We start from the raw sequence: 57,671 nt of genomic DNA, 5'->3' as shown, positions 1-57,671 counted from the left end.
CTCCTTCGTCATTTTCCGTCTCCTCCCTTTCTTTCAGATCCACTGATATAACGGTTCCCTCTTTCAGACCTTCGATGATGATATCCCGAAGCTCCCCGAAAGATCTGATCTTCAGTTCTGCCATATATGCTCCCTCCTCTCTCCTGTTTTCGGGCAAAATAAATACCGGAAAGATCTCTCCTTCCGGTAATGTACTTCTATCTCCACTTAAATATCTTTGAAATACAATGCATCCTCAAAGCCGTCCAGATATGCTGACTTATAGATCTGATCCGCCAGCAAGTCCAGATCCGAGATCTGTATCTCATCCAGTCCCTCGCAGATCTTCCGATATGACTGCCGGATCTTTTTCGGGTAATCCTCTTTCATGAAATGCTCTTCATCCTTCATCTGCGGTTTCTGTATATCCTTTTCCATTAAGAGATCCTCCTGTTTTTGATTACAGCATAAACCTTTTGCGAAAACAGTCAATTATGAGACTCCACTAATATTTTCTTGGATCGTATGATGCGCAGAGAACTAATTCAACAAACTGGAATTTTACGCTTTCTTAATTGGATGTCTAATTACAGTTTTCCATTTTTCTGGGGCAACCTTTCTTGCATCAGACATATAAATCTCGTGGTGCAACCTATCTTTGTTAATATCATTAACATATCCATTTTGTTCTAAATAAGTATCCATAAGAGCAACAGTTGCTGGCTCATTATCAAAAGAACCAATATGCATAATTTGAACGCATAATCCCTCATCAATCGTAAGATACTCTGCTGACGAACAATCAAGTTTCTTCTTTTTCGTTGCTGTTTCTACCGCCCAGTCAAAATCAGCTTTAGAAATGAAATCAGGCAAACGGATAACAGAAATCCAGCTGAAAGCAGACTTATTTGTATAATCTACACTCTCGACATCATCCTGCCACCAAAAACCTTCCAATGGCGGAACAACATATTCAAAAAATCCTTCAATTTTATAATCAGTCTTGTAACTCATTTTTAATGTGTATGCAACAGCATATAGAACACTGATTGCTTGTTGATATGCTCCGCCTTCTTCATTTGGATTGCCTTTTCCTCTAACTGCAATATAATTTGCCTTAGGTACATTTACAATCTCTGGTTTGTTCTTCGGCATATAGAATTCTTTATACTCTTTTTTAAAATCAAAAGCCATAATAACCTCCAAAATTCCAGTTTGCACATCTATTATACCATCTCCCATGTATCTGCGGGTGCACATTTTGCACCCGCTGTGCCGGAGCAATTCCTATCGTTCCATATCCTTCTGAGCCTTATGCTTTTCATTTTCCATGATATTCCTGATCTGAGGATCCTTTTCCAGCACATGGTTCATCATTCGTGCAAACTCCTGCTCTGTCAGGGTCACTCCCCTTGACATGCGCGCATGATCCGGGTCCCAGTCCCTGATATCATATTTTGCTGCGCCTCCATTCCAGGAGACAAGGTTGATCTCCTTGTTCCAGCCTGTCGGATATCTGTTTATCACTCCGATTCTTTTCACGATCTCGTATGCTATCTCATTATCCCTCATTCTCATACCCTCCATTCCTTTTTTGTCCTGTCTCTTCTGCTTTATCTGCAAAATATGCGATCACCTTGTGGTTCTTCACCGCCTGCTGCAGCTCGATCACTGCACCGATCTCATCGTTTCGGATATCTGTCTCAAGCAGATCTTTAAGCTGGAAGTTCATCACTTTCTTCTCATCATCAAAGCCTGCATCAAGGAGCTTTCCGAATATCCTCAGTTTCGCTTTCCTGTCCATCTGCATCACCTTCTCTCACAATATTCTTTTCCTGCACAGTCCGTTCCTGCAGGATCTTCTCCATACAGAATCCGCAGAAGGGGGCAGCCCTCTGTCTGAACGGACACATTTGCGGACATCTTCTCTTTCCCATCACTACCACCTCTCCTTCAGCAGCCTCATGCCGTATTCCGTGAATGCATACCAGTTCGTATGGTCGAACGGATCCTCATTGAATCCGGATGCCACGATGATGCCCTTCTTTTTCAATCTTTTGACGGCCGCTCCTGCCTGCCATACCGTGAGGAACGGGCAGTATACCGTCATGCTCTTTACCGAGCATCTGCACCATTTTTTATCTCCTGTGGTGACCGTCTCCTCCAGATTATCCGTTATGAGATCATCAAGGAGCTCCGCGACGATCCCTGCATTCGTGCCGCATATCGAGGCTATGTTCTCATTGCAGTTTGCCATATAGATCCCTTTCCAGGATCAGAAAAGGCGGCTCTCCTGCCGCCTCCGACCCTTATCCTCTAGTCTTCATCCTTCTCGCTTTCCTCTTCCTCAGAAGCATCTGCGGAAACCTCTTTTCTGTGTCTTCTCACCTGCTCTGCCGCAAGGCATGTCAGAAGCAGCAGTGCAGCAAGTCCGATTGCGATGAACACCTTCATATCGCTGTCATCTCCCGTCTTCGGTGTGCCCGGAGGGGTCTCCTGTGTGAAGTGCACAGTCTGTCCTTCGTCCTCGATATCCGCATGCACCGCCATCTTCAGGTCATCCTGATACAGATCCTCGAACACCACGACGCTCTTTCCCTTCAGCAGACTCCCGTCCACTTTGAACTCCACGTTCACTGTTCCGGAAGAGCTCTTTGCAGTGAAGGTCGTTTCTGCGGTCACTTCTTTACCGTTTTCCATCACCGCTTTTCCGGTATCTTTATACATGAGCGTGCCTTTCAGCTTATATGTCCCTCCCTTGTTCAGACCTTCATAGCTCACCGTATCCACGATTGTGACTTTTCCTTCCGGCTTTCCGTAGTGCGTCCCGGTGCTCCCGTCCTTTGCCTCTGTCCCGATCTCGATACGGTCATCCGTCAGTGTCCCCAGCGGGATCGTCACCGAATCCTTATACACGCTGACTCTGATCTTCAGCAGCTTCATGCCTTCGTTGGCATCACATCTCTGCTCCGCGATCTCATAGTCATCATATATCAGTGCACCTTTCGAATCATCCGGATCTGTCGTCCCGAACCAGATCCCGTCTTCAGACGTCTTCCCGGCGTTGGTGTTATGGCTGTGTCTGTTCCACTTCGAAGCAGTGCTTGCATATCCGTTCTTATCCGTCACGATGGTGTGGTTCTCCCCTGTAGTCAGAGATGTGATCGTGAACGGCACGCCCGCCAGTCTCTCAAGGTCTCCGTCCGACACCTTCACAAATTCGAGATCCCCGCGCTTCACCTGCTCCGCTGCGGTCTGTGTGTTATATACCTTCACGGTCTCCTTCACTCCTGCAGAGATAATGTCTGCTGTAAAGATCTCATCGGTCAGACGATACCCCTCCGGTGCCTTCATCTCAGTGATACGGACATGCCCCAGAGGAATGCACGGCGTTTTGCCATCGCTCTGATAGTAGAACTCATCTCCTGAAACGAGATAATCCTTCGTGAACTTTATCTTCCCCTCCTTATCAGTACGGAAGATCCATGTCCTGTACGCTTTCATCTCCGAGGATCCGGCCATTGCCTCCGGTCTCACTGCAGATGCTCTCTGTGCAAAGAACTCCACTTTGAACTCTGCCCCTTCCAGAGAAGCTGCACCCTGCGGCTCAGGCTTTCCTGTCTCACAGTCGATCTTTTCAAGCAGCAGATCGATGGGATCACTCTGCGGGATCTCCTTCACGGCAAGTGATATGGTCTGATCCACCTTCACACTGACGTTATGACCGGACACATCTACCGCATATCCTGGTGACGGCTGCATTTCCTTTACGGTGTAGTTTCCCACGAGGATGTTATCGAGACTCCCTGTCCCGTCCGCTCCTGTGGTGATGGTGCCGATCAGTGCGTTCCCGTAATATACCCCGTACTTTGCTCCGGCAAGAGAATAGTTCGGGTTTCCGTCTGTCATATCGGTATCTGCCGATGTCTTTGCAAGACGGATGCTCCCGGTGTCATTGAAGGAGCCCACGATGTCCTGACAGCCTGCGATCTTTATCCTGTAGGCTCTGTAGTTTGCTGGAGGATCCGGAAGTCCCGCCACATAGCTGTAAAGGCTCTTTGCCTTGTTCTTCCAGCTCTCCGAAAGTCCTCTGAAAGGATCCGCATCGGAGCTTGTTGTCTTATCATAGGCGATCGATATGATGATATGTGTCAGACAGTATGCATCGTCTTCCCCGTCCCACTGACCGCTAAGTTGTCTGTCCGTATAGTCCGAAAAGCCCGGACCTCCGTAACCGTAGTAAAGGCACTTTGCCAGCATGGAATCCGGACTCAGGAAGCTGTATGAATATGTCCCTTCCTTAGGGGATGGCAGCTGCGGCTGAGCACAGTAGACCGGACTGTTCTTGTCTCCTGCGTAATAGTAGTGTGTGAAGTGAGATGAGTAATCAATGACTCTCCCCACCTTAAGGCTGATCGTTCCGTCCGCCGCATATGCACTCTGCGTTGCTGCCGGAATGAATGCGGAGAAAAGCAGTGCGATCATCACGAGGATCACCGGTATCCTCCTGCCTTTCCCATATCTGAGTTTTTCTGTCATGTTCATGTGTTTTTCCTTTCTGCCATAAGGGCATAAAAAAAGACAGCCTCATTGTTATGAAACTGTCCTGCTAAATAAGATAAATCTCTCTATGACCATCTGAAGGAATACCAGCTGAGAATAGAATATCTCTTGCTGTCTTCAGCAGGTATCTTATCTCTCTCTGTCACGCTCTTTCTGTCTGGCTCTGTGTTTCGCATAAAACTCCAGTGCTCGGATGATATATGTCTCCCGCTCTGCAGCAGGAAGATCCTTCGGCAGGAGCTTTCTCGTCCGGTCGTCTCTAAGGACGATACGCTCCTTCTGGTTGGGCTTCTCCTCCTGCATGACGGCAGTGATCGCCTCAGCAGTGAGTTTCCCGTCACTCAGCAGTTTCCTCATCCGGATGGTCTGGTCATGACTAGGGGTACATGCCTCCATCTCCATGTTCTCCAGGAGCTCCTCCTGCAGCTCCTTCGGGAAGTATGAGATCTCGACGGCAGGACGCATGGCGATCTTCCCCTCATCCACCATCTCAAGGATCGCAGGGATCAGCTCGGTGAGACGGATATATCTGCGGATCTGTTCGCGACTTTCACCGACCTCATTACCTATCTTCTCTCGAGCCTCAGTAAACTTCCGCCCCACTGGTGCGGAAGTTAAATCCGTCCGCTTTCCCTGATTCTTCATCGCCTCCAGCCTCATCTTATATGCAAAGGCTTTCTCACTGGGAAGGATCGTGGTCCTCTGGAGGTTGCTGTCACACATCATGATGACAGCCGTATCCTTATCGAGATCCACCACTTCACCTCTGATAGTCTTGTATCCAAGAAGCTCGCAGGCTCTTTTTCTCCTGTGCCCTGAGATCATTTCAAAAGTCCCTCCCGGTATCTTCCTTACCGTCACCGGTGTGAGCACGCCGTTTTCCCGTATGCTCTCCATCAGATCCATCATGTCCTCATCATCTCTTACCTTGTACGGATGATCCGGGAAATCCGCGATCTGATCGATTGGGAGCTCCCGGATTCTTGGAAGCTTCCTCTCATCTCTGACCTCCTGCGTGGTGAACAGATCATCGACTCCTTTCAGTTCGAATCTTGGCTTTTTCTTTTCTACCATCTCTGATCACCTCCTCTGCAAGTCCCGCATATGATTTCGCCACATCGCTTTTCGGATCATATCGGAAGATACTGACTCCCTGTGCTGATGTCTCTGCAGCTTTGATCCTCATTGGTATGCTATTCTCGTAGATCCTGACCCGCTCTCCGTATCTTGCCTTTATCATCTCCGGGACCTCCACGGAAAACGTGGTCCTGGCATCCACCAGAGTCATCAGCACTCCATCCACCTTAAGGTGCGGGTTCACGAACTTCTGAACCTTCCCGACGGTTCCCAGAAGCTGCTCCATGCCCTTTGCAGGAAGATAATGCGCCTGCACCGGTATGATGACACTGTCTGACGCAGCCAGCGCATTGATCGTGATCATCCCCAGAGACGGCATGCAGTCGATCAGGACATAGTCAAAATATTTTCTTACCTTCTCCACATATCCTTTGAGCACTCTCTCACGGTTCATGACACTGACCAGACTCATCTCCATGGCGGAAAGCTCCAGATTGGACGGCAGGAAATATACACCTTCCTCTGTTTTCCGTATTCCCTCCATCGGATCGAACACTTCCTCATTCGCTGCCTTTCCCATCATGGTGGATACTGTCACATCAAGCTCGTCCGTCCGTTCTATCCCCAGACATGCGGAAAGATCCGACTGCGGATCGAGGTCGATCAGGAGCACCCTTTCGCCTTTCATGGCAAGTGCCACTCCCAGACTGGCAGCCGTTGTGGTCTTTCCCACACCACCTTTCTGGTTACAGATCGAAATGACTTTACTCATACACGTCACACTCCTCCTGCATATCGCAGAACCTGCACCGCTGCGGCATATCATCGGCACTGTCATCCTCGAGAAGATCATCCATGCACAGATACGTGATACCGATCGCTGTGAAATAGTCCACGAAGATCTCTGTGAGCTGCGGATTCTTTCCTGCCAGGTCACGGATCACCACGGAGAGTTCATAGGTCGCATGATCATGAGCAAGAGCTGTAATAAGGGCTAAAGATGTCTCCCGCTCTTTTCCCGCCAGTTCCAAAAGAACTTCCACATACTTCTGCAGCACCTTCTCCTCATCTGCCTCCTCGAAGCTTTGCCTGATACGCTCAAATGCTTCTTCCGCCAGACAGCAGTATGCATGCTTCTCCAGTTCCGTGATCTCTTTTTTCTTCATCGGGATATCAGGGATCTCCGTTTCGATGTTCTTCCTATCATTCTTATATTTTTTCATGCATTTACCTCCTTTTTTCGGATACAAAAAAAGACCATACCTTTATTGGCATGGCCATGTATCTGTCATCATTCACATGTGTTTCGGTTTCGCCTTCAGGAACCGGATCAGTGCATCATCCACAGCGTCCGTATACTTTCCCTGGCGTGTCAGCTCGTTTTTCATATTTATCATACTGTAGACGATGAGGTCGTATTCCTCCTTCGTCAGATGCAGCAGGAACTTCGGTGATCTTCTGAACATATCCATCTCTCCTTCCGTTGATGCTATCATAAAGCTTTTTTGTGCCGTGCACCAATGTGCGAACGGCTGTGATTCGCACATGTCATGTCCTCATTTTACTGGACATGGACCGGATCAGGTGGTATCTGAGTGCACCTGGCTGCACTCACCTGCACCGGTGGCAGATCGCCGGAACCGTTGCAATCGCTGGGATACGTTGAAATTAAAAGACCCGAGGCATTTTGCCTCGGGTGTGATTTCTTGGTTGCGGGGGCAGGATTTGAACCTACGGCCTCCGGGTTATGAGCCCGACGAGCTACCAACTGCTCCACCCCGCGACATTATGATGTAAACATCTGTAATATTCCATTGTACTTTTATTGGTGCCGGAGACCGGGGTCGAACCGGTACGATCGGTAAGGATCGCAGGATTTTAAGTCCTGTGCGTCTGCCAATTCCGCCACTCCGGCAAATAATAATCTGAAGTCAAAACTTCAGATTATTATTTTTTTCTGGCTCCAAGGGTGGGGCTCGAACCCACAGCCTATCGGTTAACAGCCGAGTGCTCCACCATTGAGCTACCTTGGAATATTGGGTTGTTGTCTTAACGACAAGACTGATTATATCTCAATATATAGCAGTCTGTCAACCCAAAAATCAAAGTTTTTTATTTAAATTTGTTTTTTATTTTTCAGCTGGTTTTTCAGCACGCTTCAAGCCGCATTTCAGACCTTTCGTCCTTCAGCCAGCCTTCCGCACCGGCAAGCCCGGCATTCCCGGAAAGCATGCCTTTTACATGACCTTTACGACGGGTTCTGCCTGTTGCCAGTTCTATTCTACCGATATCACTTCCGGCTCAAGCATCTCGGGCTGATTTTTCTGAAGCTTTTCATCTTCCTTCCGGATCACTTCCGCGTTTACCTTCTGATCCTCCGTCATCAGTCCCTGTACCATCCGGATCTTTCGCGAATACTTTTCGACATTCGCTTCATCTCCCTCGGCTCTGTATATGTCAAGAAGCTCCTGCATAGTCTCCAGATGGCTCCCGTTCAGCCTGAGCGCCTGTTTCAGCCGCTCTTTGGCATCTTCTGTCCTGCCGCATTCTCTGTATGCCACACCTAGATAATAGTGGAGCGGCCACCAGTCGCTGAATCTAGATGATAAGAACGGCTCAAGTATCTGCAAACCCTTTTCATATCTTCCGGCCATGATATCGTTGCAGCCCTCTTCTATGCGGATCGGCTCCTCTATCTGCTCGAGCCTCTTTCTTATCTCTTTTTTATCCTTGCTTATCCTGCTGAGCTTCATGAAGCGTTTCCACGCTATGTCAGCTTTCGCATAAAGCCCGAGATTGAGATATGCATAACCTAGATAATAATAACCCTGAGCGAACTTCGGATGCACTTCTGTGAGCATTTCGAACCATTCCAGCGCCTCAGCCTTGAAGCGTCCCACGTGCTCTTCACTGTCTCCGGCAAGATAGATCGCTCTGCAGGCCCTCGCATAGCTGTACATCGCATCGAGGTAGCCCGGTTTCACGCAAAGAGCTGCACGGAAATGTATGCACGCGTTGTCCATATCGCCCTTCTCCGCAGCGTCCCTGCCGGTCTTCAGCATCGCCTCGCTGATCCCTGATCCGAACAGCGCCGACAGTATCGCCGCATAGTCAACTGTGTGCCTGAAATGCGGGTCGCATCCCATCACCCATGCCATATTCTCTGCGATCACAGACATCGAGATACCGCTGCCGCCGGCAAAGTCCTTCACCTCTTCCTCGCGCAGAGGTATCGGGATCCCGAGCATCAGATCGCCGGCCTTTGATTTCTTTGCAAATTCCTCCGAAAACTCCGCAAACACAAACCTGTTCAGGTACTTCCTGAAGTATTTTCCTATGCGGTCCGTCCTCGTACGTATATCATATTGTTCTTTCTGAGAAGCAAACATCACATCTACTCCTTATCCGCTACAGCGCTCTGAATCTTTCATCTCTGAACATGTCGTGATTATTCATGGCTTTTCTGAGCAAATTCATCATCTTTTCCTTGTCATCCGGCAGATCGCCTCTGAGCGATACGTAATTCGACGCATGGTTGCTCCTGAATACGCACTTCTTCGTAACGTTAGTGTTTTCCAGCATCAGCAAAGTCTCCGCCATTACCTCGTCAGGTGACAGCAGTTTCAGCTTGCCCGACTCGATATCCTTTGCCATAGGGACCGACGGCTCCACTATAAGAGTCAGCAGTCCTACATATGACGGCTCCATCTCGCTTATCATCGTACCGGTCTGTATCGCATGATCCTCCCAGCCGTCTTTGCCGGCAAGGCCGGAAATGAACGTAACCGAAGACTGCATGCCGCATGCCTCGATCTTTCTTACAGCGTCGATCAGCTCCTGTCTCGTCTCACCCTTGCAGATGTCCTTCAGGACCTTGTCACTTCCCGACTCGGCTCCGATGTAGACCATCGTAAGACCTGCCTCGTAAAGCTCACGCATCTCCTCGTCAGTCTTCTTGAGAACGTCTGTCGCTCTTCCGTATATCGTCACTCTCTCACACTCCGGAAAGTTGTCCGATATATATTTCAGGATAGGCATCAGCCTCTTGTTGGAAAGCGCCAGCGCGTCACCGTCGCACAGAAACATCCTTTCGACTCTGCTGTACCGTCTCCTTGCCCATGCCAGATCTTCGAACACCTCATCGAGATTCCTGACCCTGAATTTCTTGTCCTTGAACATTTTACAGAACGTGCACTTGTTATGCGTACATCCTATAGTGACCTGCACCAGCAGGCTGTATGCCTCGCTGGGCGGTCTGTATATATCTCCCTCGTATCTCATTCTCTCCTCCTGGATATCTGTTACAGGTAGCTACATCTTTTCAGGCGCCTTCATTCCAAGCAGACCGAGACCGTTCTTTATTGCAGTCTTTGCAGCCAGCACCAGCGCTATCTTAGCGATCTTCTCATCTTCATTGTCCACCAGGATGTGTTCGTCATGATAGAACTTGTTGAATGCCTGCGATATATCCACTATATGTCTCGTAACGATCGACGGTTCGTATTTTTCACCTGCTTCAACGATCACCTCAGGCAGTTCGTAGATCAGCGACATGAGTCTGTGTGCGCTTTCCGAAGTGATATACTTCGCATCGAAACCGGCCCTGGCCTTTGCAACTGCATCATCGCCTGCATTCCTGAGTATGCTGCATGCTCTCGCATGAGTGTACTGAACGTAAGGACCCGTCTCTCCCTCAAAGTTGAGGACCTTATCCCATGAGAACACGTAATCCTTGATCCTGTAGTTCGACAGCTCGTTGAACACTACAGCACCTATGCCTACTTCCTTTGCAGTCTCGTCGATGTTTTCTGTATTTACATTTTTCTCTTTGATTATCTGTCTTGTCTGCTCTACAGCTCTATTGAGCACGTCTTCGAGGAATATCACTCTGCCCTGTCTCGTCGACATCGTACCCTCTTCCATGCTGACAAGTCCGAACGGAACATGCACGCAGTCTTTAGCCCAGTCGTATCCGAGGAGCTCGATCACCTTGATCCACTGCTGGAAATGCAGATTCTGCTGTGAAGCCACAACGTATATATTCTTGTAGAAATCGTACGTTTCCTTTCTGTATACGGCTGCTGCGATATCTCTCGTGATGTAAAGCGTCGAGCCGTCTGATTTCGTTATCAGCGCAGGCGGCAGGTCGTATTCGTCGAGCTTGACGATCTGAGCTCCGGCGTCCTCCACGAGCAGGCCCTTGTCCTTGAGCTCCTGTACGAATCTAGGCATCTTGTCCGAGTAGAAGCTCTCGCCGTTGTACGAATCGAAGGTGATCCCGAGCATATCGTATACTCTGTTGAATTCCTTGAGACTCTCATCTCTGAACCACTGCCAGAGTTCGACTTCCTCAGGCTCTCCCTTTTCGAGTTTTGCAAAGATCGCTCTCGCCTCATCCTCCAGTGCAGGATCCTTCTCGGCCTCTACATGGAATTTCGTGTAGTATGAGAGAAGCGACTTGATCGGCTCTTTTATAACGTCTTCCTTGTTGCCCCATCTTCTGTACGCACAGATCATCTTGCCGAACTGTGTTCCGTAGTCTCCGAGATGGTTGATCCTCATCGTGTCGTATCCCAGGAAGTCGTATATCTTGTATATCGAGTTTCCTATTACCGTACTTCTGATGTGTCCTATGTGGAAAGGCTTCGCGATATTCGGCGAAGAATATTCCACGATGACTTTCTTTCCGCCGCCGATGCTGCTCCTGCCGTAGTCATCACCCTTTTCGACAGCTTCGCTCACGACTTCTCGCGCGAAATCCTCTTTTGAAACGAACATATTGACATATGCATTGACGCTTTCCACCTTTTCAAACATCGGATCGTCTCCGATAGCTTCCGCGATCGATTTCGCGATCACAGGCGGCGCTTTTCTAAGCAGCTTCGCCAGCTTGAAGCACGGGAACGCATAGTCGCCCATCTTGATATCAGCCGGTGTTTCTATCATCGACATTATCTCGTCTTTCTCAAGACCCTCTATCTGCGGAGCCAGAATGTCCGCGATCTTTTCTCTGTAGCTGATCATATTATTCTCCCTTTATATTGATAATTTAAAAATTCCACTTGCTTGAACTATTTGAGCTTGACGACGGTCACTCCGTCTCCTCCCTCATTGAAGCCTCCGCTCCTGAAGCTGTCGACATTCCTGTTTCGCTTCAGCATGTCACGGATACCGGAACGCAGTATCCCCTCGCCTCTTCCGTGAATCACGGTCACTTCCTTGAGCCCGGAGATAAATGCATCATCTATATATTTTTCGACATCCATCACCGCGTCATCCATGTTTTTGCCGCGTACATCCACTGATGTCGATATAGTCTGTGCTTTGCTCTTGTAAAGTCTGCCGTATCCTGATGCCTTCGGCTTCGGCTTTTTCTTGGGCCTGCCGCTGTCGATCAGCATTATATCGGAAATGTTCACACCGACTTTCATTATGCCGACCTGCACCTGCAGCTCTCCTTTACTGTCGGGGCGCGATATCACTTCGCCGTTCTGACCCAGCGTCAGTATCTTGACGCGCTGTCCGACTTCGATCTTGTCCGGATCCACAGGCTCCGCATTAGTTTCACGCTTTATAGTGCTCCTGTTTTTCTTTTCAAGTTCTCTGAGACGCCGTCTGTTCCTGTCAAATCCGGCATTCCTCTCACCCAGGCTCTCCAGCTTTGCCAGTGCCCTGAGCTCTTCCTGGACCTCTTTCGAAACTTCCCTTGCCTCGTTTACTATTTCTCTGGCTTTTTCTTTTGCTTTTGCCAGCTCTTTTTCTTTCTGTTCTTCGAATCTTCTGATCCGTTCTTCAAGCTCTTCCTTCTGACGCTTCATCTCGATATTTATCATGATAGCTTCGTCACGCTCTTCCTCAGCGAGCCGCTTGTCCTCTTCGAGAGCGGTCACCACGTCCTCAAACGCTATGTCCCCCTCTTCCATGAGTTCTCTGGCTCTGTCTGTGATAGCACCCGGAAGTCCCAGCTTGTGAGCTATATCAAACGCATTTGATTTTCCCGGTATACCTGTCAGCAGCTTGTACGTCGGACTCAGAGTCTCTACATTGAATTCCATGGACGCGTTTTCCACGCCGTCTGTAGCTATCGCATACTTCTTGAGCTCCGTGTAGTGCGTCGTCGCTATCGAATAAGCACCTGCCTGAGCCAGCTTTTCCAGCGTGGCGATCGCAAGCGCAGCACCTTCCGCCGGATCGGTTCCTGCTCCAAGCTCGTCCAGCAGTATCAGGCTTCCATGGTCTGCCTCCTTTACGATATCAACGATATTCGTCATATGCGATGAAAATGTAGACAGACTCTGCTCGATGCTCTGTTCATCTCCGATGTCTGCGAATATTTTTCTGTAGATCGGCAGTCTGCTTCCCGGAGCCGCCGGTATGTGGAGTCCGGTCTGCGCCATCAGCGAAAGCAGCCCGGCAGTCTTCAGCGTCACCGTTTTACCTCCCGTATTCGGGCCGGTTATCACCAGAGTCCTGTAATCGCGTCCAAGCGAGATGTCTACCGGGACGACCTTCTCACGGTCGATCAGCGGATGACACGCTGCCTTCAGATCCATGATGCCGTCTTCGTTTATGTCAGGCTCTTCGCCTCCCATCTCGATGGAAAGACGCCCTTTCGCCATGAAGATATCGAGCTCCAGCAGCAGCTTCTGGTTGTTCACCAGATCATGGTAATACTCCGAAACGCCATCTGACAGTTCCTGCAGTATCCTGTTTATCTCTGCCTTCTCATCGAGCTCCAGCTGTCTGAGCTCATTGTTCAGGTTCACGATCGCCTGCGGTTCTATGAAAAGCGTGGCTCCCGTACCGCTCTGGTCGTGCACTATGCCCGGCACACGGCTCCTGTGCTCCTGCTTTACAGGGACTACATATCTGCCGTTTCTCATCGTAACGATCGAATCCTGCAGTATCGTCTTGTTGTCTGCCGAATTCAGTATGTGATTGATCTTGGCTTTCAGAGCTTCATTCTGCCTGACGATCGCGCGCCTTATGCTCCTGAGCTGCGAGCTCGCATTGTCTGCCATCTCATCTTCGGAAATTATGCATCTGTCGATCTCGTCTGCAAGACGTTTATGGACCGCCAGCAGTTCGGCGACCGAACAGATCACCGGCACATCCGGTATATCTCCCTTTAGAAACGCAACGACACGCTCGGCTGTCTTCATATTGTAAAGGATCTTCAGGAGCTGAGCCATCGTCAGCACGCCGCCCTTTCGCGCAAAAGACACACTTTCCTCAATATCATAAAAACCACCGACAGGTAAAGGCCCTTTGTGATTTATGAGTCTTACCGCTTCTGTGGTTTCACCTTGACGTTCTCTTATTTCAGACACATCATCAGAAGGCGTCAGCTCCGAAATGACCTTTTTGGTCATTTCGGAACCTGCCTTTTCTACAAGCATGTCTATAATCTTATCATATTCTAAAACAGTTAAAGTCTTCTCTTTCATTTAGAATTATCCGTTATTCTTGTATTTTTCCAGTTCTTTCTTCAGTTGAAGGTTTTCCATCTGAAGGTCGAAGAAGCTGTTTTCAAGCTCCTTGCACTTGCCCTCGATCTCCTTGACAACTTCGTCCATGCTGCTCTGAGCCTGCGTCTTTGCGGTTTCAGCTGCCTGCATCAGATTCTGTATGTCAGCGTCCTTCTGTCTCAGCTGGTTGAGGAGCTCATCCTTCTGCAGTACGATAGCCTGCGTCTCCTCTTTGTAGTCCATGTAGTTTTTCTTGGACTCATCCCACAGCTGAACGTAATGCTGCGCATCCTTTTCAAGCTGTATATTCATTCTCTTCAGCTCTTCCATTTCCTCGAGCACCTGAAAATACTCGCTCGCGATGTTTACCGCCGAAAGTACAGCTATGTTTGACGGAACGACTCCCGCAGCCTTTGCAGCTTCAGTGACTTCCTGCATCTTCATATCGACATGAGCTGCGACCTGTATGATCTCTTCCTTCGTCTTTTCTCCTGCTATAACATATTCCTGGCCGTAAATCTTTACTTTTACTTTATTGCTTTCCATGCGAATTCTCCTATATCTCTCTCAGGACTGCGTTAAGTTTATCCTTAAGTGCATTCAGTACATCGTTATGGACTGCAGCCACTTCATCATCGGTCAGTGTCTTATCTTTATCTCTGTAGGTCAGAGTGAATGCAACGCTCTTCTTGCCTTCCTCCACCTGCTTGCCTCTGTATACGTCGAAGAGCTTCACGTTTTCAAGGATCTTCTTTCCGTGCTTTCTGATCACTTCTTCGATCTTCCCTACCGCCATATCTTCATCTACGAGAAGTGCGATATCTCTCGATGTCGAAGGATACTTAGGCAGCGGCGTGTATACTATCTCTGTATCAGCGTGTCTCATTATCGCATCGAACATGAGCTCACAGCAGTAGATCCTTACGCCGTCCATGCCGTAGTTTTCTGCCACGTCAGGATGTATCTCTCCCATTATTCCAAGCTCGTCGTACAGTATGTCAGCATCTTCCGCACCCTGTCTTCCTGACGGAACAGCTATCCTCGCACATCTGCCGGGATGATATACTCCATACTCGGATTCAGCTTCAAATACCGCACCCTTTATGCCGAGAACTTTCAGGAGTTCCTCCACGATGCCCTTGAGGCTGAAGAAATCCTCGTTCTTGCCGTACATACCGATGCAAAGCGAGTACTGCTCATCAGGCAGCTCCTCTTCATTCAGCATGTTTGCCATGAATGTGTTTCCTATTTCAAAGGCCTTTACCTTATCTATGTTTCTCGAATAGTTTCTTGCGAGGACTTCCATCATGTTCGGAGTGAGAATGGTCCTCATCACCGAGTTTTCCTCGCCCAGCGGATTGATAAGCTTTACAAATGCTCTTTCCCATGAATCCTCATCTATCCTTACATTATCCACGCCCTTAGGGCTTACGAACGAATATGTCTGTATCTCGTTCAGTCCCATGCCGCAGAGTGAATTTCTCGTAAGGTCTCTCAGTGCTCTCTCGTCTGAGATACCTGCTTCGCAGTTGCCCTTCGGCAGTGTCACAGGAAGCTTGTCATATCCGTAAAGTCTTGCGACTTCTTCGATGTAATCTTCTTCTTCGAGAAGATCCTGTCTCACTGTAGGCGGTGTCACTGTCATGACGTTTCCGCTGCCTTCTACTTTTATTTCGAGGCTTTCCAGCATTGATACCATATCTTCGCGAGTGATGTCTATGCCGAGAACGTGATTGATCCTGTCAACTCTGATATCTATAGTCTTTGCAGTTTCCGGATTCGGATAATTGTCAACGCTGCCCCTGCATACCTTGCCGGCACCGATGAGCTCTATCAGTCTGCATACTCTGTCGGCTGCAGCCTCACAGAGGTTAGGATCTATTCCCTTTTCGAATCTCGATGAAGCTTCTGTTCTCAGGCCGAGCTTCTTCGATGTGGCTCTGACGCTGTCTCCGCTGAAGTTTGCTGATTCAACGATTATCGTAGTCGTGTCTTCTTCGATCTCCGAGTTCAGTCCGCCCATCACTCCTGCGATAGCTATGCCTCTCTCTTCGTCCTTGATAAGCAGCATATCTTTTGTGAGCGTTCTTTCATTGTTGTCGAGCGTAACGAACTTCTCGCCTTCTGCCGCATTCTCGACGATGATCCTGCCGCCCTTCACCTGATTGATGTCAAATGCATGTATCGGCTGACCATATTCGAGCATTACGAAGTTTGTTATGTCGACGATATTGTTGATAGGTCTCATGCCTGCATACATGAGTCTCTTCTGGAGCCACCAAGGCGACTGCTCTACCTTTACGTCCGTAACTATCCTGGCAACGTATCTCTTGCAGCTTTCCGGATTCTTTATATCTACAGAAACGTAATCTTTAGTTTCACCCTTTCCGTTTTCATCCTTTATGTCTGTATCAGGATATGTGAACGGCTTTTTGAAAGTCGCCGAAGCTTCTCTCGCCATTCCTACCATGGCCAGGCAGTCAGGTCTGTTCGGTGTTATCTCAAAGTCTACCACAGCCTGCTTGAGTCCCAGCGCTTCTGCAAAATCCTGTCCCAGCTCATAGTCTCCCTCGAGGATCCAGATCCCGTCCTTGTGTGCGACCGGAACGACTTTGTCCTCAAAGCCGAGTTCTTCTGCAGAGCAGAGCATCCCGAACGATTCCACACCTCTGAGCTTGCCTTTCGTTATTTTCACTCCGCCTTCCTGCTTAGGCTGTCCATGGAGCGGTCCCGGTATCCTGCTCTTGTGGAGAGCTACAGGTACGAGTGCTCCCTCGAACACGTTCGGAGCACCTGTAACGATCTGCACCGGCTCTTCCTTTCCGACGTTCAGCATGCATACCACGAGCTTGTCCGCATCAGGGTGTTTCTCTATCTTTTCTATTTTTCCTACTACCACGTTTTCCATTTCCTCACAGAAATGCTCGCATGTCTCGAGGTTCGATCCCGACATGATCATCCTGTCGCAGAATTCTTCGGTAGTTACATCCAGATCTATATAGTCTTTAAGCCATTCTATTGGAACTAACATCTATTAACCCTCCTATTTGAACTGATTTATGAAACGCATATCGTTCTCATAAAATAATCTTATATCGTCTACACCGTATTTAAGCATCGCAACTCGCTCAACGCCCATACCAAAGGCGAATCCGGTGTACTTTTCTGTATCCAGATTACCCACTTTCAGCACATGAGGGTGCACCATGCCGCAGCCCAGGATCTCGATCCAGCCGCTGCCTTTACATACCCTGCAGCCTTTTCCGCCGCACTTGAAGCACGATACGTCCATCTCTGCACTAGGCTCCGTGAACGGGAAGTGGTGTGGTCTGAACTTAGTCCTGGTGCTCGTTCCGAAAAGCTGTTTCGCAAAGCTGTCGAGCGTTCCCTTGAGGTCCGCCATCGTTATTCCTTCATCGACCACAAGGCCTTCGATCTGATGGAACATCGGCGAATGCGTAGCATCCGGAGTATCACATCTGAAGCATCTTCCCGGTGAGATGACCTTGATAGGAGGTTCCTGCTTGAGAAGCGTCCTTACCTGTACAGGTGAAGTCTGTGTTCTCAGCAGCGTGTCCTTTGTAATGTAAAATGTATCTGTCATATCTCTCGAAGGATGATTAGGTCCTGCATTGAGCGCATCAAAATTGTTGAAGACAGTTTCCACTTCAGGGCCTTCCGAAATCGAGAATCCCATGTTCATGAATACCTTTGACACTTCTTCTATAGTGATCGTCAGCGGATGTTTTACCCCCAGCGTCACTTCTCTGCCCGGTTCTGTCACGTCGATCTTCTCGATCTTGAACTGTGCTTCTTTGGCAGCTGCTTTGACTGCCTCGAACTTTTCCTCGAGCATTTTTTCAACTTCGGCTCTGACCTTGTTTGCCATCTGACCTGTAGTTTTTCTTTCCTCAGGCGACAGTTTTCCCATTCCTCTGAGTATCTCAGTAAGCTTGCCCTTCTTTCCGAGGATCTTTACTCTTATATCGTCGGTCTGTGCCAGAGTTGAAGCTTCATTAAGCTGTGCCTTTGCTTCTTCTAAAATTTTGTTTAACTGAGCTTGCATCGTATTTACCTCTCATCTAAATTTATCTTTGTGACTGATACATAAGTATTCCGGCAGCCACTGCCGCATTTAACGATTCTATGGATCCCGCCATAGGTATCTTTACTTTTATATCTGCATTTTCCATGAACCCGCGGCTCACTCCCCGGCCTTCATTGCCTATTACCAGAGCCGTATCCGAGACCATGTCTGCCTCAAAACAGCTTATCCCGTTGTCCGGGCATGTAACTGTTATCTTCTTTCCCATTCTTCTGATGAGTTCTACAGCCTCTCCGCTGTCTCCCGCATTCAATACGGGCATCCTGAAAAGCGAACCCGCTGCAGCTCTCACCACTTTAGGCGAATAGACATCGCCCGTTCCTGAAGTCAGTATTATTCCTTTATATCCTGCGGCCTCCGCTGTCCTTATCATCGTGCCGATGTTTCCAGGATCCTGCAGCCTGTCCATCACCAGGATATTCCCTTTTCCGACAGCTTTCCCGAAATCCGCCTCACTGTATATACGCTTTTCTGCCACCGCGATTATCCCCTGCGAGTTTTCCGTCGAAGACAGCTTGTCGAACAGTTCGCCGCTCAGGATCACCGTACCTGCCGCATATTTGTCCGTATCCGGGAAAATGCCTTCGCGAACGAATATGCTACTGATCCCGGCTCCCGTCCCGAATGCGTCTTCCAGCGGTTTGACGCCTTCGAGAAGATATCGGCCTGTCTCGTCTCGATATTTCTTTTTCAGCAGCTTGAGCGTGCTTTTATATATCTGATTATCTTTTGATCTGATCGTTTTCATATATCCTGACCGAAAAAGTGCAATGCAGAACAATAGCCGGCTAGCTAGAACCGGCTATTGGAATACTCTTTTCCTTTCTCTTATCTCTGTAAGAAAGTTGGTATATCTATGCGTGATGTACCTTTGTAAACATCATCGTCCGCAGCCGCAGCTTTTGTCTCCTGTGGTTTTCTGAGTTCTGCGCTGTCTTCCAGAGTTCCTTCACCAGGAACGACAGAGCTGTTGAGCAGATCACTGTTAGGCTTTTCAAAGCCTGCTGCTATTACTGTTACTGATATCTCATCCTGCAGATCTTCCTTGATCGATGCTCCCAGAATGATTATTGCATTCTTGTCCGCTTCTTCGTCGATCTGCGAAGCCACTCTGTCAACATCGTACATTGTGAGATCTCTTCCGCCTGTGATATTGATGAGAACAGCTCTTGCTCCTGAAATCTTTGTTTCGAGAAGCGGGCTGTCGATAGCTCCTCTCACTGCGTCATCAAGCTTGGTCTCGCCTTTTCCTACGCCTACTCCCATATGTACGATTCCTCTGTCCTTCATGATGGTAGTAACATCGGCGAAGTCGAGGTTGATGAGTGCATCGTCGACTATGATATCTGAAATACCCTGAACGCCCTTCTTGAGAACTTCATCTGCCATCTCGAACGCTTCGAGAAGTGAAGTCTGCTCCTGTACGCTCTCAAGAAGCTTGTCATTAGGAACCACTACGAGCGAATCCACATATTTCTTGAGGAATTTGATACCGAGATCAGCGTGTTCGCCTCTTTTCTTCCCTTCGAATCTGAAAGGCTTCGTAACGACACCTACCGTAAGGATGCCCATATCCTTGGCGATCTTTGCGATTATAGGAGCTGCACCTGTTCCTGTACCTCCGCCCATTCCACATGTAACGAAGATCATATCCGATCCCGCAATGAATTTTTCAAGATCTTCAAGATTTTCTTCTGCTGATTTCTGGCCTACTTCAGGGTTCCCTCCGGCTCCGAGACCTTTTGTAAGCTTTTCGCCTATCTGTATTTTAGTTTCTGCCTTACTCTTGGCAAGAGCCTGTTTGTCAGTATTTACAGCGATGAAAGTAACACCTTTCATGCCGCCGTCTATCATCCTGTTAACTGCGTTACAGCCGCCGCCACCGACACCTATTACTTTTATCTCCTGCAGCGTCGAGTCATTCATCTCAAATTGTAACATTCAGAGGTACCTCCTGTAAAATTTTATGCCCCATATCTTCAAAACGTGAATTTAAAAGCATTTTCTTCATAATAAACACATACATTATAACATACAAATTTTATTGCGTAAAGGAACAATAATTATTACTGCCTACACTGATGACCCCGCTTTCGACACCTTTCTGGTACAGTTCATACACTACTGCCTTCAGTGCGCCGGACTTTATCGCTGTCATGACATTGTCATATCTGCCTTTGCATACGAGCCCGTCGTACACGTAAGCTTCGACATTATTGCTGCTGATCTTTATTTTTTTGAAGTAAAGATCATTGTTTTCGGTCGTCCGGATGAGCTTCATGGCTTTGCTGTAGACACCTGTCTCCTTGACGCTGATAGTTTCGGACAGCTTTGCATCCGTCACTGTCACATTTTCAACTATCGTCACTTTTTTCTCTTCTTTGCTGATCTCCAGCACCTTGCCGTCATTGTCGGTAACGCAGTACTTCCTGCCCTTTACGAACTGAGCCTTGCCGCTTCGTTCGCTGATATTGATCTCTACCGTGTTCGGCAGCTTCCTGTCGACATCGACGTCTTCTATATACAGATTCTTCTTTATCTTATGCTGAGCTATCAGCGGATGCACATCGAACAGATTCCCTCCTGTTTTTATCCCGGAGAGCTTTATTATCTCCTCATCGGATATCTCCCTGTTTCCCGTCACAACAACGTTATCCACATTGAAATACTCTATATGTGCCAGAAAATAAAGTCCGACACATACTGCCGCTATTATGAGCAGCCTGAGCAGATAATGCTTTTTTCGCCGTTTTTTCTTTTTGACAGTTTTTTCTGTACGGTTATCTTTTCTCATTCTCTCTAATGTCTCCACCTAAACGTCTTATATTATCCGCAAACCTGCTGTATCCCCGTTTGATATATTTAGTGTTCCTGACCACGGTGTCCCCCTGAGCCATAAGGCCTGCAATAACGAGAGCCGCACCGCCCCTGAGGTCTTCAGCTGTGACAGCTGTTCCACACAATATATTGTTACCTTTAATTATAACTTTTTTTTGCGATATTTCAATATCCGCTCCCATTTTTTTCAATTCTTTTGCATACCCCGTCCGGTTTTCGAACACGCTTTCTTTCACCACGAACTCGTCTCCTGTTCTGGTGAGAAAGGCAGAAAGCTGTGCCTGCAGATCAGTAGGGAACCCAGGGTACGGAGCTGTGCTTACGATACCGCTCAGCTTTTCCCTGCCGTTGGATTTTGCCCATATCGCATTTCGGTCGTAGCCTATGTCGCAGCCTCCGTTTTCCAGGATATCGAGCAGCGCCTGCAGTGTTTCGTGAGCTATGCCGTTCAGCAGTATTTCACCGCCGGAAGCCAGTGCCATCAGAAGGTAGGTGCCGGCCTCGATCCTGTCCGGCATGATTTCGTGCACACACCCGCCCAGCCTGCGCTTTCCATCTATCTCTATCACGCCCGTCCCGGCGCCTTTCACACATCCTCCGCAGCAGTTTATGTATTTCTGAAGATCGACTATTTCCGGCTCTCTGGCACTGTTGTATATACGGGTCGTGCCCTCTGCCGCCGTTGCAGCCAGCATGAGATTTTCCGTCGCGCCGACGCTCGGATAAGCCAGCCTTATCTCCGCACCTTTCAGAGAAGCCGCACGCATATGGATCAGATCGCCCTCACACACGACATCTGCCCCCATCTTCCGCAGTCCGTCTATATGCATATCCACAGGTCTGCTTCCTATCCTGCATCCTCCTGGTCTGCTGATAACCGCTTCTCCGCATCTCGCCAGCAGTGAGCCTGCCAGAAAAATGCCGGACCGCATCTCTTTCATCAGATCCTCCGGTATTCGATACTCTGACAGAAATGATGAATCCACAGATATGGTATCGTCATCACGGTTTACTCTGCACCCAAGAGACTGCAGGATCTCCAGCATGCTTTCGACATCTGTTATCTCCGGACATCGCAGGAACACGCTTTCATCCCCCGTCACCACAGATGCGGCAAGTACAGGAAGCACGGCATTCTTGGCTCCGGATATCTCTACTTCTCCGCTTAACCTGATGCCCCCTCTGATAATATACTCTCCCAAAAAAACACCTCCGAATCATATTCCATAATATGTCGGAGGCTCCTTTATCGTTACTTCTGCCCTATAGCTTCCATGATGCTGTCACAGATTATTCCTGTTGCATCGAGAGGTGCACATGAATAGCTTTTTTCTGCCATCTGCTTCAGCGTCGCCGGATCGTTTTTCAACTTAAGTATTTCACCGATCAGTTCATCATTGTTGAGATCCTTTTCTTCTATTATCAGAGCTCCGCCTTTGTCCGCTACTGCCTTTGCATTGAAATACTGATGATTTCCGGTCACGAGCGGCGAAGGGATGAACACTGCCGGTACGCCGCAGACAGTGACTTCTGCAACGCTGAGCGCTCCGCTGCGGCTTATTACAAGATCTGCCGCAGACAGATATTTAGCCATATCATGTATGTACTCCATGATATCAACATTATCCGCCACCTGTATGCCCTTCTCTTTAAGCTCCTCTTTTATCGCATCGTAATAATAGCTGCCGGTCGCAAGGCATATGCGAAAGCCCTTCAGGCCATTGAAAGCCTCTATTATTCCGGTCATCGCCTTGTTTACACGCCCCGCCCCCTGGCTTCCTCCGAATGCGAGCAGTACGAAATCAGACTGGTCGAAGCCGAGCTCCGCTCTCGATTTCTCCCTGTCCGCAGTCATGAAGACATGTCTTACAGGATTGCCGGCCACGACATGTTTTTCAGGATATCTGAAATATTTCGAAGCTTCCTCGAAACCGAGAAAAAGCTTATTGACGTGTTTTTCCAGCATCTTGTTCGCCATTCCCGGCACAGCATTCTGCTCATGTATGAATGTCGGGATGTGCATTTTCTGAGCAGCCTTCATTATCGGCGCGCTGGCATATCCTCCCGTACCTATCACAACATCAGGCCTGAACGCCCGCAGTATCTCGCGCGAGCGCTTACTGCCTCTTCTCAGCTTCCTGATCACTTCAAAATTCTTGAGCAGATGCTCTCTGTTGAATCCATCTGCGGAAATAAGCTCTATCTCATATCCGTTCTCAGGCACCAGGTCTCTTTCAAGGCCTATCTCAGATCCTACAAATATTATCTCTGCATCAGGCTTCCTTTTCCTGATCTCATCTGCGATGGCCAGCGCAGGATATATATGCCCTCCTGTGCCTCCGCAGGTCATAATAACTTTCATTTGATTCACTCCTGTACTTTCAGTCCGTGCCGCGATATATTGAGCAGCACTCCTGCCGAAAACATAAAAATCAGCAATGCGTTTCCGCCGTAGCTTATGAATGGCAGATTTATACCTGTCGGCGGCATCGATGATGTAACGACTGCGATATTCAGTATTACCTGTATGGCCACCATCAGGACGATGCCTGAAGCCAGAAGAAGTCCGAACTGATCAGGCGCATTGAGCGCGATGTGGATGCCTCTCCATATGAACAGGCAATAAAGCGCGATCAGCAGCAGCACCCCTATATATCCCAGCTCTTCTCCTATTATCGCAAGTATGAAGTCGTTCTGAGGCTCCGGCAGATACAGGTTCTTCTGGACGCTCTTTCCCAGTCCGACTCCGAACAGTCCGCCCGATCCCAGAGCGAGCAGCGACTGTACAGCCTGATATCCGTCACCCAGCGCATCCTGGAACGGATCGGTAAAGCTCGTAAGTCTGTTGTACCAGTATGTGTCCTTCATGAAGATCACTATGCTGAGTATCCCTACTACGCCTATCCCGCCGGCCGTGGCCACATATCTCCATTTCAGTCCTGCTACCAGCATCATGGCGATTATTATGCCGCACACCGTTATGGCAGTGGACAGATTCGGCTGCTTTACTATCAGCGCGCCGTAAACCGCAATGATACCGAGAAGCGGAAGAATGCCTCTCTTCAGCGATTTTATCCGGCTCGCATCTTCACTCAGGAACCACGCCACGAATATTATCGCTGCGATCTTTGCGATCTCACCCGGCATAATCGTTACCGGCCCGACCTTTATCCACCTTGTCGCACCGTTAGTCGTCTGTCCGAGCGGAGTCAGCACCAGCACCAGCAGTATCACGCTTACTATCAGTATCGGTAGTGCACATTTTTTATACTTCCGGTAATCGAACAATGCTCCGAAAGCCATTGCCACAAGACCGAAAACGACCCACGCGCCGTGTCGCACCAGATAACTGTACGGATTGCCGTCCTGGCTTATCGAAGAATAGTAGCTCGCACTGAAAACCATTATCAGTCCGAACAGCACCAGCATCAGCGTGAACAGCATCAGCCAGAAATCCCCGCTTTTCAGCTTCAGTTTTGTTCTCTTTTTCCCTTTTAGCTTATTATCTGCTCTTTCCAATTATAACCGTCACCTTTCCAAAGCCTGCACACAATCTTTAAAGTGTTTTCCCCTCTGTTCAAAGCTCGTGTACATATCCCAGCTGGCACATGCAGGTGAAAGCAGCACGACATCTCCCGGCTGTGCGATCCTGTATGCTTCCCTCACACAAGCTTCCATATCCTTGAGTATTATCGAATCTGTAAAGCCCGCCTTCTCGGCTGCCTCTTTGATCTTTGTAGCCGTCTTGCCCATCAGCAGCAGCGCTTTGACTCTGCCGTCGAACGCATTTACGAATTCGTCGAAGGATGAGTTCTTGTCATAGCCACCGGCTATCAGTATTATATTGTTCTTCATCGCTTCTATAGCCTTGATCGAAGCATCCGGATTCGTTCCCTTGGAATCGTTCACGAACCTTATATCATCGATCACGCCGCACAGCTCGATCCTGTGTTCTACGCCCTTGAAGCTCCTGAGCACATCGGCTATCACAGAAGGCTCTATGCCTCCGAAGTAGGCTATCGCACATGCGGCGAGTGCATTTTCCAGATTATGAGCACCCGGTATCTGCAGTTCCACCGGCCTGCATATCTCCTTGATGCTTCCGTCTTCATCTTTTATTATTATCGTATCTCCGTCTACATAGACACCGAAATCGAGAGTTTTCTTCCTGCTGAACGGAACTATCTTTGCCTTGCAGTCCCTGACCAGCTTCATGCACTCCTCATCATCGTAATTGATGACGCAGTACTGGTCGGGAGTCTGGTTTCGGAAAACTGCAGCCTTTGCTTTTCCGTAATTTTCCATAGTCTTATGTCTGTCGAGATGGTCAGGTGTGAGATTAAGTATCGCCGATACCTCAGGTTTGAAATCTCTTATAGTCTCAAGCTGGAAGCTGCTGGTCTCCGTTACGAGCCAGCTGTCGTCCTCCGCTGAAAGTGCCTTCGATATCACTGCGACGCCGATGTTTCCTACGACATATGTTTTCTTTCCTGCAGCCTTGTATATCTCTCCTACAAGCGTAGTAGTCGTAGTCTTGCCGTTCGTGCCCGTTATCGCAACGTAATTTCCATGTCCTACCCTGTATGCGATCTCAAGCTCGCCCGTTATTTCTGCACCGGCAGCCTGTGCCTCCTTTATGAAGCTGAGCTCCGGAGAAACTCCCGGACTGAGTATAAGCATATCAAAGATGCTCATATCATCAGGCTGGCAGCCCAGATAGCACTTTACCGACTTTTCCCTGAGGAACATCAGCAGCTGAGGATCTATACTGTCTTCGGATTTATTATCCTGGACCGAAACATCAGCGCCCAGCTTTACCATAGCCTGCGCTGCCGCTTTTCCCGAATTCCCCATGCCTACTATCAGTACTTTCTTGTTTTTCATATCTGTCACATTTCCTTTTGCCATCGGTATCTTCTCCTAACTCAATCAATGATCTAAATAATTATAAGACTTGCAAAACAGCATACAGCTGTAAATATCCAGAATGCTGTCACGACCTGGACTTCCCTGAATCCGCACTTCTCGAAATGGTGATGTATCGGAGCCATCCTGAACAGTCTCTTGCCTTTTGTAAGTTTGAAATATCCCACCTGAAGTACTACAGACAGAGCCTCGATCACATAAAGCAGTCCGGCGACAGGCAGGAACAGCTCCATTTTCATAACTATTGCAGCAGCCGCAAGTCCTCCTCCAAGTGCAAGCGATCCCGTATCGCCCATGAATATCTTTGCGGGGTTCCTGTTGAACACCAGGAATCCGAGACATCCTCCGCACACTGCCGCACAGAAATATGCTCCTGCCGCAAGTCCGTAGATCACGCCGGCTATCGAGAAGAACAGCGTTACGAGCGCTGTGACTCCGGATGCAAGTCCGTCAAGTCCGTCTGTCAGGTTCACCGCATTCGTCATAGCAAGAACGACAAACACGATAAACGGTATATACCATATGCCGAAATCGACATATATATTTGCGAACGGTATGAACACCAGCGTGCTTCCCTCCGAACAGTTGGCAAGGAACACAGCCAGTATCACAGATATCACTATCTGAAGCCCGAACTTCTGATATGCTCTCAGCCCCAGATTGTTTTTCTTTATCACTTTCAGATAGTCGTCAAAGAATCCTATCAGTCCGAATCCGACGAACACGAACAGTATCACTATCATGTCTGAAGCGCTCGCGCCCCATATCAGACCTCCCGCAGCTGCTGCGATCGCTGCACCAATTATTATCGCGATCCCGCCCATGCTCGGTGTCCCGGCCTTTGACAGATGCGATTCCGGTCCTTCCTCTCTGATGTTCTGCCCTGCCTTCGCTCTCAAAACAGGTATTGCCAGTTTTGTTAAAATCACAGAGATAATAAACGCTATCAAGATGATTATTACGATGTTAATATAATTCATGGCGTCTCCTAAATTTTTAAAATCCTTTCCGCTATCTGCTCCATCTTCATCCCTCTGGATCCTTTGACCAGTATTATATCACCGGCGCCTGCAAACTGATCCAGTCTGTCGTACAGGTCTTCTTTCTTTTCGAACCATACGACCTGCACATCACCTCCGGATGCCCCGTCGGCTATATTTTTTGCAAGCTCTCCCACAGCTATTACTCTGTCTATACGGAGACCTCGTGCAAAGAGGCCGACTTCGAAGTGCTGACGTTCTGTCTGATCGCCCAGCTCGAACATATCTCCCAGCACAGCAGTCCTGCGGCCTTTGCATGCGCTCTGCTCAAGCACCTTGAGCGCACTCTTCATAGAATCCGGACTCGCATTGTAGCTGTCGTCTATAACGCTCAGTCTCCCGTTTTCAATGCGCTTCAGCCTGCTTCCCGTAAGCTGCACCTTTGCAAGTCCCTCCCGGGCTTCATCGATGCTCACCCCCAGCAGCTCGCCGACCGCGATCGCAAGCGTGCTGTTGACTGCGTTGTGTCGGCCCGGAACAGGTATCTTTATCTTCTCTATCTTTTCATCATGCTCCAGATCGAATGATATACCGTCCATTCCATAATCGTTCACATTCGAGATGATGTAATCGCTCTTTCCGTCGTCGCCTATCATTATCTGCTTATAGGCTCCCGCTGTTCGCTCTCTCGTCAGGAACTCCCCGTCCCACGGGAATACGAGATATCCCGGTTTCCCGTCGCGCCCGGTGATATGCCCCGCGACTTCCATCTTCGCCTTGAAGATGCCTTCCCGGCTGCCCAGGTTTTCCATATGAGAGATCCCTATATTCGTTATCACCGCTATATCCGGCTTTACGATCTCTCCCAGCCGGTCGATTTCACCGAAATGATCCATCCCCATCTCCAGCACTGCAGCCTGTGTACCGCTGTCAAACTGGAATATCGATAACGGAAGTCCGATATCATTGTTGAAATTTTTCATATTTCTTCCGCATACGTATTTCTCGCTGAGCACATAGTATATCATGTCTCTCGTAGATGTCTTGCCGACGCTTCCCGTGACTGCGACTTTCAATATGTCCAGCCTGTCGAGATAATATGACGCCAGTTCGCCCATCGCGTATACGGTGTCTTCGACTTCTATTATATTGCAAGGCGTGGAACTGATCTCTCCGTACCAGCCTTCCCTGTGTGAAACCATAACTGTACGGCACCCTGCTGCGACTACCTGCGGTATATATCTGTGGCCGTCCTGGTTTTCGCCTTTTACCGCAACGAACATGTCTCCGGGCTGACACTCCCGGGAATCGTGCTTGACACCGGTGATGTGATCTTCTTCACACTTTCTCACCAGTGTACCGTTCACGGCTCTGACGATTTCTTCTACTGATATTCTGTCCATAAATGCGCACCTGCTTATTTATACAAATAGATTTTACTGCCTTTTTTCACTTTTGTCCCCGCTTCAGGATACTGCTTCGTGACTATGAAATCGCTCTCTGCGGCAGCTTCCTTATCGGTATCGTAATCCAGAGAATCCCCGGCAAGTATGCCTATGGCATTGCTCGCGCTCTGGCCTGTGACATCAGGCACTTCTACCTTCTCCGCGTCGGCTTCCTTCTGGCTCTCCTCGTCAGGGGAGATATTCAGATATCGGAGTGAATCTTCAAGTATCTGATGCACTCCCGGAGCTGCCGTCACGCTTCCGTATTTCACGCCCTGCGGGCTGTCAACGATGAGCAGTACCGTTATCTGAGGATCGTCCATAGGAGCCATAGCTATACATGACGAATAAGTGTCACCGCTGTACCCTGTGCCGTCTTCCTTTACCTTGTCTGCAGTACCTGTCTTTGCACCGACCTTGTATCCGTCGACCTTTGCTGCACCGCCGCCGCCTTCGTCAACGACAAACTGCATTATATCACATATCTCCTCGGCAGTCTCCTTCGAAACCACCTGTCTGACAACTTCTGTCTCGAATTTCTCGACCGTATTGCCGTCGGAGTCCCTGAGTTCCTTGACAAGTCTCGGTTTCAGCAGCTTTCCTTCATTTCCGAACGAGCTTATCGCAGTTATCAGCTGTATAGGCGTCACCGCAACACCCTGGCCGAAACCTATAGTCGCAAGTCCTACCGGACCTGCGCTTTCCTTTGACTGGAGTATAGCGCTTCCTTCTCCCGGAAAGTCTATTCCGGTTTTTCCCGTTATGCCGAACGTCGCCATGTAGTTGTAGAATTTATCTATGCCTATGCCGGTCGCAAGCTGCACGAAAACAGGGTTGCAGGAATTCCCCACCGCCTGTTTCAGGTTCTGCGTCCCGTGAGGATGATCGCTGCTCCAGCAGTGCAGGATCTGGTCGCCGACAGCGATCGATCCCGTACATGTATATGTCGAATCAAGATCTGTCACGCCCTCTTCCAGAGCGATAGCTGTCGTCAGCAGCTTGAAAGTCGATCCCGGTTCATACACATCGGAGATCAGCGAGTTTCTCCACATCTTGTTCCAGTATGTCACCTTTTCGTCCTCAGACATGCTTTCAAGCTTCTTCTGTTCTTCTTTGTCGAGCGGAGTCTTCGGATCATTCAGGTCGAATTCAGGTGTCTGCGCCATTGCCAGGATATCTCCGGTCTTAGGATCCATGACTATCGCCATCGCTCTCTTCGCACTGGTCTTCTCCTGTACTTCAGCTATTGTTTTCTCCGTGTAATGCTGTATCACCTGATCTATTGTCGTAACGACGCTGTATCCGTCCTCTGCATTGTAATGCTTTTCTTTGCCGTATGCCAGGCTGTTCCCGCCGATATCAGTATACTTTACCGACCGTCCTGAAACGCCGCTCAGATATGTATTGTACTGCAGCTCCAGACCCGAAAGCCCCGTATTGTCATCTGTCACTGATCCTAGTGTATGCGATGCAAAAGCGCCGAGTGGATAACTCCTCTTGGTGTCTTCTGCGATCTCTACTCCCGGAAGCTCAGCTTCTCTTATTTTGTCTGCATGATCCTTATCTATACCTTTTTTTATCTTGATCACGCTCTGCTCTTTCGTCACAGCTTCTTTGACATCGTCATAATCCATTTCCAGGACCTCAGCGAGTGTCTTAGATACTTTTTCGACGTTCTCGTTTTTTTCAGCCTCTGTATCACCTGATCTGACATCAGCAGGTCTTGCCCATATCGTGTAGCATGTGACGCTGACCGCCAGCTCATTGCCGTTCGTATCATAGATCACGCCGCGCTTGGCCTCTATCGGAGTATCTTTGGTCTGCTGTTCCACAGCCAGCTCAGAATACTTACTGCCCTTTACGATCTGCACCCAGCCCAGCCTGATGCACAGGATCAGCATAAGCGTGAATACTATCACGAGTATTATGATAAGGTTTTTCTTACTACTGTTTAATGCCGTCACTTTACTCCCCTTTAAAAAGCGACCCCGGACATATCTCCTGATTTATCTGCCCGGGTATCACAGTTACATTTTATTATCATCTGCTACGAGATATTATATTTTTCTCCTGTCAGTTATATGCCTTTTCCCTGAGCATATCAGCAAAGCCTTCTTCCGGGATGTCGTCGTTGGTTATGTACACTTTACTGCTTTCGCTCGGGTATACCATGCCGAGTTCACCGGTGGCCTTGCTCTCCACATACTCGATGTTGTTGGCGCTGTACACCTTGACCTGCAGGTTCTCTATCTCTCCTGCAAGCGCACGGTTCTCCTTCAGCATCGAATTTATATTATACTGCAGGTTTGCCGAATATGCAGTTATTATTATGAGCATTATCATCGCAATGCCTGCTATCATGACCAGCGAAAGGGCCGCTTTTTTGCCTTCGCCTGCAGATATCGCCGGCTTTTTCGCACTGCGTCTTCTGCGTGAGCGTTCTTCCCGTTCCGGCTGCGGCTTCATGTCCAGACCGTACTTCTGATAATTTTTCTGGTATTCATACCATCTTTCAGCTGCTATCATGTCATTACCTCTTCTTTTCTATCACTCTGAGCTTTGCACTTCTTGCCCTCGGGTTACTCTCCAGCTCGGCCTCGCCGGACACTATAGGTTTACCCGTCACCTTTTTCATATCAGAAACCTTTCCGCACACACATACCGGAAATTCCTTCGGGCATGTACACGGATTCAGCCGTCTGTTGAATGTTTCCTTCACTATCCTGTCTTCAAGAGAATGAAAGGTTATTATGCACAGTCTCCCTCCCGGCAGGAGCACGTCGCAGAACTCGTCTATCGCAGTGCTCAGCTGCTCGAGCTCCCCGTTCACTTCTATCCTTATCGCCTGGAAGGTCCGCTTCGCGGGATGCGGCCCGTCTCTCCTGGCAGATGCCGGGATCGCCGCCTTTATTATATCCACCAGCTCTCCGGTGGTTTCTATCCTGCTTTCTCTGCGTCTGTTTACGATGAAATCGCTTATTCTCGACGCCCACTTTTCTTCGCCGTATTTTTTGATTATTTCTGTAAGATGCTTTTTATCATAACCGTTGACGACATCGTATGCCGAGAATTTCTCGTCCCGGTTCATCCTCATGTCGAGTGGCGCATCCTGCATATATGAAAATCCGCGCTCGCTGTTGTCGAGCTGAAACGACGATACTCCGATATCCAGCAGAGCTCCGTCTATCCCGTCTATGTCCAGATCTCGAAGGACCTGCTTTATTTCCGAGTAATTGCTGTGCACGAGCTGCACTCTGCACTCTGCCGACGCCAGACGTTTCCCCGCGGCATTTATCGCGTCGGTATCCCTGTCTATGCCTATCAGCATCCCGTCAGGACCGAGCTGCCGCGCTATACCGCCGGCATGTCCGCCTCCTCCCAGAGTCCCGTCGACATAGATCCCGCCGCTTTTTATATTCAGATTTGAAATACACTCTTCATACAGGACCGGTACATGTTTAAAATCCATATTGCTCCATACTTTCCGCCACTTCACTGGCATTCATCAGTTCTCCGGTATCGGGATCCAGTTCATCTTCCCAGTGCTCCCTGCTCCACACTTCTATAGTCTTGTCGCTTCCGACAGTTATCAGCTCTTTTTCTATCCCTGCATATTCCTTGAGCTCCTGCGGTATAGTAAGCCTTCCCTGCTTGTCCACATCGCATTCTGCCGCAGATGAATAGAAATGTCTCTTGAGTTTTCTGGCCTGAGGGTTGCCGGCAGGAAGTATCTCCAGTTTTTCCTCGACAAACTTTTCCCATTGCGCCAGCGGATAAATGGTCAGGCATCTGTCCAGAGATTTCGCTATGATGCATCTGCCCTCAAGCTCGTCCCTGAATTTTGCAGGCACTATCACCCTAGACTTGCTGTCTATTGAATTGTTGTATTTGCCTACAAACATTTAGTTCCCTCCCATTGTGTTTAGCTCCATTCTAAACCACTTCAAACCATTTATCAACAAAATCACTCCACGCGCAGTATATTTTACTCCAAAAATGAAAATCAGGCAAGAAATCATTTTGTTCTTTATTATAAAAAACGCCATATTTAGTATTTCTGTATCGCACATCAACAACATCTCGACCATTTTACTTTTATTTTCATTCCATGCCTTATTTTCCGCGCACCTGCCGCTTTCACGACACCCGTTCTGTATGTACTGCAAAGCCCTCAGAGCCGCAAAAAAAGCCCGGATATTCCGCTGTCCGAGCCGTTCTTTACATTAGTTTCATGCTTTCTTTACGATTTTTTTATATTTTCTCAAAATCCCTTGAAAGCGTTCATTTTTCAGTGTAGAATGGCAATATAGTATAGAAAATCACCATTATTAGTCAACAGGAGAGTGAAAATGAAAAAATCAAAAAGATGCGCCATCTTGGTTCTGACTGCACTGATGCTCTTATTGCTGCTCCTGGCAGGGTGCGGGAGTGAGAAATCAGGGAATACCATCAGTGAGCCGGAAATAACAGCGGATTATCTTGACGGAGAATACGCTGATCAGCTTATCAATGATGGAGCCGGAACGATGCTGGGCACTGTAAGCGTTGAACAGAGCGGCGATTCATACATCGCCCACGTGACTGAGAAGGAAGTCGTTCCGAGTTCGGATACCGATGACGGCTACTACATTGCTGATACCAATGTGTCCAAAGATATCGCCCTTGGCCAGAGCGCAAGAATGACCTGTATGGTCAACGGAGAACAGAAGGTTGTCACTATTGATGAATTCATCAAACAGTCGTCGGAAGATCCTGACCAGATCTACACTATATACATGATGGGAGATTCAGTTGAGCTCATGCTCGCTACTGATCCTGCGGATGTCATCATCAAGTAATCAGGCCAACGGTCCGAAAAAAACAGCCCTGTGTCAGACACAGGGTTTTTTCATGTAAAACGAAGGGTCTGTCACATTAACATTTGATATCGTTACGGCGACAGACCTTTTCCTTATAAAAACAGCCGTCCGCTCTATCAAAAGCGCCGGCTGTTTTACGATCACTTTATATCAGCAGGCAGCAGCACTGCCTCATATTCTGTTAGATATGTTTATGCAAAGATGCAGCATTCCCGTTTTACACGTTGAACAGGAAATGCATCACATCGCCGTCTTTAACGACATACTCTTTCCCTTCTGAACGGATCAGGCCCTTTTCCTTGGCTGTCGCAAGATTTCCTCCGCACTCCATCAGCTTGTCATATGCGATAGTCTCTGCACGGATGAAGCCCTTCTCGAAGTCGGTATGTATCTTGCCTGCCGCTCCAGGAGCCTTGGTACCGCGCTTTATCGTCCATGCTCTGACTTCCGGTTCTCCTGCAGTCAGGAATGATATAAGATCGAGAAGTCTGTATGATGCCTTGACGAGCTTGTCGAGACCTGACTCTTTGATGCCGAGTTCTTCGAGGAACATCGCCTTTTCGTCATCTTCCAGTTCCGCCATCTCTGATTCGATCTTGGCACATACCACGATGACGTCTGAACCTTCTGTTTCTGCAAACTCGCGCACCTTTCTGATATATTCGTTGTCCTCAGCTGCCGCATCATCCTCTGAAACGTTAGCCGCATATATGACTGGCTTGTATGAAAGCAGCTCCAGGCTCTTTACATATTCAGCCTCTTCTTCTGTGAGCTCCATAGCTCTTGCCGATTTTCCCTCACCCAGGAAATCTGCGATCTTTTTCAGCAGATCGAGTTCTTTCTGCAGGCTCTTGTCTCCTTTGAGGTTCTTTGTAGTCTTCTGGATCCTTCTTTCCAGCACCTCGAGGTCGGACAGTATCAGCTCTGTATTTATTGTCTCGATATCTGATATCGGGTCGATCTTTCCATCCACGTGAACCACGTTAGGATCATCGAAGCATCTCACCACATGTACTATCGCCGCAACTTCACGGATATGTCCGAGGAACTTGTTTCCAAGGCCCTCGCCCTTTGACGCGCCCTTTACAAGGCCGGCTATATCATAAAACTCTATCGTCGCATATACTGTCTTCTTCGAATTGTACATCTCGTGGAGGACCTTGATCCTCTCATCCGGTACGGTTACCACTCCCACGTTCGGCTCTATGGTGCAGAACGGATAATTGGCCGCTTCTGCACCTGCCTTTGTTATCGCATTGAACAGCGTGCTTTTGCCTACGTTAGGCAGGCCTACGATACCTAATTTCATAATAAATTCATCTCCTTTATTTTTCCTTTATTTTACTGGCTTTCCGCAATTCATGGTTTTGACCGAGTACCACACCGAGTACCACGGAGATGAATTTTGCATCAAGTTTTATACCACTTTTAAAGCGTCAGCCACTAAGTCAATTTCTCTATGTTTTTCATCCTCTGTAATATAAACATACAGATTCATGGTAATACCGATATTAGAATGACCTAAAATCTTCTGCAGAGTCTTAGGTTTCATTCCACCTTCAATACATCTTGTTGCAAAAGTATGTCTGAGTACATGCATTGAAAATCTCGGAATGCCTACACGGTCACAATACTTAAAAAGTCCTGTATCATAAGTACTGTTCTTGACCGGCGTTCCCTTTCTGCAAAGAAAGACAATATCCTTCCATTCCATCAGCACGAGCTTTAAGCTCTTATTCTTTGATCTCTGGTTTTCAAGAATACGAATTGCTTCGTCTGTAAGAGGAATTGTACGGTAGCCGGATTTACTCTTAGGTGGACCAGCTCTCCATTCACCTACCTTATAGCGATATTCCATCGTTCTTTCGATCTTCATAGTATGATTTTCGAAGTCGATGTCGCTCCACCTGAGCCCTATAAGCTCTCCTGTACGAAGACCGGTCTGTAATACAAAGCGGTACTGATTCTCGTAGCTGTAACCAACCACAGCTTCCAAGAATTTCTTCTGAACGTCTATCGTAAGAGCTTCTTTCTTATCTGAAGGCTTTCCCATATCGCTCTTTAACGACTTCTTGCATGGATTCGCAATAAGTACATCATTCTCTCTGGCGAACTCAAACATGTTATAAAGAGCAATCCGCGTCTGGTATATGGTAGTCGTCTTATAGCCCTCATCAGCCATATCCGAAAAAATCTTCTGGCAGTGAATAGGCTTTACATCAGTTAAGAGTTTATTGCCTATAACACCCTTGATATTACGCTCATACCGTTCCGAATAGTTTCTGACCGTATTAGGTCTCACTGTCTGCTTTTTTATCCCTATCCAATAATCGAACCAGGCATCAACGAGCATATCCGTTGCCTGGTCGAGGTCACTGTGTTGGTCTATGTATGTAGCATCAGCAAGCCACTGTTTTACCTCTTGAAGTTTCTTGGATCTTTTCGTTCTGCGCTTCCCAAATTTATCAACAAATCTGGCGAAGTAAGTCCCGTTAGGTTGCTGAACGATTCCTGCTCCAATCTCCTTTCCTTTGAGATCTTTTCCCATTTAAGGCTCCTTTCTAAGCTATAAGAGCCCCAAATTAGCACGCTATATTATACACCAACTAGGGCTCAAATGCAATGTTATTTCATTTTTTTGATAGCTGATAAACAGCGTGGTTACCCCATTTGTTGGGAATACGCTATATCTCTACGTTATCCGAAATAAACTTCTCAAATTCCTTTCGTTTAACAAGTTTTTTCTTCCCTACATACAGAACAAAAGGACATCTCGGTGATCTGAGCAAGCTCTCCAATTTATTGATACCAATATTGGAATACTCCGCAGCCTCTTTTATGGTGAGTGCGACCTTACACTGTATAGGAACCGTCTGAACTTCAGCCTGCTCCTTAGCATACATACCGGATTCCTTGTAATCTCTATCAGAAATGTGCTGACATTTTCATTACCTCCTATGCAATAGAAAAAGCGCCAGACCGAAGATCATGACCTCCGGCTGACGCCTTATTCATCATGATATGGTTAGAGTGCTTCTCCACCCTTAGCTTTGGCACCCTTATCAATGGTTTCCTTCTTAGGAGTCTTTGCGACTTCCTCTTTCTTGGCTTTCAGATCACCAAGTACCGATTTCTCGCCTTTCTCCTCAGCATGCTCCGCTTCCTTTTCAGCCTGGCGCTGTACAAACTTTTCGCCAAGCTCGAAGATCTTTTCCTTACTGTCATAGTGGTAAACACTATCGGTAAGCTTATCAGCGGGAACTACCTGCGTTGCATTGACTTCCTTTATCAAGATCCTTTAAGCCCATCTCGCCATTGTCAGGGACGATCAGCACCTCATGGATGCTCGAAGGTAAAATAAAGAAGTCGCCACCGGCTCTTTCAGCTGCCTGATCCATAAAGTTCTGATAAGCAAGAACTCCGGCACCATGTACCTTATCGGGTACCGTAGCTACGTAAATCTTCTCATCTTCAGGAGCCACCGGAGAAAGTCCAATCATTTCAGCCTGCTCAACTCCCATCATCTCTGCCATGACTTCACTCATGCCTTTGATTTCAACAGGTTTGATCTGAGGCGCATTCTCCATTGCATCAGCATGAAGCTGTTCAGGAGTAACACCCATGTTTTCAAGCAGCTGGTTTGTAACAAGGATTGATGCTCTTCCATCATCATCGGAACTTAAGACAAAACGATAAACAACCGCCATATCTTCCATATTCTGATGAGGTACAGTTTCAAGCATCTCTTTGTTGGCCTCTGCGGAAACAACCTCCATCGCAAGTTTTTCCTTCATCTGAGAATAATCAGATAAGGAATTGATATCGAAGTCAGGTCTCTGATTGATGCCGTTATTGATGACATCTACCGCCTTATCAACAACTTCATCGTAAGGTCTGCCGTCTTCGACTGCTCCGTAGAACTTGTCGATTCCGATGTTTACTCCGATGTTGCTGCCTTCTGGTGTAACCGTGATTGCCTCATAGCTCTCATTCAGCTTGTTTACTGTATGAATAGAGAGATCAACCTCGGCTCCTTGCTCGTAAAGTCTGTCCTTCACATCCTCTACGAATTTTTCTTTGAAACTTTCGTAATCCATATTATATTTTCCTTTCTATTTGCATTAGCTTTGGATCGTTACCCTCCGCCTGGTTGATAGCATTAAAAAAGCGCCAGACCCATGACCTCGATTGAAGTCATAAGCTGACGCTTAAGATTGCCGGTATTCTTTTGCAAAAGAAATTGGCTAGGTGATCGGGATTTGTTCCCGTTCGCTTTGCCCATTGTAAATATAACACATCAAAAATCGCTTGAAAAGGGAACCGATAGGTAACTGACAGGTAATTCGTAGGTAATCTATGGGTAATTTTCTAATTATCCATGCATAAGACCCTTGAAAAACTCCTGTCCGAACTCAAGCTCTACCTCTATCCAGCCAATAGCAAACAGTAATATGAAACAAGCTCCGATAATAGCTCCGAAAATGCCTACAGCAATCCACTGAGTCATTATTACTGCAAGTATAAGGCAAATTACTAAAGGGGCAAACACCAGGCTTGCCGCCCTGCAATAAAGCCATGATATAGCAGCTGCCAATAAACGAAGTATTCCAAGCAACAATATCATTGAGAGTGCAATAAGCATTTTAACTATTCTCATGATCGAATGCCCCCTTTCTCTTCTCGTTGATAACCTTATAAGCAATCAAACGAAGAACGTACTCCGGCATAACACGAAGGCCAAGTTCCCACTCCTGCATTGTTCTATAAGGAATGCCAAGCCATTCGGAAAAGTCCTTACGATTCATACCTGACTGTTCTCTGATCATTTTAAAAGCATAAGCCATCTTACGACGCTCTGCTTCGGTATCATCCTTAGAGGTTTTTTCAACCTCAATCTCAATTCCTTCTACGTTATAAACTTCAGTCTTCATAGGCACTCTCCTTTACTAATGTAGTCAGTGACTACACGTCAAGGGGAAATCAGCATATATACTCACCTTTTCTCAAAAACATATGCTTTACGCATATACTTTTAGCGCTTATAATTTACATATGTAAAATGCATATGCTAATTAGTTATATCTTTTTAGCATATATATCCTTATGCTTATCTCAAAGGAGATGACTTATGTTTAAGACCAATAATGAAAAAATAGGAAAACACCTTGGTGATTTGATTAAGAACAGTGAATATAAGAATGACCGGCAGTTTTGTATCGCATATCTCACACTACGTGACGGCGAAGCTAATCCTGATGATATACAGAAGATGCAAAATCGTATCTGCCAAATAAAAAATGGGAAGAAGGGCGTTCAGATCGAAGACCTTCCGATCTTCTCTGATTTATTGGGAGTATCATTTGAGGATATTCTAAGCGCCGGAACTGCCCTCACTCCTGTACTAAATAGAAAAACCAATTATTCAATCGCTTTTTCAAAAGATCCGGTAGAATGGGAAGCATATATACTGAGAGACGATAAACTCATTCTTAATCCTGATGAATATGACAAAACAGCTATTGATTATGCCCTTGAAGCAGGCAATTATCCTTTTCTAAAATACCTCACAGAAAAAGGCTATATATGGTTCGTAGGGGAAGATAAAAAAGAATATTATCTTGGATTTGGTGCAGGAACATCAATAAAACGGCGTGAAATAGGATTTCTTGATACTTTAGACTCACGTATGAAAAGCCAAGATGATCTTCGCTTTAAGATGATAGCTTTGGCTATCAGAGACAATGATTTAGAAATGCTGAGCGTTCTTCACGCAAGAGAGATTCCATTACTGTATACTATTAACCCGATACAGCATTGGACATTAAAAGATAAGCAGCTGCCCTCATCTTCTAACGTTGAGCAGATGATTGACAGAATTGCTGCAAGCGAAAACACTGCTATTTCATACTTCTTTGAAGAATTTGATACGGAAGCAGAACTTAACTCATTACGAAGTACATTTGTCTTTCCATACGCCGGTCAAGTATTAGATGCTTTAATCAGCAGCAAAAGTACATTCGAAAGTAAGCTCTTTTTAGAAAAGGCCATAGAGCATAACAAAAAGGTGCAGAGAAAACTACAAAAATTGGTAGATAAGAGTAAAGCCAGCTGCAAAGAGCTTTATAGTGTGGCCCCTAATAACAATTATTATGACGAGGCATATTTCCGCAGAGAAGCTTGGCGAGAATACTATTTTTATCCTGAAAATGGATTCATAGCCTACTATATGCCTTTCTATTCTAAAAACACTACAGGCTTTATAACCAATGTTATCAATGTGACCGTATCTTCTAAGGATAAAGAAGTACAGTTCCTTATTGATGAATTAAAGAAAACCTACAACACCTTTATCAAACAGTATGAGAAAAAGGAGGCTTAACATGCGTAATCCAATTTTTGACTATGATGATGGAGATTTCATTTACCAGACCTCCGGCAATATGGGAATTGATTCTGATGGCGATCTGCATATGCGAATGGGTGATAATATGTCAATGGACATGGACACCGGTGAACTACACTTCAACTCCGGTTGGAGAAATGATGACGAAGACGATGACTTCTAACACGAGACTGTGAAGAAAAGTCTGTAAATAAGTAAATCAACATGGCCTTCTATGGTAAAATCAAAATACCATAGGAGGCTATTTAATATGGCAAAGAAAAAAGAAGTTTACAAAGTGAAACCACTCAATGAAAACAAGAAAAACATCATATCTGCACTTATCGAGGAGTACGATATCGAAACGGCAGACGATATCCAGGAAGCCCTCAAAGATCTTTTAGGTGGTACGATTAAGTCCATGATGGAATCTGAGATGGATGAGCATCTCGGATACGAGAATTACGAGCGAAGTGATAATGATAATTATCGTAATGGAACAAAAAGAAAAACAGTTCGCAGCAACTATGGAGAATTTCAGATCGACGTTCCTCAGGACAGGCAAAGCAGCTTTGAACCTAAAGTAGTAAAGAAACGCCAGAAAGATATTTCCGGTATCGATCAGCAGATCATCAGTATGTACGCCAGAGGGCTTACAACACGTCAGATCTCAGAACAGATCGAAGAGATCTATGGCTTTGAATGCAGTGAGGGATTCATCTCCGATGTTACAGATAAGATCCTCCAGGAAATCGATGACTGGCAGAACAGACTGCTTGATGACATTTATCCTGTATTGTTCATAGATGCGGTGCATTTCTCAGTAAGAGATGATAATCGTATCCGGAAGCTTGCAGCCTATGTGATACTTGCCATAACTTTAGATGGTAAAAAAGATGTGATCAGCCTGCAAATCGGAGAAAACGAAAGCGGCAAATACTGGCTGGGAGTTCTTAATGATCTGAAGAATCGTGGTGTGAAAGATGTGATGGTCATTTGTGCAGATGGTCTTACCGGTATCAAGGAGGCTATCAATGCGGCATATCCTGATGCAGAGTATCAACGCTGTATCGTTCATCAGGTGCGTAATACGCTGAAATATGTATCTTACAAGGATATGAAAAACTTTGCATCTGATTTGAAAACGATCTATCTTGCTCCGAATGAACAGCAAGGATATGATAATCTGCAAAGGGTCAAGGAGAGACGGGACGAGAAATATCCTAATGCTATGAAAAGCTGGGAGCAGAATTGGGATATCCTCACGCCGATCTTCAAATTTTCTGCTGATGTCCGGAAGGTTATTTACACCACAAATGCCATCGAAAGCCTGAACAGTACATACAAGAAACTGAATCGCCAGAGAACGGTATTCCCAAGCGATAAGGCGTTATTGAAATCCCTGTATTTGTCCACACTGCAAGCCACTAAAAAATGGACACAGCCACTGCGAGGCTGGGGCAAGGTTTATGGGGAATTTGCTGTAATGTATGAAGGAAGGATTCCTCTTTAAAGTCTCACAGTATATGCCAAAGACTCCCTCAAAATGAAGGAGTCCTTGACATGTTTAAAAGCATATTTTATATTGTTGTTATCAATCTGGAATTGCTAAGAACAGCGATTCCTCATCTGTGATTACCATAGAAGGCTAATTTACAGACTTTATTTCACAGTCTCTCTAACACAGTTTTGAGCCAGAGCTAAATGCCCTGGCTCGCTCTTCATTACATACATCCACCCATCGTAAGAATAACTTTGGTATGCTTATATCCTTTATTTTTGCTGCTGCATTCCATCACTATATAATAATCATCGTCATCTTCTGCCTTAACAACAATGCCCTGAGAATACTCAGTTTTCCATAGAGGACCTACACCATAGAATGGAGCAACAACTTCATTCGTTGGATTAGGCATTTCATAGCTAAAATTGTTTTTATACAACCAAGCATGGTAATTCTTTAGTGCCGGTGGGGCTCCCATAATCTGAAAAGAGCTCATTATTGCAAACTGAAATGGAAGTTCTTCTTCAAAATTGATTACATATTCTTCTGTAGGATCTAACTGATATTCTTCTCTAGTTGAATCTGTCTTCTCTTCAAAACTACTAAGTGATATTTTTTTCATTTCAAATCTCCTCCTACATTTGGTCTAGTGCTCGAATAATGACGGGGTTGCGATACATACTTATCAATTTTCAAGAATGACTCTCCCAATTCGTTTAAGCTTAAAACAAGCATATACTCGGCCACTTCTCCTGCATGATCTATGTATCTAATAGGATCAAGAGACTCACGAAATACTTCAAATGGTTCGCCGACCTCGATCCATTCATCATCTTCTTTGTCATAATGACAATTAAGTTCACGCCATAAGGCCTCGTCGTTTTCTTCATAATAATCTTCATCAACAGAAAAATCGGCCCACGGAAACAATCTCGGAAAAACATCTGTATATAAAGTATATGGAAACCAATATGGATATGAATATGTCGTTATGGTATTTCCATCATCCACAATCAGTTCCGTTTTTCCTTTGCCACTGCACTTATTAACCCATTCCTCCGAATGCAGTTTCACTATGCCGCCGTCTTTAATTATCTGCATGAATTTCTTTTGTGAAAGTAAAAAATTATAATTAGTCATATGCTCTGGTAAGTTTGTAAGTGTGAGCAAGAGTTCATTCGACTTGTCATCTAAATACACTTGATCTATCGGCACATTAACATAGTATCCTTTTCCATCTCCACCACGCGTTTTTTGTATAGTCTCTGCAGTAAGCTTTTGCCAAATACACATATCATCCTTAGGATTATAGAGCACGACAATACAAGGTAATGTGTTCGTCGTCCAATAATTATACTGCCTATCATCTATATCACGAAAAACGACATACTCTCCTTTATTTTCTTTAAAGTAGCTTTCACCACTTTTTATTTGTAATGCTAAAAGTTGCTGAACTTTACCATCCTTATCAGTTCGTTCCATGTGTGCATCAATACCTATATCATCAATAGGTTGTTCTCTAAACATCCACTCCGTCTTTGATGCTATTAAAGAACAATATGATACTCCAATGCGTTCTGTTGTATTTGCCATTTTATGTCCCCATTTCTATTTTAATCTTACAATTGCAATTCTTCAGCATTAACAAACCATTCTTTCTTTGTTTCAACATCATCTTCAAGCCTTAATATCAGATTATCATCGCAAATAAAACTACTATGTCTCCATTCTTTGTATAACCTGACTATAGCATTTACAAGAAATATAAGAGTTTTTTCTAATTCCGATTCCAGTGGATTTGCTAAATCAAAAATAACTTCCGAAAGAGGAATCAAATATTCAATACAATAATATCTGCTGTTATTAGAGTAATCTACCACCATATTATCTATCTCAAGAAATCTTCCTATGTTGTCCACTAATTCAGGGCCCCGTGAAAGAGACCGATAATAAGACTGCATTTCTAAATGTGATCTAAACGCAAAGCCATTTACGCAATAGTCTTGAGCATCAAAATATCCCAGCCTTGACTTGATGTACGCCATATTTCCCGGTCCCGAATAAAACTCGTCATCCAAAGGTTGTAAATAACCTTTATAATACATTTCCATATGTCCATCGCGCTTTTTAAAAGTTACATCATATCTTTTAAAAAACTCAGATACCGGTGTCTCTCCCATCAAAAGCTGTTCTAAATTATTGTTAGTCATTAGATCTGTTCCATTTAAACGTCTTGTAAGATGAAACATCTGGATAGAATCCAAAGAGGAATCTATACCATATTCTTCTAAAAAAGATTTAGTCCAATCGTACGGGTCCTCTTCAACAGAATCCATTGTTACGAATACTTGCTCTAGTTCTTATTCCTCCAAAAAAGCCTACACATCACCTACATGAAGCAGGAATGCATAGGCAATTATTCAAAATCATTTTTCGATTTATATTTGCTAACCTGGGTCTCAATATAGCTTGTTACAAATGAAATAATGTTGATATTTTTTCTTGGTCTCCCGAATATCGAGTACCATACCGAGTACCACGAGAGTACCATTTTTCTATAAAATATAATAATTTATAACAAGTTACATGCGAGAACAAATTACCACGAACCCAGTATATATGCGGTTTTATAGAGATTTATGACTCTTTATGGAGATACATGAAATAGGAGTTCATATAACGATACCTAATTTCATTTTATCTTTTACCTGTCCGAAAACCCTTGATTTATCGGGGTTTTCGCCTTTCTTTAGATTTCTTGTACTCCCTTTTTACGCCTTCTGATAACCTGCGGCGCAGTAATATATTATATCAAAATTTTGCTTTGTTTTCAATCTCAACAGAAGCTTTTGTGTTTACAAACAGGAGCTTTTATGTCTAATGCTTTTTCCTTTTCGGCACCGGCAGTTCATCATACATCGCATTAAAAAGCCCGGTCAGAAACTCTTTATTATCGACATCGTCTACCAGCAGCATTTCTTTTGCTCCATCATACGGTAATTCATAAACAGCTGCCGGCATATAAGAAACCGCCGATTTTACCGGTTTTACAAGCAACCTGTCATCGTATATTCCCCCAATGATCCTGCCTCTATAATAGATGATGTACTCCCCCATCATAGCGCGATAACTGATTTCTTCTAAATCCGATAACTGTTCTAATATGAATCGTAAATACTCTTTGCTTGATGCCATATCCTTATCCTCTCGAATTTCTGTTTCTCATATATCTTCTCAGGCATATGTTATTGTACAGCGATCATAAACACTTGTCAAAAATCACTGTTTTGCTCGTGCCATAAAAAGGTGTCAGATCCAAAAGCTTTTATGTTACAAAAAAACAGCATAGCCGAAGCCATGCCGTTTTTATCTCTTATTTTTCTATCTTCATGATGTTTTTCTGAGCAAAAATCTGCCCGCCGCAAATCACCGCAAAACAGACCGCTGCCTGCTATCTGTTTTTACAGCGTCTGTACAGTATCAAATATGCGATGATGCATACCGCTATCACTGACAGGCTCAGCACCTGTGCCTGCTTGAACGGCCCTATCATCAGGCTGTCCGTACGCAGCGCCTCCACGAAAAAGCGTTCTGCCGAATACAGTATGCCGTAAAGCAGCAGTGTCTGCCCCTCGAACTTTCTCCTGTTATCGACATATATCAGGAAGAAAAACAGCAGGAAACACCAGATCGACTCATACAGGAACGTCGGGTGCACGGACTGACCGTTCACCGTTATCGCCCACGGCAGATCCGTCGGGCCGCCATGCGCCTCCGAGTTGAAATAGTTTCCCCATCGTCCTATCGCCTGCGCGATCGCTATACACGGCACGGCAAGATCGAGGACGTTCAGAGGCCTCAGCTTCCATACAGCGCAGAGAATACATACCGCTACGAATGCGAATATCAGTCCGCCGTGTATGGCAAGACCGCCGCCTCTTATATTCAGTATCTTTTTTATATCGCTCGCATAGAACTCCCAGTTGAACACTACGTAGTAAAGCCTTGCGCCTATTATCGCCGCAGGTATGCATATTATTACAAAATTGATTATCTGATCTGACGTCAGATCGTGTTTCGGCGCCCTTACACAGCATATCACTGTGGCTATGATCATTCCCGATGTTATCATAACTGCATACCACATTATATCTATACCGAAAATCGTAAAAGCCACCGGTTCAGGTACTGGCATAAAACTCTCCTCTTTCTTCGCATATCAACATGTAAATCCCCGCTTCACAGCCGGAATCTCCGCATCTGCGGATATCAGACCTTCTTTATGAATTTCTCCCCGCAGTGCGGACAGGTTATGCTGATCTTTCCCGCACCTTTAGGCACCCTGAGCTTTTCGCCGCATACAGGGCATTTGAATATCTTATGATCTCTGTCTTTCGCAGGCTTTGCTTTTCTGCCCCAGCCTGCACTGCCTGAATTTGCAGTATTTCCATACTGACCGCCTCCATAAGCTCCGCCGTATGATGCATTCCCTGGCCCTCCATTGCGCCTGAATTTTGCAGTAAACTGCAGGAACTTCTGGTTTTCTCTGTATCTGGCATTTATGTTTCTCGAAAACATCCTGCAGTATACGTATATCAGTATCAGTACCGCCAGCATATACAAAAGCCGCCGTCTTACGAACATGTCAGCTATGATGAGTATCACCGACACGATCAGCAGGAAGCGGTTGAGGTTATCATTGCCGTACCTTCCGCGCATCAGATTTGCGAACCACATGCCGAATCTGTTCATGAGAACACCTCCTGAGCCGCTTCAACGGATTTCATCGCATCCTTGCAGTAATAGTCCGCGCCGATCTTCTCCGCATAGTCAGCAGTGAGCACAGCTCCTCCGACCATGACCTTGCAGTCCGGAGCCGCTGCCTTTACCGCAGTGATAGTATCCTCCATGCTCTTCAGTGTAGTCGTCATCAGCGCACTGAGTCCGACCAGCTTTATATTCTTTTCAACTACTGTATCCACTATCGTTTCCACAGGAACGTCTCTTCCGAGATCTATCATCCTGAAGCCGTAGTTTTCCATTATAACTTTGACGATATTCTTTCCTATGTCGTGTATATCACCCTTTACCGTAGCGATCACCACATCTCCCAGCGATACCGACTCACTGTCGGACTCCGCAAGGCGCGTCTTTATGATGTCAAAGCCGGCCTGAGCCGCCGTAGCCGCCTGAAGCATCTGCGGCAGGAATATCGTGCCCTTTTCAAATCCCTTTCCCACATTGTCGAGAGCCGGGATCAGAAAATCATTGACTAGCTCCATCTCGCTGTGATTTTCCAGCAGCTTGTTCACTGCCGATACAGTGTCAGCCTTCATGCCTTTCTCTATGCATCGGAATATATCCGCGCCCTCTCCTGACGCACCGCCTGAAGAGCCGCCGTCTCCCGAGTCTTTTTTTACGCGCTTCGAAGTCTCCACCTGATAATCAGCGTATCTCTCTATATATCTGGTCGCATTCTCATCCACGTTTTTCAGTACATTGAATGCGTAGATCGCCGACATCATATCCTCATCATTAGGATTTATTATCGGAAGATCGAGCCCGCACTCCATCGCCATCGCCAGGAAAGTCCTGTTCACTATTATACGCGCCGGCAGGCCGAAGCTGATATTAGATACTCCCAGTGCAGTTTTCAGCCCCAGTTTTTCCTTCACCATCCTCACAGCCCTGAGAGTCTCATTGACTTCTTTCTGCTGTGCCGATGCCGTCAGAGTCAGACAGTCTATTATCACATCTTCCTTAGGGATGCCGTATTCCAGCGCTCTCTTCATTATCCTTTCGGCTATCGCAAAGCGTTCTTCCGCTGTAGGCGGGATGCCGTCGCTGTCCAGGGTGAGTCCTATCACGGCTGCGCCGTATTTCTTCACTATAGGGAAGATATTCTCCATCACTTCAGGTTCACCGTTGACGGAGTTCACTATGGCCTTCCCGTTGTATACCCTGAGAGCTGCTTCGATAGCAGCCGGATTCGATGAATCTATCTGCAGCGGCAGTCCTGTTATAGACTGCAGCTTTTTGATGACTCTCGGGAGCATGCTCACATCGTCGAGTGACGGTACTCCGACATTGACGTCGAGTATCTCCGCACCTGCGTCGATCTGCTCCACAGCCTGTGTCAGTATATAATCAAAGTCCTCTTCCAGCAGAGCCTGCTTGAGCCTCTTCTTGCCTGTCGGATTTATCCTCTCTCCGATTACCGTCACATGATCCACATGCACGACATCAGTACTGCTGCAGATCCTCAATCCGCGACTTTCCTGCTCTGCCCGGCCGGTTTCTTTCGCCGCCCTTTCCGGCACATCTTCGAGGCTGTCTCTATATCCGGCCAGTCCCGCGATATACTCCGGATCCGTGCCGCAGCAGCCTCCGACCATATTTATACCGGCATCGATATACTCTTTCATAGTATCGACGAACTGTTCGCACGTTATATCATAAGTCCCGGTCTCAGGATCAGGAAGGCCTGCATTAGGCTTAGCAAATACAGGTACCGACGTGAGCGACCTCAGCTTCTTTGCCATCGGCATTATTTCCACAGGACCCAGTGAGCAGTTTATCCCCATGGCATCGACTCCGAGCCCCTCGAGAGTCATGGCCATCGCTTCAAGACTCACGCCCGTGAACGTCCTCTCATTTTCCTCGAACGTCATCGATACCATGACCGGAAGATCGGAATTTTCCTTTGCGGCGAGCACTGCAGCTCTGACTTCGTAAAGATCCGTCATCGTCTCTATCACAACGAGATCAGCACCGTGATCCCGCCCTGCACTGACTATCTCGGCAAACGCAGCGTATGCGTCCTCAAAAGCGAGGGTGCCCATCGGCTCCAGCAGCTCTCCAAGCGGTCCTATACCGAGCGCGACCTTTACATCTCTGCCATTCTCCGCAGCTGCAGCATTTCTCGCATCATCTGCGACATCCATTGCGAATGCCACCGCCTGCTCAAGAGGCATGTCAAGCTCGTCAGATTTGAATCTGTTCATTCCGAACGTGCCCGCATATATTATGTCCGAGCCTGCGTCTATATACTGCGTATAGATATCGCGCCATATATCCGGATGCGCCATACCGAACTGCGTAGTCGTTTCTTCAGGACTCATGCCTGCTCTCTGGAGCATCGTTCCCATCGCCCCGTCAAGTATATATATTTTTTCGTTGAAATCAATCGCCACAGAATTTCCCCTCTCTTCTAAGTGTACACTTTTCTCTGAGCACGCATTCACCGCACGTGGCAAGGCGCCCTTTTACAGGATGATCTGCCACCCCTATTATCGCAGTCACCGATTTTCTCGGTATCATCAGAAAGTTCGCAGTCACATTCAGCCCTATCTTGCGCTGTCCGTCCACGTACGATATGACTGACTTCTGCATTTCCAGAGGACAGTCTCCGTAGCCCGGACTGAACCGCCCCGTCTTGTAGCCGTCAGTCGCCGCCTTTATATGCTCTTCGTATTTATCACACAGGCATTCCACGAGGACCGACGCCCCGCTATCAGCCATGACAGCCTTTGCCATGTCAGTGACCTGAAGCTTCCTTATCAGATTGTCCGTTCCTATACCGAGAGTGAGCGCCATCACGATGACCTTGTGACACCCCTCCAGATGCTTTTTCAGCGAAAACCCCTGTACCTTTATATCAGCTATATCCATGACTCTGTATATAGCCTTTGGCTTTGCCGCAGCAAGCAGCGCGCTTTCCACCTCATCGAGCGTCTCATTCAGACTTTCATCACGGGTACCGTGCGTTCCCAGCGCAGCAAGCCATTTATCTCTCGGAATACGTTCTGTTATCTCTATATTCATCTCGCATAAGCGCCTGCCGCTTACAGCAGGTCTTTTATATTCTCATACACTTTGAGTGCAACGTCTGCATTGTTCATTATGTAAAGGTGTATGCCGTCTACTCCGTTCGTGATCAGGTCTCTGATCTGGTTCGCCGCATACTCGATGCCGGCTTCAAAGAGTTCTTCAGGCTTGTTTTCGTAAAGTCCTATCATCTTCGTAAAGTCATGCGGAAGGCTCGCGCCGCTCAGCGCCACAGTTCTCTGGATCTGCCTTGCATTCGTTATCGGCATTATCCCTGCGGAAACCGGCACGTTTATTCCCATCATCCTGGCCTTTCCCATGAATTCATAGAAAAGCTGATTGTCAAAGAACAGCTGCGATATCAGCACTTTCACTCCTGCACCGATTTTGTACTTGAGATTCTGTATATCTTCGTCAAGCGACTTGCTCTCATAGTGACCTTCCGGATAGCATGCGCCGAGTATCTCCAGATCGTCGCTGCATTTTCTCTGCACTTCGATAGCCAGCTCGTTCGCATGATGGAAATCCTTCTTGATGTCACAGTCCTCTGCGATATCTCCTCTGAGCGTCAGTATATTCTTGATATCGGCGTCCTGGAATCTGCCTATCATCTCCTTGACATCCTCTCTGGAAGAATTGATGCATGTGAGATGAGCCAGCGTCTCTATGCCGAATTTTTTCTTGATGTTCGATGCGATCTCGCATGTGTAATTGTCTGTCATGCTTCCGCCTGCTCCGTAAGTGACGCTGATGAAATCAGGTTTGCAGACGGTGATCTTTTCAACTGTGTCATAGATGGACTCTATATTCGCCTTTTTCTTAGGAGGGAATATTTCCATGGAAAACACAGGTCTTTTCTGATCAAATAGTTCAGGTATTCTCATAATTTAACTCCCTTTGCTGCTGTTTTGTAGTTTACGACATAAAATCGTCTTAAATTTATTGCCTTTTAACAATTAATTATACAGCTTCATTCCGGGCAATGCAATGTTTTTGCATCTGTGATATACTGTAATTATTACATAGAAAAAAGGAGTTATCATGAAAGATTTCAACAAATATTTTGACCACACGCTTTTAAAGGCCGATGCAAAGCTTGCAGATATCCGTCAGCTGTGCAGTGAAGCCATAGAATACGACTTCGCTTCCGTATGTGTAAACGGCTGCTATGTCGCTGACGCCGTGAAGCTTCTGGCCGATACCGACATCAATGTCACTGCAGTCGCAGGGTTCCCTCTCGGAGCCATGACTACCGCTGCAAAGCTCGCAGAGGTCAGGGATGCTCTGGAAAACGGTGCTGACGAGATAGACGTAGTGATAAATGTAGGCGCAGTAAAGGAAAAGCGTCAGGATTACGTCAGGAACGAGCTGTCTCAGCTCACCGCACTCTGTCACGAGCACGATGCTGTGATCAAGGTGATCCTCGAGACTTGCCTGCTTACGAGCGAAGAGATAATGTCAGCATGCAGGATGGCTGTAAAGGCCGGTGCTGATTTCGTAAAGACGTCCACAGGCTTCAGCACGGGCGGCGCCGAGGCACATCAGATCAGGCTCATGAAGAAGATGACCGGCGACAAAGCGAAGATAAAAGCTGCCGGCGGCATCAGGACCCTCGAAGATGCAGAAAAAATGATCGCAGCCGGCGCAGACAGACTCGGCTGCAGTGCTTCAGTGGCGATCATGAACGAATACAGCAGTGCGGACGAGCAGTAGCTCTCTCGCCCAGCTGATACAGATCTTTTCAAAAACAAAAAGCCGGATCATGGTATATCATCCGATATTACCGATCCGGCTTCATTATTACCATCATTGATGCCCGCATCGTTGATACTCTATATGGTTTTCCACATCATTACGCCGTCTATTATCCTGCACTCGAGCTCATCTCTGTCCTGAAGATATGTGAGATAGCTCTTTGTAGTAGAAGACAGCAGCGCATGATTCGCAACGCCTTCCCGCAGACCCATAGCCTGATACATATTCTTTATCACCGCATCCAGAGACGCGTATTCCGCACATATGCCCTTTACGACCGATATTATATGCTTTACATTAGCTATATTCAGATCTGCGATCTCCGTTATATCCTCTTCCGCAGTTCCGTGCGCCGGGATAAAAAGCCTGCCGTCGAGTGTCTTTATATACTCGAGATTGTCCAGATATTCAGCAACGTCGTAGAGATACCCGAAGCGGTGTTTCTCAAGATATTTCCTGCTGAGATACGAATCCGCCAGGAACCATACGTCATCGTCTGTCTTTATGCCCGCCATGCCGAACGTGTGACCCGGCAGGTATATCCAGCGTATACCGTCAAGGACGCTGCGCTCCAGCGATGCGAACCCGATCATGCCCGGATGCGAAAATATCTCCCGAAGCTTTCTGCACGGATATCCTCCGTTCATATACGCAGCCTCAAGATCGGAATAATGTGCAAACGCCATATCCAGATCAGTGCAGTAGGCAGGTATGTGATACTTCTTCATCAGGTATCCGTTGCCCCCGACATGATCTATATGTGTGTGCGTATTGATTATATAGTCTATCGACCAGCCCTGCTCCTGCAGCGCTTTTTCGATCTTTTCACCATCGCCCTTTGAACCGGTATCTATCAGACATACGCTGCTTTCGCCGGTCCTGTAAACGCCGATATTCGTATTGCTTTTGATATAATAAGTCTTTTCTCCCACCTGTGTAAGATGCATCAGTCGTCTTTTCTCCTTGGTCTAACAGATTCGCGGAAGGCCTTCCCCGTACAGCACGTCAAATCTCCTTGTCGCGCCGAGTCTCGTCTTGATATAGGCTCCGCTGCCTTCCTTTACGACGCCTATGATCTGAGCATCCTTTCCATGCACGGTGCTTCTCATCGCTTCGAGCGCACGCTCCGCTTCATCTCCGGGAACGACAGCGATCATCTTGCCCTCGTTTCCCATGTAAAGCGGATCGAGTCCCAGTATCTCGGTAAAGCCTCTGACTTCGTCGAGTACCGGTATGCTCTCTTCGTCGAGCTCTATCATGCAGCCTGAACTGTCAGCGATCTCATTGAGCACTGTCCCCAGGCCTCCGCGCGTGACGTCTCTCATGGTTTTTACATCTATACCGCTGTCGAAAAGGCTCGCTGTGATATCATTCAGCGCCGCACAGTCGCTCTTTATATCGTTTTCGATCTCCATCCTGTGGCTGAGTATGCACGCATGATGATCTCCTAGATTGCCCGAAACGATCACCACGTCTCCCGGTCTGCAGTTGCGGCTGCTCACATCTCTGCCGCCAGGTATCTCTCCGATGCCCGTGGTGTTTATGTAAAGGCCGCCGTTTCCTTCGATGACCTTGGTGTCTCCTGCCACTACGATCACGCCCGCCTCTTCTGCCTGCTTCGCCATCGAGGCCACGATCTTTTCAAGAAGCTCGGTATCGAGCCCTTCTTCGAGTATGAACCCACATGTTATATACTTCGGTACCGCTCCCATCATCAGCAGGTCGTTCACCGTGCCGCATACGCACAGCTTGCCTATATCTCCGCCTTTGAATATCAGCGGCGTCACCACGAACGAGTCCGTGCTGCAGGCGATCTTTCCGCTGACTTCAAGCACTGCGGCATCCTCCATCTTATCGAGGATCTGATTTTTAAAATATTTGCCGAATATGTCACTCATCAGCTGTGCCGAGGATTTTCCCCCGCTGCCGTGAGCCATAGTTATTTTCATAAATGATTCTCCTTCTGTTTTGACTGCCGGCTGTCATCCGCCTTGCCCTGTGCATCGATCCGATCACGATCAGTGAACGTTCCTGTACCATATGCCGCATGACCCCTCTGACGAGACCATGCACGGCCCGAACGGATCCATCGGACTGCACTTTCTTCCGAACATCGGACACTGATCCGGATTTATCCTGCCTACGATAACATCGCCGCAGCGGCATTCAGCAGGCAGCTCCATATCTTCGTACAGCGTTCTGCTGCCGCCGTCATACTGACTGAACGCGTCATTGAGATACAGTCCGGAATTTTCTATCACGCCAAGACCTCTCCACATCGCAGGACCTTCTTCAAACACATCATTCATCACATCGACGGCTTTTCTGTTACCGTCCTCCTTAACTGCGTTTCTGTAAAGGTTTTCCGCCGCATTCTCTCCGCTTTCCAGCTGTTTCATTATCCTGTAAATCGCTGCAAGTATATGCTCCGCTTCAAAGCCTGCGACTACGAAAGGCTTTTTGTATTTTTCCGCAAGAGGGATATACACATTGCTGCCCGTTATCACGCTGACGTGACCCGGGCATATGAATCCGTCGACATCCTCCTGATTCTCGCAGATCCACTCAAGTGCAGGGATGGCCGTCTTCAGTGCAGTCACAAGCTTTATGTTGCTTATACCTTTTTCCTTCGCCGCTTTCACCATCATCGCATACGCAGGCGCAGTCGTCTCGAATCCTACTGCCGCGACCACATATGTGATATGCGGGTTCTCTGCCGCTTTTTCCAGCGCTTCGAACGGCGAATACATTATGTTTATATTTACGTTTCCGTTTCCTTTGGCTTCCGAAAGGCTGCCTCTGCTTCCCGGTACTTTCATCATATCACCGAATGTGAGCAGGACGTGGTTCTCCTTCGAAGCATATTCTATGCATTTGTCTATATATGCCGTAGGCGTTACGCACACCGGGCACCCCGGGCCGGATATCAGCTTGATCTTGTCCGAGATGAGGCTCCTGATACCGCTTTTGAATATCGCTGCAGTATGCGTGCCGCAGACCTCCATCAGCTTCACCGGCCTGCCGTCATACGACTGCAGGTAATCTATTATCTGTTTTATATCCATGATACTACTGAAGTTCCTCCAGTTCTGTGAACAGTTCGATCAGCTCCTGCGCCTTGTCGTGCTCCATCACTTCTATAGCGCATCCGGCATGCACCAGCACGTACTGTCCCACCTCCGGCTCTATCAGCCCCGTGTTCACGTCTACCAGATTTCCGTTAAAATCCACTTTTGCTCTATCTTCATTAAGTTCAACTACCCTGCCGGGTATCGCTATACACATATTATCCTCCTCAGGTTTGCTGTAAAACCGTTTTTTCAGATGGTTCATAAAACCCTAACTATTATACATTTTTTTACGCGATTCGTAAATATGCACGCTTCTTTTTCTTTGGCCGTGCATTTTTATGCGGGCAAAAAACATGCCTGCTCCCGCAGCTCCCGCTCTATAATGGCAGGACACTGCAGAAAGCAGGCACATGTCGGTCATTCAGTGATAATGTCACTGACCTTTCATAATGAAAACAGGGTCGACAGAATCGACTTTACTATTTTTCTTTTCTGCTGTGTTTGAATGCTATCGCGCACGATACTCCAAAGCCTCCCCAGAGACCTGCACAGCCTATTATCATCAGGATTATTGCACTTGTACTCATTTTTTTGCGACCTCCTTCTGCGAAATCTTATCAAGATCTGCATAACCTTCCTTGCCCTTGAGCGTGGTAAGGAAATCTGCAAAGATAACAACGAACAGGATGCATCCCCATCCGAATATATTTACATCAGCTGATGCATAGTTTCCATATCCATGTTCTACGAAATCCTTCGTGTTCAGGAAAAGCATAACTCCGAGCACTATAGTAGTAACTATTCTGAGTGAATAGATCCACCACTTTCCTATGCTGAAGTTCGAGAATTCGTTCGCCTCCTGACGAAGCTTCTCAGGATTGAAGAATCTCGTGATAAGTATTACTTCGATAAGTCCGCCTGTTGCAACACCTATGTTGTTGATGAATGAGTCTACTATATCGAGTATATTCATTCCGGCGCCAGTGATGAACAGTACGCTTATCACGAAAGTCGGCACCAGTACGATAGTAACGGCTTTTTTATGCTCTATGTCGAACTTGTCGTGGAAGCCTGAAACTACAGCCTGAAGGATCGATACCATCGAAGTGATACCCGCAGTCAGTAGCGCTCCGAAGAAGCATATTCCGAAAAGCGCATTGAGTGCCGGCAGTTCACTGATAGCTGTAGGGAATGTCATGAACGCAAGTCCTATTCCTGAAGCCGCGATATCTTCTACAGCAACCCCCTGCTGAGTTGCCATGAATCCCATGATACTGAATACTCCGATACCCGCAAATACTTCGAATCCGTGGTTTGCCGTAGCTGTGATGAACGCGCTGTTTACAACGTCCGTTTCCTTAGGCAGATAGCTCGAGTATGCCAGCATGATAGCAAATCCTATCGACAGACTGTAGAATATCTGACCGTAGGCAGCTACCCATACGCTCGAATCAGCAAGCATCGACCAGTCAGGCTTGAACATGTATTCAAGTCCCTTTACTGCGCCCGGAAGCGTGATGCCTCTCACTACCAGGATGACTGTAAGCAGCATGAGTATCGGCAGGCATATCTTGCATATAGTCTCGATACCTTTGCTTACACCCTTGTACATAACGAATCCGACTATCGCCCATATGATCACGAACGGCAGTATCAGATTGGTCCTGATGCCTCCGAAGTTCAGAGCGCTGTCAGTAAGTCCGAGATACTCTACGAAGAATGACGAAGGGTCTGCTCCCCACGCCTGTGTGAATGAGAATCCCACATAACTGAGCACCCATACGATTATAGCGAAGTAGTATGTTCCGATAACGAATGCCACCATTACCTGGAACCAGCCCAGCCACTCGAATTTCTTGTTTATTCTCGCCCATGTGACAGGCGCTCCGCCTCTGTAAGTCTTACCCATGGTATACTCAAGAATAAGGATAGGTATACCTGCTGTAATGATTGCGAAAAAGTACGGTACTAAGAAAGCGCCGCCGCCGTTAGTAGCCGCAACATACGGAAATCGCCAAAGATTTCCAAGTCCTACCGCTGAGCCTATCGCCGCAAGCATAAAGCCCAGCTTGTTGTTCCATTGATCTCTCAAAACAATTCACTCTCCTCAAAAAATAACTGATGATGATCATGTCCCATAATTCATAATCACCATCCCATAACAATACGTTTTAGTATATCGTGTAAAAATATGTGAGTCAAGGCTTTTAGCTCTTGTATATAAAATACATAAAAAAGCAATATTTTTTGTTCGTGAACCCAAAATATCTCGCGAATCAATTCTGTTTTTTGTCATTTTCCAAAAAGCGCACGACGATCGATCATGGATTTAAAAGTCAAACATACATTCCAGTATCTGTTCATATGTGATACTGGCAAACGCAGACACTGTTGCATTAAGCATCATTTCGCTCCACTTGTAGAATTTCAGATCATTTAGCAGGAAAGATCTGTATGAAAACTCAATAGATCATGTATTCCGCCAGCTCCTCTGCCGTGATCCCGCTTATATATTTACCTACATTATTTTGGGCAAGCGTATCATATAGCTCCTGATATCTGAATTTCGTTCCTCTCAGCTTCTCTTCCAGTTCCTTTATATCTTTGACACCAAAGAAATCACCGTAAAATCTGATGTTGCTTACAACCCCTTTTTTGACGTCAATATAAGCTGTAATGATACCACAGTCAAATTTCTTTTCCTTCTTCATTTCATACTCAGGAGATCTCCCATAATTCCACTCCCAGAGATCATATTTTTCAGCTTTCAGTTTATTGATCTGCCGTTCGTCATCATCCGTAAGCCTGTATTCTTTCAATTCACCTTGGTTGAACATATTTTTTACAAGAAGCCTGCGAAATTCCTCTATATCGATTTTCTGATCCAGGTGTTCAGAGATATTTGTCACCCTGCTTTTAACAGATTTTATCCCCTTTGATTCCACTTTTATATCTTTTACATTAAGTGCATCCTGGACTACCGAAAGATCTGAATCGAACAGCAGCGTCCCGTGATGCAGCACCCTGCCTTTTGAAATAGCCTGCGCCATACCTGAAAATTTTCTGCCATTTATAATCATATCGTTTCTGCTGCTGAACTCAGCTCTTACTCCTAGCTTGGCCAGCGCATTTATGACAGGAATTGCGAATGTTCTCATGTCCAGCTTCGAATTATCTTCGTTTTTCTGTATAAAGGAAAAGTTCAGATTCCCCAGATCATGGTAGACTGCTCCGCCTCCGGAATTTCTCCTTACGACCTTTATTCCGTTTTCATCAACATATCTCTGGTTTATCTCTTCGATAGTGTTTTGATTTTTACCGACTATCACAGCTCTGTCGTTCTGCCATAAAAGAAAAAAAGCTTCATCCTCAGGTGGCGTCATGAAAAAATATTCTTCAAATGCCAGATTATAATGCGGATCTGTGTTCCTTCCATTAAAAAAATACATATATCCCTTTCCTTCCTTATTCATCTTCATCAGCTTTTTCTTCGAAATCAAAATCGCAGAAATTTTTCACTATTCTAGCATTCTTGTAATTTGAATTCAAGACATTGAACAAATAAAAATCGACCCTTATTTCGATCATTACCACAAGCTCCTTATACAAGACTCCCCCGTTTTTTACCTGAAAAGCATTATAACAGTTTTTTATCATTCATGTCTCTTATTATATAAATCAGTTCACAGTTATAAATCGTGTTGCCGACAACCGTCACTTGTAGTTCAAAACTGCAAATTTATATAATACATGCCCCTTACTTTGTCCGCTCCTCAAAAAGCGCATGACGGTACTTTTATCAGAACAGCTAGTGTAAAATATTTGTAGGTCAAAAAAAGATCAATAGAAAAGAGAACTTCCTTTTGTGTTAGAATTTAAATAACCCAAAACA

At 46.7% G+C, this 57,671-nt stretch carries 61 protein-coding genes and 3 tRNA genes (2 of these 64 only partly in view); 5 read left to right on the top strand and 59 right to left on the bottom strand.

Translation table 11 applies throughout. The features are described 5' to 3' along the window. Positions 1-12 carry the 5' portion of a JAB domain-containing protein gene (locus tag OCV59_RS06935; RefSeq protein WP_147593765.1) on the bottom strand. 516 nt of this gene lie to the left of the window's left edge, so only the first 12 of its 528 coding nucleotides appear in the window; the start codon lies at positions 10-12; the stop codon falls past the left edge of the window. Next, on the bottom strand, positions 1-124 hold the 5' portion of the coding sequence (locus OCV59_RS06930; protein ID WP_262584190.1) for a hypothetical protein. 32 nt of this gene lie to the left of the window's left edge; the window shows 124 of its 156 coding nt (coding positions 1-124); it begins with the start codon at positions 122-124; the stop codon falls past the left edge of the window. The genes OCV59_RS06935 and OCV59_RS06930 overlap by 44 nt, the downstream gene beginning before the upstream one ends. A gap of 83 nt (positions 125-207) precedes the next feature. Next, positions 208-417, bottom strand: coding sequence for a hypothetical protein (locus OCV59_RS06925; protein ID WP_147593764.1), 210 nt, complete (start codon positions 415-417; stop codon positions 208-210). Positions 418-540: 123 nt separating this feature from the next. Beyond that, positions 541-1,173, bottom strand: a complete 633-nt coding sequence (locus tag OCV59_RS06920; protein ID WP_055247379.1) for a GyrI-like domain-containing protein — start codon at positions 1,171-1,173, stop codon at positions 541-543. Between the two features lie 93 nt (positions 1,174-1,266). After that, positions 1,267-1,551 carry a YdbC family protein gene (locus OCV59_RS06915; RefSeq protein ID WP_147593763.1) on the bottom strand — a complete coding sequence of 95 codons (285 nt, stop codon included), beginning with the start codon at positions 1,549-1,551 and terminating at the stop codon, positions 1,267-1,269. Continuing rightward, positions 1,541-1,783 (bottom strand): hypothetical protein, encoded by a 243-nt coding sequence (locus OCV59_RS06910; RefSeq protein WP_147593762.1) that lies wholly within the window; start codon positions 1,781-1,783, stop codon positions 1,541-1,543. The genes OCV59_RS06915 and OCV59_RS06910 overlap by 11 nt, the downstream gene beginning before the upstream one ends. 135 nt (positions 1,784-1,918) lie before the next feature. Beyond that, on the bottom strand, positions 1,919-2,236 hold the full coding sequence (locus OCV59_RS06905; RefSeq protein WP_147593761.1) for a hypothetical protein: 318 nt from the start codon (positions 2,234-2,236) through the stop codon (positions 1,919-1,921). A 59-nt stretch (positions 2,237-2,295) separates the two neighbouring features. Beyond that, the gene (locus tag OCV59_RS06900; RefSeq protein WP_147593760.1) at positions 2,296-4,524 is read right to left on the bottom strand and encodes a VaFE repeat-containing surface-anchored protein; all 2,229 of its coding nucleotides are present in this window, start codon (positions 4,522-4,524) and stop codon (positions 2,296-2,298) included. 147 nt (positions 4,525-4,671) lie between these two features. Next, positions 4,672-5,616: a ParB/RepB/Spo0J family partition protein gene (locus tag OCV59_RS06895; protein ID WP_147593759.1), complete on the bottom strand. Its 945-nt coding sequence runs from the start codon at positions 5,614-5,616 to the stop codon at positions 4,672-4,674. Continuing rightward, positions 5,570-6,391, bottom strand: a complete 822-nt coding sequence (locus OCV59_RS06890; RefSeq protein ID WP_147593758.1) for a ParA family protein — start codon at positions 6,389-6,391, stop codon at positions 5,570-5,572. The genes OCV59_RS06895 and OCV59_RS06890 overlap by 47 nt, the downstream gene beginning before the upstream one ends. Then, entirely contained in the window at positions 6,384-6,842 is a 459-nt protein-coding gene (locus OCV59_RS06885) for a hypothetical protein (RefSeq protein ID WP_147593757.1), read from the bottom strand. Before OCV59_RS06885 ends, OCV59_RS06890 begins: the two co-directional genes overlap by 8 nt. A 72-nt stretch (positions 6,843-6,914) precedes the next feature. Further along, complete coding sequence (locus OCV59_RS06880) at positions 6,915-7,085, bottom strand: hypothetical protein (RefSeq protein WP_262584189.1); 171 nt, start codon at positions 7,083-7,085, stop codon at positions 6,915-6,917. Between the two features lie 241 nt (positions 7,086-7,326). After that, positions 7,327-7,402, bottom strand: a tRNA-Met gene (locus OCV59_RS06875). A 43-nt stretch (positions 7,403-7,445) separates the two neighbouring features. Then, positions 7,446-7,534, bottom strand: a tRNA-Leu gene (locus tag OCV59_RS06870). A 43-nt stretch (positions 7,535-7,577) separates the two neighbouring features. Then, positions 7,578-7,652, bottom strand: a tRNA-Asn gene (locus tag OCV59_RS06865). 243 nt (positions 7,653-7,895) lie between these two features. After that, positions 7,896-9,008 carry a tetratricopeptide repeat protein gene (locus tag OCV59_RS06860; RefSeq protein WP_147593756.1) on the bottom strand — a complete coding sequence of 371 codons (1,113 nt, stop codon included), beginning with the start codon at positions 9,006-9,008 and terminating at the stop codon, positions 7,896-7,898. 19 nt (positions 9,009-9,027) lie between these two features. Then, complete coding sequence (locus OCV59_RS06855) at positions 9,028-9,900, bottom strand: radical SAM protein (protein WP_147593755.1); 873 nt, start codon at positions 9,898-9,900, stop codon at positions 9,028-9,030. Positions 9,901-9,930: 30 nt separating this feature from the next. Beyond that, positions 9,931-11,640, bottom strand: a complete 1,710-nt coding sequence (argS, locus tag OCV59_RS06850; RefSeq protein WP_449495050.1) for an arginine--tRNA ligase — start codon at positions 11,638-11,640, stop codon at positions 9,931-9,933. Between the two features lie 50 nt (positions 11,641-11,690). Beyond that, positions 11,691-14,066, bottom strand: a complete 2,376-nt coding sequence (locus OCV59_RS06845; protein WP_147593753.1) for an endonuclease MutS2 — start codon at positions 14,064-14,066, stop codon at positions 11,691-11,693. Between the two features lie 6 nt (positions 14,067-14,072). Next, positions 14,073-14,633, bottom strand: coding sequence for a cell division protein ZapA (locus OCV59_RS06840; RefSeq protein WP_147593752.1), 561 nt, complete (start codon positions 14,631-14,633; stop codon positions 14,073-14,075). 10 nt (positions 14,634-14,643) lie between these two features. After that, on the bottom strand, positions 14,644-17,118 hold the full coding sequence (gene pheT / locus OCV59_RS06835; RefSeq protein WP_147593751.1) for a phenylalanine--tRNA ligase subunit beta: 2,475 nt from the start codon (positions 17,116-17,118) through the stop codon (positions 14,644-14,646). A 12-nt stretch (positions 17,119-17,130) separates the two neighbouring features. After that, complete coding sequence (gene pheS, locus OCV59_RS06830) at positions 17,131-18,153, bottom strand: phenylalanine--tRNA ligase subunit alpha (protein ID WP_147593750.1); 1,023 nt, start codon at positions 18,151-18,153, stop codon at positions 17,131-17,133. A gap of 22 nt (positions 18,154-18,175) precedes the next feature. Next, positions 18,176-18,940: a TrmH family RNA methyltransferase gene (locus tag OCV59_RS06825; protein WP_147593749.1), complete on the bottom strand. Its 765-nt coding sequence runs from the start codon at positions 18,938-18,940 to the stop codon at positions 18,176-18,178. Positions 18,941-19,020: 80 nt separating this feature from the next. Continuing rightward, entirely contained in the window at positions 19,021-20,133 is a 1,113-nt protein-coding gene (ftsZ, locus tag OCV59_RS06820; RefSeq protein ID WP_147593748.1) for a cell division protein FtsZ, read from the bottom strand. A 100-nt stretch (positions 20,134-20,233) separates the two neighbouring features. Next, complete coding sequence (locus tag OCV59_RS06815) at positions 20,234-20,986, bottom strand: cell division protein FtsQ/DivIB (RefSeq protein ID WP_147593747.1); 753 nt, start codon at positions 20,984-20,986, stop codon at positions 20,234-20,236. After that, positions 20,973-22,232, bottom strand: a complete 1,260-nt coding sequence (murA, locus tag OCV59_RS06810) for a UDP-N-acetylglucosamine 1-carboxyvinyltransferase (protein WP_147593746.1) — start codon at positions 22,230-22,232, stop codon at positions 20,973-20,975. The genes OCV59_RS06815 and murA overlap by 14 nt, the downstream gene beginning before the upstream one ends. A 50-nt stretch (positions 22,233-22,282) precedes the next feature. Then, the gene (gene murG, locus OCV59_RS06805) at positions 22,283-23,392 is read right to left on the bottom strand and encodes an undecaprenyldiphospho-muramoylpentapeptide beta-N-acetylglucosaminyltransferase (RefSeq protein WP_147593745.1); all 1,110 of its coding nucleotides are present in this window, start codon (positions 23,390-23,392) and stop codon (positions 22,283-22,285) included. Between the two features lie 5 nt (positions 23,393-23,397). Then, positions 23,398-24,549 (bottom strand): putative lipid II flippase FtsW, encoded by a 1,152-nt coding sequence (gene ftsW / locus OCV59_RS06800; protein ID WP_262584188.1) that lies wholly within the window; start codon positions 24,547-24,549, stop codon positions 23,398-23,400. 9 nt (positions 24,550-24,558) lie between these two features. After that, entirely contained in the window at positions 24,559-25,938 is a 1,380-nt protein-coding gene (gene murD / locus OCV59_RS06795; RefSeq protein WP_147593744.1) for a UDP-N-acetylmuramoyl-L-alanine--D-glutamate ligase, read from the bottom strand. 29 nt (positions 25,939-25,967) lie between these two features. Then, positions 25,968-26,936 (bottom strand): phospho-N-acetylmuramoyl-pentapeptide-transferase, encoded by a 969-nt coding sequence (gene mraY, locus OCV59_RS06790; RefSeq protein ID WP_147593743.1) that lies wholly within the window; start codon positions 26,934-26,936, stop codon positions 25,968-25,970. Between the two features lie 8 nt (positions 26,937-26,944). Then, positions 26,945-28,339 (bottom strand): UDP-N-acetylmuramoyl-tripeptide--D-alanyl-D-alanine ligase, encoded by a 1,395-nt coding sequence (locus OCV59_RS06785; RefSeq protein ID WP_147593742.1) that lies wholly within the window; start codon positions 28,337-28,339, stop codon positions 26,945-26,947. Between the two features lie 14 nt (positions 28,340-28,353). Further along, a complete protein-coding gene (locus OCV59_RS06780; RefSeq protein ID WP_147593741.1) occupies positions 28,354-30,345 on the bottom strand; it encodes a penicillin-binding transpeptidase domain-containing protein in 1,992 nt (663 codons plus the stop codon). Positions 30,346-30,454: 109 nt separating this feature from the next. Continuing rightward, positions 30,455-30,907, bottom strand: a complete 453-nt coding sequence (locus OCV59_RS06775; RefSeq protein WP_147593740.1) for a cell division protein FtsL — start codon at positions 30,905-30,907, stop codon at positions 30,455-30,457. A gap of 4 nt (positions 30,908-30,911) precedes the next feature. Beyond that, entirely contained in the window at positions 30,912-31,850 is a 939-nt protein-coding gene (gene rsmH, locus OCV59_RS06770; protein ID WP_147593739.1) for a 16S rRNA (cytosine(1402)-N(4))-methyltransferase RsmH, read from the bottom strand. Beyond that, a complete protein-coding gene (gene mraZ, locus OCV59_RS06765; RefSeq protein ID WP_147593738.1) occupies positions 31,840-32,283 on the bottom strand; it encodes a division/cell wall cluster transcriptional repressor MraZ in 444 nt (147 codons plus the stop codon). Before mraZ ends, rsmH begins: the two co-directional genes overlap by 11 nt. A gap of 447 nt (positions 32,284-32,730) precedes the next feature. On the opposite strand from mraZ, the gene OCV59_RS06760 reads away from it, so the two are divergent. Then, positions 32,731-33,219 (top strand): hypothetical protein, encoded by a 489-nt coding sequence (locus tag OCV59_RS06760; protein WP_147593737.1) that lies wholly within the window; start codon positions 32,731-32,733, stop codon positions 33,217-33,219. A 238-nt stretch (positions 33,220-33,457) separates the two neighbouring features. Here OCV59_RS06760 and ychF read toward each other — a convergent pair whose 3' ends face one another. From ychF to OCV59_RS06725, 7 genes are all read right to left on the bottom strand, one after another. Next, complete coding sequence (gene ychF / locus OCV59_RS06755) at positions 33,458-34,549, bottom strand: redox-regulated ATPase YchF (protein WP_147593736.1); 1,092 nt, start codon at positions 34,547-34,549, stop codon at positions 33,458-33,460. Between the two features lie 108 nt (positions 34,550-34,657). Continuing rightward, positions 34,658-35,788, bottom strand: a complete 1,131-nt coding sequence (locus tag OCV59_RS06750) for a tyrosine-type recombinase/integrase (RefSeq protein ID WP_147593735.1) — start codon at positions 35,786-35,788, stop codon at positions 34,658-34,660. Between the two features lie 136 nt (positions 35,789-35,924). Further along, positions 35,925-36,143 (bottom strand): excisionase, encoded by a 219-nt coding sequence (locus OCV59_RS06745; RefSeq protein ID WP_147593734.1) that lies wholly within the window; start codon positions 36,141-36,143, stop codon positions 35,925-35,927. Positions 36,144-36,265: 122 nt separating this feature from the next. Beyond that, positions 36,266-36,532, bottom strand: a complete 267-nt coding sequence (locus OCV59_RS06740) for a hypothetical protein (RefSeq protein WP_262584185.1) — start codon at positions 36,530-36,532, stop codon at positions 36,266-36,268. Then, entirely contained in the window at positions 36,492-37,337 is an 846-nt protein-coding gene (locus OCV59_RS06735) for a DUF5688 family protein (protein ID WP_262584184.1), read from the bottom strand. Before OCV59_RS06735 ends, OCV59_RS06740 begins: the two co-directional genes overlap by 41 nt. Positions 37,338-37,612: 275 nt before the next feature. Beyond that, on the bottom strand, positions 37,613-37,897 hold the full coding sequence (locus tag OCV59_RS06730) for a hypothetical protein (protein WP_147593733.1): 285 nt from the start codon (positions 37,895-37,897) through the stop codon (positions 37,613-37,615). After that, a complete protein-coding gene (locus tag OCV59_RS06725) occupies positions 37,884-38,171 on the bottom strand; it encodes a helix-turn-helix domain-containing protein (RefSeq protein ID WP_262584182.1) in 288 nt (95 codons plus the stop codon). Before OCV59_RS06725 ends, OCV59_RS06730 begins: the two co-directional genes overlap by 14 nt. Positions 38,172-38,368: 197 nt before the next feature. Here OCV59_RS06725 and OCV59_RS06720 point away from each other — a divergent pair, with 197 nt between their 5' ends. The 3 genes from OCV59_RS06720 (at position 38,369) to OCV59_RS06710 (ending at position 41,135) form a co-directional block, all read left to right on the top strand. Next, positions 38,369-39,619: a hypothetical protein gene (locus tag OCV59_RS06720; RefSeq protein ID WP_147593732.1), complete on the top strand. Its 1,251-nt coding sequence runs from the start codon at positions 38,369-38,371 to the stop codon at positions 39,617-39,619. A gap of 77 nt (positions 39,620-39,696) precedes the next feature. Further along, on the top strand, positions 39,697-39,819 hold the full coding sequence (locus OCV59_RS06715; protein WP_262584181.1) for a hypothetical protein: 123 nt from the start codon (positions 39,697-39,699) through the stop codon (positions 39,817-39,819). A gap of 74 nt (positions 39,820-39,893) precedes the next feature. After that, the gene (locus OCV59_RS06710) at positions 39,894-41,135 is read left to right on the top strand and encodes an IS256 family transposase (protein WP_147593730.1); all 1,242 of its coding nucleotides are present in this window, start codon (positions 39,894-39,896) and stop codon (positions 41,133-41,135) included. 211 nt (positions 41,136-41,346) lie between these two features. Here the strand turns inward: OCV59_RS06710 and OCV59_RS06705 are convergent, their stop codons facing one another. The 9 genes from OCV59_RS06705 to metF form a co-directional block, all read right to left on the bottom strand. Then, positions 41,347-41,748, bottom strand: a complete 402-nt coding sequence (locus OCV59_RS06705) for a hypothetical protein (RefSeq protein ID WP_147593729.1) — start codon at positions 41,746-41,748, stop codon at positions 41,347-41,349. Further along, a complete protein-coding gene (locus OCV59_RS06700) occupies positions 41,745-42,719 on the bottom strand; it encodes a DUF4365 domain-containing protein (protein WP_147593728.1) in 975 nt (324 codons plus the stop codon). Before OCV59_RS06700 ends, OCV59_RS06705 begins: the two co-directional genes overlap by 4 nt. A gap of 26 nt (positions 42,720-42,745) precedes the next feature. Then, a complete protein-coding gene (locus OCV59_RS06695; RefSeq protein ID WP_147593727.1) occupies positions 42,746-43,462 on the bottom strand; it encodes a hypothetical protein in 717 nt (238 codons plus the stop codon). A gap of 541 nt (positions 43,463-44,003) precedes the next feature. Further along, positions 44,004-44,321 (bottom strand): TfoX/Sxy family protein, encoded by a 318-nt coding sequence (locus OCV59_RS06690; protein WP_147593726.1) that lies wholly within the window; start codon positions 44,319-44,321, stop codon positions 44,004-44,006. A gap of 256 nt (positions 44,322-44,577) precedes the next feature. Next, entirely contained in the window at positions 44,578-45,321 is a 744-nt protein-coding gene (lgt, locus tag OCV59_RS06685) for a prolipoprotein diacylglyceryl transferase (RefSeq protein WP_147593725.1), read from the bottom strand. A gap of 74 nt (positions 45,322-45,395) precedes the next feature. After that, positions 45,396-45,878 carry a hypothetical protein gene (locus OCV59_RS06680; protein WP_262584180.1) on the bottom strand — a complete coding sequence of 161 codons (483 nt, stop codon included), beginning with the start codon at positions 45,876-45,878 and terminating at the stop codon, positions 45,396-45,398. Beyond that, positions 45,875-48,319, bottom strand: a complete 2,445-nt coding sequence (locus tag OCV59_RS06675) for a homocysteine S-methyltransferase family protein (RefSeq protein ID WP_262584179.1) — start codon at positions 48,317-48,319, stop codon at positions 45,875-45,877. The genes OCV59_RS06680 and OCV59_RS06675 overlap by 4 nt, the downstream gene beginning before the upstream one ends. Then, positions 48,309-48,950, bottom strand: a complete 642-nt coding sequence (locus OCV59_RS06670) for a vitamin B12 dependent-methionine synthase activation domain-containing protein (protein ID WP_147593724.1) — start codon at positions 48,948-48,950, stop codon at positions 48,309-48,311. The genes OCV59_RS06675 and OCV59_RS06670 overlap by 11 nt, the downstream gene beginning before the upstream one ends. A gap of 20 nt (positions 48,951-48,970) precedes the next feature. After that, positions 48,971-49,837, bottom strand: coding sequence for a methylenetetrahydrofolate reductase [NAD(P)H] (gene metF / locus OCV59_RS06665; protein WP_147593723.1), 867 nt, complete (start codon positions 49,835-49,837; stop codon positions 48,971-48,973). 157 nt (positions 49,838-49,994) lie between these two features. Here metF and deoC point away from each other — a divergent pair, with 157 nt between their 5' ends. Beyond that, positions 49,995-50,666, top strand: coding sequence for a deoxyribose-phosphate aldolase (gene deoC, locus OCV59_RS06660; protein WP_147593722.1), 672 nt, complete (start codon positions 49,995-49,997; stop codon positions 50,664-50,666). 119 nt (positions 50,667-50,785) lie between these two features. Here the strand turns inward: deoC and OCV59_RS06655 are convergent, their stop codons facing one another. The 8 genes from OCV59_RS06655 to OCV59_RS06620 form a co-directional block, all read right to left on the bottom strand. Continuing rightward, a complete protein-coding gene (locus OCV59_RS06655; RefSeq protein ID WP_147593721.1) occupies positions 50,786-51,655 on the bottom strand; it encodes an MBL fold metallo-hydrolase in 870 nt (289 codons plus the stop codon). Between the two features lie 21 nt (positions 51,656-51,676). Continuing rightward, the gene (gene hypE, locus OCV59_RS06650; RefSeq protein ID WP_147593720.1) at positions 51,677-52,657 is read right to left on the bottom strand and encodes a hydrogenase expression/formation protein HypE; all 981 of its coding nucleotides are present in this window, start codon (positions 52,655-52,657) and stop codon (positions 51,677-51,679) included. Between the two features lie 69 nt (positions 52,658-52,726). Beyond that, positions 52,727-53,773, bottom strand: a complete 1,047-nt coding sequence (gene hypD / locus OCV59_RS06645) for a hydrogenase formation protein HypD (protein WP_262584177.1) — start codon at positions 53,771-53,773, stop codon at positions 52,727-52,729. A 4-nt stretch (positions 53,774-53,777) separates the two neighbouring features. Then, positions 53,778-53,993, bottom strand: a complete 216-nt coding sequence (locus OCV59_RS06640) for a HypC/HybG/HupF family hydrogenase formation chaperone (protein ID WP_147593718.1) — start codon at positions 53,991-53,993, stop codon at positions 53,778-53,780. Between the two features lie 265 nt (positions 53,994-54,258). Further along, a complete protein-coding gene (locus tag OCV59_RS06635) occupies positions 54,259-54,366 on the bottom strand; it encodes a MetS family NSS transporter small subunit (protein ID WP_147593717.1) in 108 nt (35 codons plus the stop codon). Further along, on the bottom strand, positions 54,363-55,871 hold the full coding sequence (locus OCV59_RS06630; protein ID WP_147593716.1) for a sodium-dependent transporter: 1,509 nt from the start codon (positions 55,869-55,871) through the stop codon (positions 54,363-54,365). The genes OCV59_RS06635 and OCV59_RS06630 overlap by 4 nt, the downstream gene beginning before the upstream one ends. A 370-nt stretch (positions 55,872-56,241) precedes the next feature. After that, positions 56,242-57,258 carry a lipoate--protein ligase gene (locus OCV59_RS06625; RefSeq protein ID WP_262584176.1) on the bottom strand — a complete coding sequence of 339 codons (1,017 nt, stop codon included), beginning with the start codon at positions 57,256-57,258 and terminating at the stop codon, positions 56,242-56,244. Further along, on the bottom strand, positions 57,245-57,436 hold the full coding sequence (locus OCV59_RS06620; protein ID WP_147593715.1) for a hypothetical protein: 192 nt from the start codon (positions 57,434-57,436) through the stop codon (positions 57,245-57,247). Before OCV59_RS06620 ends, OCV59_RS06625 begins: the two co-directional genes overlap by 14 nt. Between the last annotated feature and the right edge of the window lie 235 nt (positions 57,437-57,671).

The sequence above is a fragment of the Brotomerdimonas butyrica genome (assembly GCF_025567305.1).
GTDB lineage: Bacteria > Bacillota > Clostridia > Peptostreptococcales > Anaerovoracaceae > Lentihominibacter > Lentihominibacter butyricus.
Note: the sequence above shows the minus strand (reverse complement) of the source record. Positions and strands in the feature narration are given on the sequence as shown.

Excerpts from the sequence above, each read along its gene's own strand:
- pheS (WP_147593750.1), bottom strand. The coding sequence starts at position 18,153 with ATGCAAGCTCAGTTAAACAAAATTTTAGAAGAAGCAAAGGCACAGCTT.
- OCV59_RS06775 (WP_147593740.1), bottom strand. The coding sequence starts at position 30,907 with ATGATAGCAGCTGAAAGATGGTATGAATACCAGAAAAATTATCAGAAG.
- OCV59_RS06915 (WP_147593763.1), bottom strand. The coding sequence starts at position 1,551 with ATGAGGGATAATGAGATAGCATACGAGATCGTGAAAAGAATCGGAGTG.
- OCV59_RS06900 (WP_147593760.1), bottom strand. The coding sequence starts at position 4,524 with ATGAACATGACAGAAAAACTCAGATATGGGAAAGGCAGGAGGATACCG.
- OCV59_RS06705 (WP_147593729.1), bottom strand. The coding sequence starts at position 41,748 with ATGAAAAAAATATCACTTAGTAGTTTTGAAGAGAAGACAGATTCAACT.
- murD (WP_147593744.1), bottom strand. The coding sequence starts at position 25,938 with ATGGCAAAAGGAAATGTGACAGATATGAAAAACAAGAAAGTACTGATA.
- OCV59_RS06690 (WP_147593726.1), bottom strand. The coding sequence starts at position 44,321 with ATGGCATCAAGCAAAGAGTATTTACGATTCATATTAGAACAGTTATCG.
- OCV59_RS06680 (WP_262584180.1), bottom strand. The coding sequence starts at position 45,878 with ATGAACAGATTCGGCATGTGGTTCGCAAATCTGATGCGCGGAAGGTAC.
- metF (WP_147593723.1), bottom strand. The coding sequence starts at position 49,837 with ATGAGAATACCTGAACTATTTGATCAGAAAAGACCTGTGTTTTCCATG.
- OCV59_RS06885 (WP_147593757.1), bottom strand. The coding sequence starts at position 6,842 with ATGAAAAAATATAAGAATGATAGGAAGAACATCGAAACGGAGATCCCT.
- OCV59_RS06745 (WP_147593734.1), bottom strand. The coding sequence starts at position 36,143 with ATGTATGCTAAGGAGCAGGCTGAAGTTCAGACGGTTCCTATACAGTGT.
- OCV59_RS06845 (WP_147593753.1), bottom strand. The coding sequence starts at position 14,066 with ATGAAAGAGAAGACTTTAACTGTTTTAGAATATGATAAGATTATAGAC.
- OCV59_RS06905 (WP_147593761.1), bottom strand. The coding sequence starts at position 2,236 with ATGGCAAACTGCAATGAGAACATAGCCTCGATATGCGGCACGAATGCA.
- OCV59_RS06655 (WP_147593721.1), bottom strand. The coding sequence starts at position 51,655 with ATGCATCTTACACAGGTGGGAGAAAAGACTTATTATATCAAAAGCAAT.
- pheT (WP_147593751.1), bottom strand. The coding sequence starts at position 17,118 with ATGTTAGTTCCAATAGAATGGCTTAAAGACTATATAGATCTGGATGTA.
- OCV59_RS06880 (WP_262584189.1), bottom strand. The coding sequence starts at position 7,085 with ATGTTCAGAAGATCACCGAAGTTCCTGCTGCATCTGACGAAGGAGGAA.
- OCV59_RS06635 (WP_147593717.1), bottom strand. The coding sequence starts at position 54,366 with ATGAGTACAAGTGCAATAATCCTGATGATAATAGGCTGTGCAGGTCTC.
- OCV59_RS06785 (WP_147593742.1), bottom strand. The coding sequence starts at position 28,339 with ATGGACAGAATATCAGTAGAAGAAATCGTCAGAGCCGTGAACGGTACA.
- ychF (WP_147593736.1), bottom strand. The coding sequence starts at position 34,549 with ATGAAATTAGGTATCGTAGGCCTGCCTAACGTAGGCAAAAGCACGCTG.
- mraY (WP_147593743.1), bottom strand. The coding sequence starts at position 26,936 with ATGAATTATATTAACATCGTAATAATCATCTTGATAGCGTTTATTATC.
- OCV59_RS06855 (WP_147593755.1), bottom strand. The coding sequence starts at position 9,900 with ATGAGATACGAGGGAGATATATACAGACCGCCCAGCGAGGCATACAGC.
- OCV59_RS06760 (WP_147593737.1), top strand. The coding sequence starts at position 32,731 with ATGAAAAAATCAAAAAGATGCGCCATCTTGGTTCTGACTGCACTGATG.
- OCV59_RS06620 (WP_147593715.1), bottom strand. The coding sequence starts at position 57,436 with ATGATAAAAAACTGTTATAATGCTTTTCAGGTAAAAAACGGGGGAGTC.
- hypE (WP_147593720.1), bottom strand. The coding sequence starts at position 52,657 with ATGAAAATAACTATGGCTCACGGCAGCGGGGGAAAATCCTCGGCACAG.
- OCV59_RS06925 (WP_147593764.1), bottom strand. The coding sequence starts at position 417 with ATGGAAAAGGATATACAGAAACCGCAGATGAAGGATGAAGAGCATTTC.
- OCV59_RS06920 (WP_055247379.1), bottom strand. The coding sequence starts at position 1,173 with ATGGCTTTTGATTTTAAAAAAGAGTATAAAGAATTCTATATGCCGAAG.
- lgt (WP_147593725.1), bottom strand. The coding sequence starts at position 45,321 with ATGCCAGTACCTGAACCGGTGGCTTTTACGATTTTCGGTATAGATATA.
- murG (WP_147593745.1), bottom strand. The coding sequence starts at position 23,392 with ATGAAAGTTATTATGACCTGCGGAGGCACAGGAGGGCATATATATCCT.
- OCV59_RS06910 (WP_147593762.1), bottom strand. The coding sequence starts at position 1,783 with ATGGACAGGAAAGCGAAACTGAGGATATTCGGAAAGCTCCTTGATGCA.
- OCV59_RS06890 (WP_147593758.1), bottom strand. The coding sequence starts at position 6,391 with ATGAGTAAAGTCATTTCGATCTGTAACCAGAAAGGTGGTGTGGGAAAG.
- ftsZ (WP_147593748.1), bottom strand. The coding sequence starts at position 20,133 with ATGTTACAATTTGAGATGAATGACTCGACGCTGCAGGAGATAAAAGTA.
- hypD (WP_262584177.1), bottom strand. The coding sequence starts at position 53,773 with ATGGATATAAAACAGATAATAGATTACCTGCAGTCGTATGACGGCAGG.
- OCV59_RS06730 (WP_147593733.1), bottom strand. The coding sequence starts at position 37,897 with ATGAGAATAGTTAAAATGCTTATTGCACTCTCAATGATATTGTTGCTT.
- OCV59_RS06640 (WP_147593718.1), bottom strand. The coding sequence starts at position 53,993 with ATGTGTATAGCGATACCCGGCAGGGTAGTTGAACTTAATGAAGATAGA.
- OCV59_RS06725 (WP_262584182.1), bottom strand. The coding sequence starts at position 38,171 with ATGAAGACTGAAGTTTATAACGTAGAAGGAATTGAGATTGAGGTTGAA.
- OCV59_RS06715 (WP_262584181.1), top strand. The coding sequence starts at position 39,697 with ATGGCGATCTGCATATGCGAATGGGTGATAATATGTCAATGGACATGG.
- OCV59_RS06700 (WP_147593728.1), bottom strand. The coding sequence starts at position 42,719 with ATGGCAAATACAACAGAACGCATTGGAGTATCATATTGTTCTTTAATA.
- OCV59_RS06860 (WP_147593756.1), bottom strand. The coding sequence starts at position 9,008 with ATGTTTGCTTCTCAGAAAGAACAATATGATATACGTACGAGGACGGAC.
- OCV59_RS06670 (WP_147593724.1), bottom strand. The coding sequence starts at position 48,950 with ATGAATATAGAGATAACAGAACGTATTCCGAGAGATAAATGGCTTGCT.
- OCV59_RS06840 (WP_147593752.1), bottom strand. The coding sequence starts at position 14,633 with ATGGAAAGCAATAAAGTAAAAGTAAAGATTTACGGCCAGGAATATGTT.
- OCV59_RS06735 (WP_262584184.1), bottom strand. The coding sequence starts at position 37,337 with ATGGATTACGAAAGTTTCAAAGAAAAATTCGTAGAGGATGTGAAGGAC.
- OCV59_RS06895 (WP_147593759.1), bottom strand. The coding sequence starts at position 5,616 with ATGGTAGAAAAGAAAAAGCCAAGATTCGAACTGAAAGGAGTCGATGAT.
- rsmH (WP_147593739.1), bottom strand. The coding sequence starts at position 31,850 with ATGGATTTTAAACATGTACCGGTCCTGTATGAAGAGTGTATTTCAAAT.
- deoC (WP_147593722.1), top strand. The coding sequence starts at position 49,995 with ATGAAAGATTTCAACAAATATTTTGACCACACGCTTTTAAAGGCCGAT.
- OCV59_RS06695 (WP_147593727.1), bottom strand. The coding sequence starts at position 43,462 with ATGGATTCTGTTGAAGAGGACCCGTACGATTGGACTAAATCTTTTTTA.
- OCV59_RS06625 (WP_262584176.1), bottom strand. The coding sequence starts at position 57,258 with ATGAAGATGAATAAGGAAGGAAAGGGATATATGTATTTTTTTAATGGA.
- OCV59_RS06720 (WP_147593732.1), top strand. The coding sequence starts at position 38,369 with ATGTTTAAGACCAATAATGAAAAAATAGGAAAACACCTTGGTGATTTG.
- OCV59_RS06750 (WP_147593735.1), bottom strand. The coding sequence starts at position 35,788 with ATGGGAAAAGATCTCAAAGGAAAGGAGATTGGAGCAGGAATCGTTCAG.
- OCV59_RS06815 (WP_147593747.1), bottom strand. The coding sequence starts at position 20,986 with ATGAGAAAAGATAACCGTACAGAAAAAACTGTCAAAAAGAAAAAACGG.
- OCV59_RS06825 (WP_147593749.1), bottom strand. The coding sequence starts at position 18,940 with ATGAAAACGATCAGATCAAAAGATAATCAGATATATAAAAGCACGCTC.
- OCV59_RS06710 (WP_147593730.1), top strand. The coding sequence starts at position 39,894 with ATGGCAAAGAAAAAAGAAGTTTACAAAGTGAAACCACTCAATGAAAAC.
- mraZ (WP_147593738.1), bottom strand. The coding sequence starts at position 32,283 with ATGTTTGTAGGCAAATACAACAATTCAATAGACAGCAAGTCTAGGGTG.